Origin of the sequence: Gordonia sp. BP-119 (genome assembly GCF_016924115.1) — a bacterium.
Taxonomy (GTDB): Bacteria; Actinomycetota; Actinomycetes; order Mycobacteriales; family Mycobacteriaceae; genus Gordonia; species Gordonia hongkongensis.
In genome coordinates, this window is the sequence record NZ_JAFFZF010000038.1 from 1 (window position 1) to 44,658 (window position 44,658).

Consider the following 44,658-nt stretch of genomic DNA (forward strand, 5'->3'; position numbering starts at 1 on the left):
GGAGTGGGCTGCAAGGGAGGAAGTGAAAAAGTCATCCGGGCCGTAGGCCTGCAAACCCGTAGGGCGGGTTAGTTTTTCACGCCCTTGCGGGCCGCGAGTGGAGGTAAGAGAATGCGGCAGGGCAACGCAAACCAACTCAGCCCGAAGGGCTCAGGGCGCGGCGTAGCCGCTCCGATGAGGTGACGGCGCAGCCGGCAGACAAACCGCAACCGGTCGGGGCCGGCGACCTCGTCTCGGGAGGTCGGGCACACCGGACGCACAAGGCAGTCGGGGTGATTGTGCGGGAGCGACGCGGGCCGCGGTAGGGCTCGGTGTCGCGGCAGCACAACGTCGTCTTTGAAAGTGGGCGCATCTCGTGGCGCTCACGCCCTCGTGGTGGGTGCGGCGGCGGATGCCGAGTCGATCAGTACTGACGTAGAAGCCACGGCGGGTGGCCTCGAAGCTCAGTGCGGATACCTGGCCTACCCAGACTCCGATGAGATCGTGACACCGGACGGCAAAGGTCGCTTTAATTCGTTTCAGAATGGCTCATTTACCCCACAACTGGCGCACATCCTGTCAACGAACCTATTATGGACATTTGGGCGGATGCTGGATATGAAGCCGGAAAGTGGGGTTAGCCCATCGCCGCACCGGTCATCGACCGCATCAACAACAAGGTCTTTAGGGTCCTCTCCGAAATGCTCGGCCATCAGAGGTAGCGCGGTGGATCGACCGTAGGGTCGTCGTCGATGGTGTCGACGTGCGGGTCGGCGAGAATGTTGGTAACCGCAAGGGAGCTGGCACCGAAGGTGGCGAAGTGCGGGTTGACGTCTCTGACGACACTCCGTGCACGGTCCGCCGGCCAAACGAACGCCGGGATCGGCCAAGAAGACCCGAACGGCGCGCGGCGTGGTTGTCGTCCCACGCGGCCAGATCAGCCTCGCCTCGCACAGGTAGTACCGACGGACGCTATGCCGCCGCTGCTCGTTATTGATGTTGATCCTCACGGCACCGGTTCGCCCGCACAGGGTCTCGACATGACTGACCAACGGCCCTCGTGAATTAACCCCTGGCTCAGTGGGTGACCGGTAGTAGCACTCGTCGCGAGTGGTGGTGTGCTGCATTCGAGCGAAGTTCTGTACACCGCGAGAAGCGCCTGAGACAGTGAGCGGGTGAGCCCGTCGTGAACTCGCCCCGGCCGTGCATGGTCGGAAGAACGTGCTGAGCGTCGACGAACTCCAGCCAGGCGGGGGCGCCTAGGTGTCTGCGTTGCCGTTCTTCCATTGTGGCCACGGGATGTTCCAATCGCCGAGTCCATCAACTCCCGGCAGTGTGTCGGCGTTGGTGTTCTTGACCGTGACGGGGTCACCGCGCAGGGTGTTCTTCACGAGCCATTCCGCGTCAGTGGGACTCAGGTTTGGGCAACCGTTGCTGACGTTGCTGCTGCCTTGCGCCGACATCGACCACGGTGCGCCGTGCATGTAAATGCCGCTGTAGGACATTTGCACCGCCCATTGAACGGGTGTGCGGTATCCCGCTGCGGACTCGACAGGCACTCCGTAGGTGGACGAGTCCATGATGATGTGCTCGACGCGATCTCCGATCATGTAGATACCGCGGGGCGTCGGAGTGCTGTCTTTGCCGAACGAGGTCGGCATCGTGCGGATGACCTTGCCGTCTCGTTTGACGACTATCGTTTTGGTGTTGTCGTCGGCAACGATTTCCTGAGCTCGGCCAATCGTGAAGTCGTAGGACAAGTTCTCGTCGCCGTAGAGCCCGTCGCCGAGGTCGACTCCGTAAATGTTGACGGCGACACTGACTTTGGTGCCCGGCGTCCAGAAGCGTTCGGGCCTCCACCGGACTTCGGAGTCGCTGATCCAATAGAACGCACCCCGCATCTGGGGGTCAGACGACACGGTGATCGCCGCCTGTGCCTTCTTTCGGTCGGGGATGGGATCGGCGAACCGCACCCCGACTGTGTGGGCGATCCCGACGGTTTTCTCGCCGAGGATGGCAGCGCTGGTCAGTGACTCCGGTGAGGTCGTGGTGAAGCGCTGCGAGACGACCGATCGACCGCCCACGCCCACGGCCTCGGCTTGAACGGAATACCGCTTCGAATATCCCAGGGGTTGGGTGCTTGTCCACGTTGAGCCGTCCTCGCTCAGTGAGCCCGCCAAGGGACGGCCGCTGGCTGTGGGGATACGGACGTTTGTCAACGCGCCGCGGCTGGCCGTGACAACAATAGGAAGCCCAGGTTCGACAACCGCGTTGGGCGCGAGTCGACCGCCACCTTCGGTGGCCACAGCAATGGAAGGCTGTGCGATGTCGGCGAAGCTGTCAACGGCCTGAATCTCGTTGCTGTAGGCGGCGCCTCCGGTTGAGCTGCACGAGGTCAATAACATCACCACAGCCGTCAGGGCTGCGAGCATCAGCAGTCGCGGAATACCTGCCCGGACCGACCCGCGGCATCCACGAGCGCTCGAGCACTGCGGCTGCGCACCGTAAGCCGCCAAGAGATCACGTGGCTCTTCGATAGCTCGAGTCCTTCTTACGCGGCCCATCGATTGTGGCGAACCCTCTCACTCGGCGCCTGGACTAGGTTTACTATCCACGATAGTAGTTGAATGCTGTGCGCTCCTCTACCCGCTGCACAGCGCGAGAGAAGGTTCGAAACGTCTTCGTGGTGGGCGACCGCCGAGCGGTCACGTCGACCTCATTATTGCCGTGTGGCGACACCCCACAGGTAGTCCCCGCCGATGCGTGTTCGCCACCGCTCGCCGACGTCGAGGCCGTGGTGCGACAACTCTCGCGACACCTGCGGGACCACTCGTCCTCATACCTCCCGCGCGCCGATAAGGCGGGTCGTCCGACGACGTAGACTCCCCGGGTTCTCAACCACGGTGCAGGATCGAGTTTGGGTCCATCTTGCTGCCACACCTTGTAGTGCAGGTGTGGGCCGGTGAAGTAGCCGCGGTTTCCTACCGTTACGATCTGCGCGCCGGCCAGGACTCGCTGCCAGACGCTCACCAGTGTCTCGCTGATGTGCCCATACACGCCGATCGTGCCGTCGTCTTGCAGCACTCGCATCCACAGCCCGAGGCCGGCGGCCTTCGATAACCGTCCCCGCCCAAGGCGATCTTTGAGGTCGCGGGTTCGGTGTGCTCACGCAGCTGTGACACGCGCAGCAAGTTCGTGGGGTAGTCGGGGCTGCTCGTCTCATCGATAACGACAGTGACGTCTTCGAAGACGTGGCGTTTCTGGGTGCCGTCAGGTGGTCGAGAGTGACCACCCAGGTCGGCCGGGTGCCACCGTCTGTCAGATCCTGCTCGTGGAGTGGGTGGAGTGGACGTGATCAAAAGCGCGTCCGGATCTGAGTCGCCTCCTTCCTTCGTTGCTCCACACGAGTCCGTTAGCTGAGCGTGTAGAGCAATTGTTCGTTTGCGGCGTATGCATTTTCGGCGTTTCTGGCGACCAGCGCGTTGACACTATTGATGGTGCTGCGTTGTTCCCAGTGTGTGCCGTCTGGGCTGCGCCAGACGGTGTCGGCGGTGTCGATGCCCCAGAGCGTGCCATCGGGTGCGGCCGCCAGGAGAGCTAGGGCCGGCGCATCGGGAACGGTTGTGAAGGTCTGGGCGTCGTCGGTGCTGTGTTGCAGGCCATCTGGGGTAGTCGCCCATACGCCGCGGTCGGTGATCGCGAGTGCTGCTGCGGCCAGGGGCGCGCCGGGGGTCCAGCTTCTCCCGTCATCGGTCGATACGAGCAGGCCGTTGATTCCGTCGAAGCCTACGAGTAGTTGTCCGTTGGTGGCGAGCGCGTGGAAGTCGATGTCGCCGGCCACCGATCTCGGTGTCCATGTCTGCCCGCCATCTTCGCTGGCGACGAGTCCCAGCGGGTTGGGTGCCGAGCTCCGCGGGCCGGGATGGCCGGAGGCGAAGATCCGATCAGAGCCGGTTACCCCGGCCAGTCCCATGAAGTCGTCGTCGGAGACGCCGACCCGGCTGGTGGTTCCATCTGCGGTGAGGGCGATTACGCCGGTGTGAGTTCCGGCGAGGATAGTGCCGTCGGCGCGGATGTGCAGGGCGTGGAGGTGATCGAGTTCTGGGGTCAGTGTTGCGCTCTCTGCTGAGGTTGCCGACGGTGGTGGGGATGTGGGTTGTTCCCGGGTGGAGCAGCCGGTTAGCACAATCAGCGTGGCGATGACTGCGAGGACGACCGCAGCGGTGCGGTTGGACGGGTTTGAGGCAGGCAAGCGGCTAGGACTTTCGTGTGGGTAGGACTGAGTTCGGGCGTGGGTGGTGTGGTGATCGGGGTGGTGGCGAGACCGGGTAGGAGCCGCCCTAACCCTCTGGGGGTGTCGTGGTCACGACTTCTGGATGGGGGTGGAAGGCTGTGAAGGCTTTTGGCCGCAATGCTTTTGGAGGACGAGGGAGATGAGGACGTTGCCGAGGTGGTGACGTGCCCCGGAGAGGTCGCCGATCGCAGCGAGGTGGCGGACGAGACCGATGTGTGCGGCGAGGTGGCGGCGTCGGTTCGAGGTGACGCTGAGGTGGTGGGCGCGGTGGAAAAACTGGTGGGTCGAGTATGGCGTGGGTGCTCGGTAGACGTCTCGCATGGCATGCAGATACTGACGACGGTGGTCGTCGGGGGGCGAGTGCGTCTCCTTCGGGTTCTCGGTCACGGCGCATTCCTCGGACTGGTACGCGCAGGCCGGGTCAACCCGCGTCAACTAACTACTATAAAACCTAGTAATTGGCGGCGCGGTCGGTGCCTGAGTTGCGGCGTCACCGACGAACTTCTGGGGCATACTGGCTGGTGGTGCAGGTGGTGGGTCGCCGGGAAGGTGTGTTGAGTGTGGGTCTCAGCGAGCTGACGGCGGGGCGTCGAGGATCGAGGCGAACGATGGGTGAGCATCCATGAGTGCAGCGGTGGTGTTAGTTGTTGCCGCGGGTGTGCTGGGCTGGTTGTGGCCTCGATGGATGGTTCGGGTGCAGGGCCGTATCGATGCTCGTTGGGTGTTGGTGGCCTGGCCGGCCGCGCAGGTCGTGTTTGCGATGTTGTGGGTGGGAGCTGTTGTGACGCTGGCGGTTCCCGGCCATTTCGGCATCCATTCGTTGTCCGAGGTGGTGTCGTGTCTGCGGGTGTTGTCACACGGCGCATCCCCGCGGGTGGAGGCGATCTCCGGTGGCGTGCTGGCGGTGGTGACCGGGGCAGCGATTGTCCGAGCGGTGACGATCGCGGTGCGATCGGCGGTGCGGATGCGTGGTGCTCGTGAGGAGTATCTGCAGTCGTTGCGGTTGGTGGGCGCCCGCAGTGAGCGCTATCCCGACGTGTGGTGGCTCGCCGACGGGCGGCCGATGGCGTTTTGTCTGCCGGGTAAGGATGCCGGGATCGCCGCCACGACTGGGTTACAGGCGGCGTTGTCCGGTGAGGAACTCGATGCCGTCGTTGCCCATGAGCGCGCGCACCGGCGGCAACGTCATCACACCGTGGTGTTGGCGGCCCGCGCTCTCGGGCGTGCGTTTCCGCTGATTCCGTTGTTCAGCCGCGCGGGCCGTGAGGTCGCCGGCTTGGTCGAGCAAGCCGCCGATGCCCGCGCCGCCCAGCTGGTGGGTGCGCGGGCGGTCTGCTCGGCGTTGGGAACGTTGGCCCGTTCGGGGCCCGTGGCGGGCCCGGTGGGTGTGTTGTCGATCAGCGATTCGTCGTCCGTGGGGCCGCGGCTGAGCCGCTTGGACTCCGGTCACCGGTGCCGGTCGCGGCGTCATCATGTGGGTGCCGCCGCGGCGGTGGCTGGTGTGGTGGCGGTACCGACCACGCTGGCGGCATCCGGTGTCGTCGCGGCGATGGTGATCGCGATGTGTGTGTAGCCGAGGCAAACCCGGGCGGGTCGGGCCGCTAGGGGTTGTTGAGAAGCTGCTGCATCCTGGCGATTTCACTTTCCTGGTCAGTGACGATCTGGCGTGCCAGCGCGATCGCCTCGGGCGATTGGCCGTCTTGAATCTCGGTCTTGGCCATGGCGATGGCGCCGCGGTGGTGTTCGATCATCTGGGTCAGGAACAGGCGCGACGCCTCGGCGCCTTGCGCGTCGCGTAGCTGCTGCATCTGTTCTGGCGACATCATGCCCATCATCGACGGCATCGGGGAGGTACCCGGTGCCATCGAGGTACCCATGTCCATGTTGTGCCCCTGGCCCTCGAGTGGGGCTCCCCATTGCTTCAGCCACGACTGCATCTGCTCGATCTCGGGCTGCTGAGCGTCTTTGATCTGCTGGGCCAGACTGACGACCTGGGGGTTGATGTTGTCCTTCTCCAACAGGATGTCGCTCATCATGATCGCCTGGGTGTGGTGCGGGATCATCTGCTGGGCGAACGAGATGTCCGCGCTGTTGTGTTCGGCAGAGGCCGCCGCTGACGATTCGGTACTGACCGTGCTGGTACCCATCCCCGACATCGAGGAATGATCCTCAGTCGAGGTGTCCGAACACGCGGCCACCACTGTCAGAACAGCCGCCGCGGCAGCAACGACGACACCGGTTCGTGTGACTCTCATCGATCTCCTCCTCAAGAGTGATACTTCGCCACCGCCCGGCGGCGCTTCGATAACAATTCTACTAACACCGATAGTAGTTAGTCGCCTGCCCGGCACCCACAAAACGGGCGGTGAACTGCGCAAACAATGCCGCTAATGCCTGATTAGTTCGCTTCGTAGTGGAGCCGCGTGTGACTGGTGGGGCACAAGTGACTTGTGGTGTGATCTCGCGGGTACACGCATGGCACTCGTGCGTGGGTCTACGACGTCCGCGGGAAAGGTCCGACCGCATGCAGATGGTGTTGACATCGCTACGGGTCAAGGCGGGGCAGCAGTGGGGCCCCAAAGCGCTGGGGGTGGCAGCGGCGGTGTGCGTGGGCGTTGCGCCTGTGATTGCCACCGCACCGGCGGCGGCCTCAACCGATGGACATGTGGCCGGGGAGCTGATCGCGATCGTGCAGGACTCGGTGAAGGCCGCTTTGGGTGGTGCCGCGGCGGCGAATTTGGGGAAGCCGATCACGCAGACGGCGTCCTGCCTGGGCGCTCAGGCCCAGTCGGGCAGCGTCGGCGATGCGGGCAGTGCAGCCGCACTGCAGTGCTTCGGCACGTTTTCGCTCATTGATCCGATAGACGGGTTCCGGATCATCGACGCGTTACCGCTGGCTCGGCTGGTAGCCACCCTGATCGCCGCAATCGTGCCGCACGATCCGAACGAGCCGCATGGCCCCCAGCCGCAGGAACCCGGAACGCCGACACCGCTGCTGCCCGGTAGTGGCGGTGCGGTGGCGCCGACTGCGGGCGAGATCACGTCCACCTTCGGTGACGGACGGGGCCATCAGGGCATTGATATCGGCAATGATCTGGGCGCGCCCATTGTCGCGGTAGCTGACGGGGAGGTCATCACCTCCGGACCTGCCGAGGGGTTCGGGTTGTGGATGCGGATCCGGCACGATGACGGCACGATCACCACCTACGGCCACAACGACGAGAATCTGCTCGAGCAGGGCGCGCGAGTACGGATGGGCCAATCGATCGCCACGGTGGGCAACCGTGGGGTCTCGACCGGCCCGCATCTGCATTTCGAGGTTCTCGACCCGACGGGAGTCAACGTCGATCCGGCACAGTGGCTGGCCGATCGTGGGGTGGTCCTGGCGATGGCCGCTGATGCCGACGCCCGCGCGCCGGGGCCGGTGGTGCCGCAGTGGGTCGGCGAACGACGCCTGTGACGAGCCAGCGCGGTGTGGTGGGTCAGGAACGAACGAGGCGAGCGATGGCCGCCGAGGCTTCAGCGATCTTCTCCTGTGCCTCGTCGCCGCCGGAGTGGGCGGCATCGAGCACGCAGTGGGTGAGGTGGTCGTCGAGCAAGCCCAGCGCGACCCCCTCCAGTGCCTTGGTCAGCGCCGAGATCTGGGTCAGGATGTCGATGCAGTACTGCTCCTCGTCGACCATCCGGTGGATACCTCGGGATTGGCCTTCGATGCGCTTGAGGCGGGCCAGGTATTTGCCCTTATCGCTGATGTAACCGTGGGAAGAGTGTTCCGAGGCAGAGGATTCTTCCGGGGTGGAGGATTGTCCCGGTGCGGACGCAGCGGTCATGGACTCACCTTCTCAATGGATCTCGGTCGGTTGTGCTGCAGTCCACGCACTGTACTCGCGCCTGGCTGCAGGTCGAGTCGGCGTAACAGTTGCGCGTTGAGTGCGACCACGACCGTCGAGGCTGACATCAGAATCGCTCCGACCGACATCGGCAGGACGAACCCGATGGGCGCGAGAATTCCGGCGGCCAGCGGTACAGAGATCAGGTTGTATCCCGCTGCCCACCACAGGTTCTGCTTCATTTTTCGGTAGCTGGCGTCCGACAGCTCGATGACCGACAGCACCGAGCGGGGGTCGTCGCTGGCGAGGATGACCCCGGCCGAGGCGATCGCGACGTCGGTGCCGGCCCCGATCGCGATGCCCACATCGGCCTGGGCCAGGGCGGGGGCGTCGTTGACGCCGTCGCCCACCATCGCCACCTTGCGGCCTTCGTGCTGCAGTTCGGCCACCTTGCTGGCTTTGTCTTCCGGCCGTACACCGGCGAACACCCGATCGATACCGAGGTCGTGAGCGACGGTGTGCGCCACTGCTTCGGCGTCGCCGGTAATCATCACAACCTCGACCCCGCGGGCGTGCAGCACCTCGACGGCTTGGCGGGATTCCCCGCGCACCTCATCAGCAAGTTTGAGAGCTCCAATCAGCTCAGTGTCGCGGGTGACATGCAGGATGATTGCGCCGTCGGCGCGCCAGCGATCAGCGATGGCCAGTTCCTGATGGCCCTGTTCCTCGAGCATGCGGGGCCCGCCCACCCGCACTGTGGCGCCCTCGACGCGAGCGGTCACACCGACCGCCGGTGACGAGGTGAAGTCGGTGGCCGCCGGCACCGGCCGCGCGCGGTCTCCGGCAGCTGCGACAATCGCTCGCGCCAACGGGTGCTCACTGTCGGCTTCGGCGCTGGCGGCCAGGGCGAGCACGGTGTCCTCATCGACGCCGTCGGCGGCCGCGATCTTGATGACCGTGGGCTCACCCTTGGTCAGGGTTCCGGTCTTGTCGAACAGCACCGCATCCACAGTGCGCATGGCCTCAAGTGCCAACCGGTCTTTAACCAGCACGCCGCCGCGGGCGGCGCGTTCGGTGGCAATGGCCACCACCAGGGGGATAGCCAAGCCGAGTGCGTGCGGGCAGGCGATGACCAGCACGGTGATGGTTCGAATCACCGCCTGGTCGGGTTGGCCGATGACCGTCCACACGATGGCGGTGATGATCGCTGAGCCGAGCGCGAACCAGAACAGCAGCGCTGCAGCGGAATCGGCCAGCCGCTGGGCGCGGGAGGTGGAGTTCTGCGCGTCTGCCACCAGGCGCTGAATCCCGGCCAGCGCCGTGTCGTCGCCGGTGGCGGTGATCTGGACCCGCAGCCCCGAGTCGGTGGCCACCGTGCCGGCCACCACCTGATCGCCGATGCCGCGGCGCACCGTGCGCGATTCTCCGGTGACCATGGATTCATCGAGCTCGGCCGAGCCGTCTACGACGCGACCGTCGGCCGGCACGCTGGCCCCCGGGCGCACGATCACCACATCTCCGACCTGCAGCTCACTGGGAGCAACCGTGGTGATCTGGTCGCCATCGACGCGTTCGGCCTCATCGGGCAGCAGCGCGGCCAGCGAGTCCAGGGCCGAGGTCGTCTGGGCCAGCGACCGCATCTCGATCCAATGCCCCAACAGCATGATCACGATGAGCAGCGCCAGTTCCCACCAGAAGTCCAGTTCGTGGTGCAACACACCGATGCTCGCACCCCAGGACGCCACGAAGGCCACCGTGATCGCCAAGGCGATCAACAGCATCATTCCCGGTGCACGCGACCGCAGTTCTGAATAGGCGCCTACCAGGAACGGCCGCCCACCCCAGCAGTACATCACCGTACCCAGCACCGGTGAGACCCACTTCAACACTTCACCATCGGGTAGGTCATAGCCGATGAGCATCGCGAACATGGGCGAAAAGGCCACGACCGGCACAGCCAGGGCCAGCATGATCCAGAACAGCCGCCGGAACTGCCCGACGTGATCACCATGCCCCCCATGCCCAGCGTGATCATGGTCTGCGCGGGCGCGCTCAGCATGGTGATCGTGGTGGTTGTGTGACGCTGCGGCGAGTTGGCCGTGGTGGCGTTCATCGGCGGCGTCGTGACCGACGTGCTCAGGGGAAGAGTGCTCGTTCATGCCGCTACCTTATACCCCTGGGGGGTATATGTCGAGGGGTTGGTGGGTGGAACTGTGGACGATGAGTGGGGCGGGCTGGTGAAGGCGCGCAGCCGCAGGCTGTTGCTGACGACGAACACGCTGGACAACGCCATGGCGGCCCCAGCCAGCATGGGGTTGAGCAGTCCCAGCGCGGCCAGCGGTATCGCGGCGACGTTGTAGGCGAATGCCCAGAACAGGTTCATTTTGATCGTTTTCAGAGTGGTGCGTGCCAAGGCGATCGCGTCGGCGGCAGCGTTGAGGTCGCCGCGGACCAGGGTGATGTCAGCGGCATGCATGGCGGCGTCGGTGCCGGTGCCCATCGCCAGCCCGAGATCGGCGTGGGCCAGGGCAGCGGCGTCGTTGACGCCGTCGCCGATCATGGCCACAACCTTGCCGTCGGATTGCAGGTCGGTGATGACGGCGGCTTTGTCGGCCGGCAAGACGTTAGCGATGACGGTGTCGATACCGACCTCAGCGGCGACGGTGTCGGCGACGGTCTGGTTGTCGCCGGTCAGCAGGATGGGCGTCATACCCAGTGCGGTGAGCCGGGCGATGGCGTGTGCGCTGGTGGGTTTGATCGCATCGGCGACCGCCAGGACCGCATGGGCGCGGCCGTCCCAGGCGACGAGTACGGCGGTCTGTCCGGCTTCTTCGGCGGCGGTCTGCGCCTCGTTGAGGTGGGGGTCATCCACGGCGATGTCGTGTTCGGCCAGCAGCGTCGGACGCCCGACGGTGACAACTCGTCCCTGGACCGTGCCGCGCACGCCTCGACCTTCGAAGTTGCGGAAGTCGTCGACCTCGTCGAGCTGTCCGACTTCGGCGGCTGCACCAGCAGCGATGGCGGCCGCGACGGGGTGCTCGGAGGCGTTTTCCACCGCTCCAGCGAGGGCGAGCACGTCGGCGCGAGTGGTGGTGGGGGAGGTGGTGACCTGGACGAGTGTCATCTGTCCCGTGGTGACCGTGCCGGTTTTGTCGAGGACAACGGTGTCGATGGTTCGGGTGGATTCGAGGACTTCGGGGCCTTTGATCACGATGCCGAGTTGGGCTCCGCGGCCGGTACCGACCAGAAGTGCGGTCGGGGTGGCCAGTCCCAGAGCGCAGGGGCAGGCGATGATCAGCACAGCGACCGCGGCGGTGAACGCCGCTTGCAGGGGATAGCCGGCGCCGATCCACGCGCCGAGGACTGCGATGGCGACGGTGATGACCACCGGCACGAAGACGCTCGAGATCCGGTCGGCCAGTCGCTGGGCGTGGGCTTTGCCGGTCTGGGCGCGTTCGACCATCGCGGCCATTTGCGCGAGTTGGGTGTCCGCTCCCACGCGGGTCGCCCGCACCCGCAGGTGCCCGCCGGCGTTGACCGTTCCGCCGGTCACGGTGTCGGCGGGGGCGACCTGGACTGGCATCGACTCGCCGGTGACCATGCTGGCATCGACTGCCGAGGTGCCGGACACCACCACACCGTCGCTGGCGATCTTCTCGCCGGGGCGCACATTGAACTCATCGTCAATGGCGAGCTCGCCGATCGGGATCCGATGCTGGTGGCCGTCCCTGATCACTGTGACGTCTTTGGCGCCCAGCTCCAACAAGGCCCGCAACGCCGCACCGGCGCGCCGTTTGGACCGCTTCTCGAAGTATCGGCCGGCCAGGACGAACATCGTGACCCCCGCGGCTACCTCAAGGTAGATGTTGCCTGCACCGTCAGAAGCGCTGACCGTCAGGGTGAATCCGTGGGTCATGCCTGGTTGTCCGGCGGTGCCGAAGAACAACGCATACAACGACCACAACAGCGCCGCGGTGGTGCCGACCGAGATGAGGGTGTCCATGGTGGCCGCACCGTGGCGCAGGTTGAGCAACGCGGCGCGATGAAACGGCCATGCCGCCCACACGATCACTGGCGCGGCCAACGTCAACGACGCCCACTGCCAGTAGGTGAACTGCCACGCCGGGACCATTGCCAGCGCGATCACCGGTACCGAGAGAACCACCGCACCGATCAGTCGGTGACGCAAGGCCACGAGCTCCCCGTCGTCGTCCGAAGGGTCATCGTCGGGGGCGGCACCTTTGGTGGGAGTGGCGGGCAGCGCAGCGTGGTATCCGGCCTGTTCGATGGTCTCGATCAGCAGGTGTGGGTCGACACCGGCGGGTGCGCTGACGTGAGCTTTTTCGGTGGCGTAGTTCACCGAGGCGCTCACTCCGTCGAGTTTGTTCAGTGTGCGTTCGATGCGTGCCGCGCACGATGCACACGTCATGCCCGACACGGCGAGTTCGATATCGACGGCGCCTGTCTGCTCGGCGGTGGCCGCAGGTGGGTGGATCGGAGCTGAGGTGGTCATGGGGGAGTTCCTCGTTGGGTGAATGCCTCGGCGCAATGCCCCGGGTGGCGCTGGTCAGCGAGTTAGTGTCCGGCGTGCGGATCGGCCGAGGGGGCCGTGGAGTCAGGTGTCGGGGCCGGGGCGCCGGTGGGGACGTCGAGAACGAAGGTGGCGGTATGCACAGCGCCGTCGACCTGGAAGTCGAGGTAGAGCAGATAGCGGCCCGGGGTGGGGGCGGTGGTGGCGAAGCGGACCTGTGGTCCCGCGAGTTGACCGGCAGTCGGTGCCGCGCCCTCAGGGTGAACATGCAGGTAGGCCAGGTCACCCTGTCGCAGGGCCACCAAGTGACCGAAAGCGCCCAGATACGGCTGCAGGGTGGTGACCGGTTGTCCTGCTCGGCGCACGGTGACGGTCAGTTCGGACTCGACGCCCGCGCGCAGATGACCGGCCAGCCCGATGTCGAACCCGTCGACGGATGACTGTCGTGATTCGGCGGCGGGTGGGGCCGGCTGGTAGTCACCGCTGACTTCGACGGTGCTGGTGAGGGTGAGGGGTTGGCCGGTGGCGGCGGGCACGAAGTCGGCGTAGATCCGGTAGCTGCCTCCCGTCGCCCACTGCCAGGGCAGCGTCCAGCGCCCTTCGGGCGAGAGAGTGGGGTGCACGTGTCGGAAGTGGGTGCCATCCGCGCGGACGACGATCAGGTGCAGCTGCTTGTCGTGCTCGGTGGCGAAGTCGGTGACCGCGGCCCCGGCGGCATCGAGGATCTCAAAGCTCAATGGAGCCTGCACCCCGGACGCATGGGGTGCCACCACATTCCCCAGGATGAAGCCGGCTGCTGCCATCGAAACTCCGCGAACCTGATCGGCCCCCGGAGACGAGGCGGATGTTCGCGACTGTGGTGCAGCATTGTGATCGGCATGGGCGGACTCAGCCGGGGAGGTCGACGCCCTGTCGGGAGCAACACCAGCGGCGATGGCATAGGCCGCGGCGAAAACTATCAGCAGAGCCGCAGCGAAGACGCCGAGCTTGGTTGGAACATTCATCGCTGGATTCCTGTCATCGGTGGTGGCGACACCCACGCCGCCCGGGAGAGGCTGAAGTCGCCAGTGGGGCAGACACTTCAGCCCCTCGTCGGCTACTGCGCCAGGTGGTACCCGGCCTCTTCGATCGCGCCGCGGATCGCGTCGGCCTCGATCGGGGCCGAGCTGGAGATGGTGACTCGCCCGCTGGCCACGTCGACCTCGACGTCAGTTACGCCGGCCAGTGCGCCGACTTCTTCACGCACCGACGCCGCGCAGTGCCCACACGTCATTCCGGAGACGATCACTGTCGATGTGCTCATGAGATGTGCCCTTTCGGTACAGCAGTTGTCAACTTCAGAAGACGGCTGCACTCGTTGCAGGCGTTTCGAGGGTGAGTGCACGTGTCTTCTGACATTCTGATGTCAGAAGTGCGGTGCACGGTCGCACGCTCGGCTCTCGGTGACAGGGAGGCTTGTGATGGACCCCGACAAGCTCGACGTCGTGGAGACCGGTGTGCTGACAGCGTCGGGGGAGCGGTGGTCTCAGGCTGAGGCCCGTTTCGCTGTCCTGGCTCCCTTGCTGGAGATGCATCCGGTGCGTTCGGAAGCGGTCGACGATGCCGCGCAACGGTTGGGATTGTCCAGGCGGCAGGTCTACACGTTGGTCGGCAGGCTCAGGAACGGGACGGGGACAGTCACCGATCTTCTGACGAAGGTCTCGTCGGGAGGGCGTGGCCGCAGCCGAGTGACGGCTGAGGTCGAGGAAGTGATCGGCGATCATCTTACCCGCTATTTTCTTCACCGCCAGAAGCTGAGTGTCGCTGCGCTGCACCGACGTATAGCACTGGCGTGCCACCGCGCGGGTCTGCCAGTGCCGGCCAGAAATACCGTCACCGCGCGTATCGCCGCGCTCCATCCGGCATCGGTGGCCAGGTCACGTGGAGGACCCGATGCCGCCCGCCCACGTCAGTCCGCCGGCGACAGTCCACCGACGGTTTCCGGGATTCTCGATCAGGTCCAGATCGACCACACCGTCGTTGATCTGATGGTCGTTGACGAGTACGAGCGGCAACCGATCGGCCGCCCCTACCTGACGATCGCCATTGATGTCTTCAGCCGTTCCGTACTCGGGTTCGTCGTCACTCTGGAGCCGCCGTCGTCGATATCGGTCGGGTTGTGCCTGGAACGCGTCTGCTGCGAGAAGCAGACATGGCTGGAGGCGTGCAAGCTCGCGGAGCAGGTGCAGTGGCCGATGGCAGGGAAGCCGAAACAGTTGTATCTCGACAACGCCTCCGAGTTCAAAAGCGAAGCGCTGCGCCGCGGATGCGCCCAGCACGCCATCACACTCGAATACCGTCCTCCGGGCCGACCGCACTACGGCGGGATCGTCGAACGCATCATCGGAACGGCGATGACGGCGGTGCACGAGCTGCCTGGGACCACCTTCTCGAACCCAGCGGACCGAGGAAGTTACGACTCGGACAAGCACGCGGCGTTGACATTGCGTGAGTTGGAGCGCTGGCTGGTCCTGGCCATAGCCGCGTATCACGTGAGCGTTCACACAGGGATCGGGAACACTCCGGCCGCCGTGTGGGCCGGCGAGGTCGCCGCAGTTGGTCACGCCCCTCGTGTGGTGCTCGGCGAAACCGCGTTCCTGGTGGACTTTCTTCCCGTCATCCGGCGACGTCTGACGCGCACGGGCTTCGTTCTCGATCACGTGCACTACTTCTCGAACGCGCTCAAACCGTGGGTTGCGCGGCGAGAGGACCTGGGGCGGTTCGTGATACGACGTGACCCACGCGATTTGAGCAGAATCTGGGTCCTCGAACCAGACGGTGCCGGCTATGTCGAGGTGCCGTACCGGACGATGTCACATCCCGCGGTGACACTGTGGGAGCACAGAGCTGCTATCGCCCGTCTCCGCGAACAAGGTCGGTCGAACGTCGATGAGAGCGCACTGTTTTCGATGATCGAGCAGATGCGCGAGGTCACCGACCGCTCGCAGAAAGCCACCCGCAAAGCCCGGCGCAACCGTGCCCGCCGCACGCATCTCACCGGCGACGCCGCGTGTGCACCGATCCCGGCGATCCACCCGCCGGTGGAGCCTCGAGCGGACGGCGGCACCGCAACGCCTGTCTTCAGCGACATCGAGGAATGGTGAGGCGATGACCGCATCGACAGGAAGCAGCGACGAACCCACCGAGTCGTCCATCGAGGATGTGGGGCACCTGCGGGAGTCGGTTCGACCGCTCACCGCACTCGACGACGCGGAGCGGATCCATCGAACCGGCCGGATCGACGAGGCGACGTGATCGGCGAGGAGCAACGTTCCACCTGGACGCAGCACTCGCGACATTTCCGCGAGCGCGATGTCCGTGGAGGGGATGGCGCAGAGCGAGAACGTGCACACCACGGTGTCGAAAGATGCATCGGGAAAATCCAGAGCGTGAGCGTCCCCGAGAGCTAGGCGAGCGTCGGGTCTGACGCCGGCGGCCCGAGTATGCGCCTGCGCGAGCATGTCCGGGCTCAGCTCGATTCCGGTCAACGACGTCCCTGCCGGGTAGTGCTCGAGATTGAGTCCAGTTCCCACTGCGACCTCGAGAACCTTGCCTCGGGCGCGACTGCAGATCCAGGACCTGGTGTCGCGGAAGAGGACTCGGTCGAGAAAGGTCATGTGTTTGTCGTAACCGGCCGCTTGCTTGTCCCAGAATCGCTGCCACCGGGCGAGACGGTGCGTTGGATCGACGACCATCGCTCAGTGCTCTCGGCCGGGAGCGATGGGTGCCGCGGCGGTGCGTGAGGCCCCGGGCTCGGGGTGCGCCGCGAGATAACGCTTCTTGACCAGTTCCGATTCCTGCGCTTTGCGGGAGTTCGTCAGATCGCGCGGCAGCATGTGCCGTACGAGGCGGCGTTGCCGATTCTCTTCCATGTACGAGGCGGTGAAGAACACCGAGAGCAGGACCGCGAGAAGCACCATGGAACCACGCAGCCACAGCTCACCCGGAAAGAACATGAACACGGCGTAGATGGGAAGAAACGGAACCTGGCCGCGAATCAGGTGCCGAACGACGGCGTGATCACCCGTCAGATCGTTGGCCACCCAGTCCGTCATGGTCGAGGGAAGAGTGCGGCCGAAGGCGTAGCTGACCCACTGCCACGGCGTAGGGCGGGTCCTGTCGCGGTTCACCGGGTCGGCGTCATTGTGCTCTGGCGCATCCCCAGCCGCCGCATTGCCAAGCTGGCCGGGCACCATCCGACTGCCGAGTACAGCAGCAGATTCCCGCCGACGAATGCTGTCAGGGCATGCCAGCGGCGGTCGTGAAGGGAACCGGCGGCGAGGCTGGCGAGGATCATGGTGCCCGCCAGCGCGGGGACTGCGCGTTCGATACTCGGTCCGCCGGGGCCGGTGAGAGTGTCGGTGCATGACATGCGGTAGAGCCTCGCTTCTCTGCGTGTGGTGCGGTCGTTCGTGCATACCCTAGGGGGTAGAAGGAATGGTATCACCATACCCCTGGGGGTACTGTGTTACGGTTTCTCCATCATCCCGACCAGTAAGGACATGATGTGAGTTCTACGGACGTTCGAACCGACGAGAGTTCTGCAGACAGCTCGCCGCCAGGGATCACCGGGGGGCCGTTGGCGCGCTTCGGTGCGCGCATGGCAGGCAATTTCAAGTGGGTGGTGACCGCGTGGCTCGTGGTGATCATCGGATTGGGAGCGTTTGCCCCGTCGGTGTTCGGCTCTCTCGCCGGTGCCGGTTGGCAGGCCAATGGATCGGAGTCGGTCCAGGTTCGCGAACTCGCACAGGAGCACTTCGGCGGGAACTCTTCTGCCGCGATACAGGTTGTGGTGCACTCGGACACCGAGCAGGTGACGGATCCCGCTGTTGCGGCTGTCATTTCCGAGGTCACCGACATTCTGGCCGCTGACTCGCGGATTTCCGAGGTGATCCCCCCGCAACCGGGGATGTCGATCAGCCCCGACGGGCACACCGGAATCCTCATCGGTGGAGCGAACGGGACGACCGACGAGATGGTGAAGGCCGTCGACGATCTCAAGGGTGACTTGACCGCAGCCTCCACGGACTCGATCGAGGTCTACCCGACCGGAGCATCGGCGCTGTGGAGTGACTTCAACAAGGCCAACCACGACGCGATGATCAAGGCCGAAATCATCTCCTGGCCGGTCACATTGGCGATCATGGTGCTTGCGTTCGGATCGCTCGTCGCGGCAGGTCTGCCCCTGCTGTTGACGCTGGCCGGTCTGGTGGCATCTGCGGGTGGCTTGGTTCTGCTGAACGAAATCACGCCGATCTCGGTGTGGGCCATGAACTTTGCGATGATGTTCGCGCTGGCGCTCGGTATCGACTACGCGCTCTTCCTCGTCGTTCGATTCCGGGATGCGCTCCGTAAGACCATCGACGCCGGACGGATCGACCCGCAGCGTGCAGTGGCAGAAACGATGGACACGGCAGGCAAAGCAGTCCTGCTGTCCGGTCTGACCGTGCTGATCAGCTTGTCTGCCGTGCTTCTGGTACCGGCACCTGCTGTGCGCACGATGGCGGTGGGCATCATGCTCGCGGTGGTGTTCGTCCTCGCGGCCACCCTCACACTGCTCCCCGCAGTTCTGGGCAAACTCGGAGCCAAGGTCAATGCCGGGTCCCTCCCGTACGCGAAGCGACAGGTGCACCGTTCGCCGAAATTCGCGTCCTGGGGTCAGCTGCTGCACAAGCATCCGTGGCCGTTCGCCATCGGCTCGCTGTTGATTCTGGTGGCGCTGTCGATTCCGGCACTGGGCCTGAAGGTCGCCATGCCGTCCATTTCGGTTGTGCCCGAGGACGCTCCGGTCCGGCAGGGCTACGAACTGGTGCAGGCGCAGATGGGTGAAGGTGCACCAGGAATGCTGCAGATCATCGCCCCCACATCGGAGGCGGAGCAGACCGCACAGATCGCAGCGAGCGTCGACGGCGTATCGATGGTGACGCCGCCCATGCCCGCCATGGACGGATCCGACTTCGTCATGCTGCAGGCCATCCCGAACGTGGACCCGTCGGACCCCGCACTCGAGACCACACTCGACGCGTTGCGTGCCGAGCTGCCCGAGGGAGCGATCGTCGGCGGTGCACCCGCGGAGAACCTGGACCTGCAGACCGCGTTGAACGAGTATCTGCCGATCGTGGTGTCGGTGATCCTCGTACTCGGATTCCTGCTGCTGCTGATCGCACTGCAGGCACCGCTGATCGCCCTGCTGGGGACCGTGGTCAGCCTGCTGTCCACCGGAGCGGCCTTCGGTGTGGCGAAGCTGATCTTCCAGGACGGTCACGGCTCGTCGCTACTCGGATTCACCCCGCAAGGATTCCTGAACGGCTGGGGACCGGTGTTCTTCTTCGCGATGATCTTCGCAATCGCGATGGACTACACGGTGTTTCTGCTGTCGAGCGTCAAGGAACACTACGAGAACACCGGTGATCCGCACGGTTCTCAGGTCGACGGAATGGCGCATTCGGGTCGGGTTATCTTCGCGGCTGCCGCGGTGATGATCGCGGTGTTCTTCTCGTTCGCGCTCGCCGAACCACTGCCACCCAAGGAGATGGGAATCATCCTCGGCGTCGCCGTACTGCTGGACGCGATACTCATCCGCCTGGTTCTGCTGCCGGTGTTGTTGCGGTTGACCGGCCACGCCGCATGGTGGTCACCCACGTGGTTACGAGCAGTACTACCCAAGATCGGCTTCTCGCACAGCTGAGTGTCAGCAATCTCGAGCAACACAGTGGTGGCCGATACCGTCCGGTGTCGGCCACCACGACCACTCTTACCCCTAGGGGTAAACTGGAGCTTCATCGAACGAAGGACTGAACGACATGACCGGTGACACCGAAAGCATCGCATTGGTATTGAACCGTCTGCGGCGTGCGCAGGGTCAGCTTGCAGGAGTGATTGCCATGATCGAGAGCGGTCGGGACTGCAAGGATGTCGTCACCCAGCTGGCCGCGGTATCGAAGGCTCTCGATCGGGCGGGCTTCAAGATCGTGGCCACCGGACTCCGTGAGTGCATCACGGGCGCGGAGACGGGCGAGAAGATGACCGAGGCCGAGCTCGAGAAGCTGTTTCTCGCCCTCGCCTGACAACGGTCCGATCACCCCCGCATCGATGCACGGGGGTGATCGGAGCGAGGCAGGGTATTCGGTTCGAGGTGGGGTGATCGGGCCCGCGACGTGTCAGCTCCTGCGCGCTGGACCGGGCTGCTCGTCCGGGCGGGTGAACACCACACGTGCCCAGAGAACAGTGGAGAGCAACGCGGCCACCGCACCCAGATACAGTCCGATCGATGGACCTGCCACCGTCGCGGTCGGTGCCAGTGACTGACGCGCCCAGATCGCAAGCACACCGAACACCGTGGTGACACCGTTGCCCGCCAAAGCCAGAGCAGCCCACCGAAACCGCCGAACCAGTCGCGCGATCGAGGCCGCTACGACGGTGAACGTGAGAGTGAATGCGGTGAACAGCGTCGCCAACACGCCCGCTGACTCCGCGTCGGCGCTTTCGGTGCGCAGAAGAACGTCGTACCCGTGTGCGCCGCCGGTGTGCGGAAGCGCCATTCCGAGCACGGCCGCCGACACCAGAACGAACAGATACGGGGTGAGCCGGGTGATCACCACCTCCGGTATCACGCGTCGTTCGATGGCCTCGAACACCGACCGGTAGTGGCTCAGGTCGCCCTCGCGGTCGTAACTGTGCGGCGGTCGACCGTTCACGCTCGGCCGGTGAGAATGGCATTCCAATACAACGCCGGCAGTCCGCGTCTCTTGAGGAACCACATGTCGCGGCGTTCGCGGGTGGTGTCGATCAGCGGTATCGAGGGAGCCGGCTGCATCGTGTAGTCGAACTCGGCCAGAAGCATCGTCTTGCGAGAGGTGGTCAAGGGGCAGGAGGCGTACCCGCCGTACTGTGCGGTCAGTGGACGGCCGGCGATGCTCGCCTGCAGGTTCTCGGCAACCACGGGTGCTTGCTTGCGGATGGCGGCACCGGTCTTGGAGTTCGGTGACGATCCGGCGTCACCGAGGGCGAAGATGTTGTCGAACCTGTTGTGTCGCAGTGTGTTCTTGTCGATCTGGACGTATCCGGCTGGATTCTCGGGGTCCGCTATGGGGCTGGCCTTGATCCAGTCCGGTGCGGATTGGCGCGGTACGACGTGGAGCAGGTCGTAGGGTAGCTCGTCGGTGGTACCTGCGCTGTTATCAGTGATCGTCACCGATCGGCCGTCCGGGTCGACGGCGGTGACTTCGCTGTTCTTGCGCACCTCGATGCCGTAGCGCGCCACGACTCGTTCGAGCTCCTCGGCGAACACCGGTACCCCGAACATTCCGGGTGTGGGCAGGACGAGGACAACTCGGATGGCGTCGAGCACGCCCTGCTCTCGCCAGTAGTCGGCCGCGAGGTACGCGATCTTCTGCGGGGCACCCGCGCATTTGATGGGGCCGGACGGCATCGTGAACACTGCGGTGCCCGACCGCATCTTCTGAATCATCTGCCACGTCTTGGGCGCGAGATCGTAGCGGTAGTTGCTCGAGACCTGCGGGGTGTCGATCGATTCGGCCATGCCGGGCACCGAATCCCAGTCGAGCTGGATGCCGGGGCACACCACCAGGTGGTCGTAATGGATCGTAGTTCCCGAGGAGGTGCTGACCGTCTGGGCATCCGGGTCGACCCCCTCGGCGCGATCCTTGATCCAGCCGACGCCCTGGGGCATCACCGACGCCTCGCTACGCGCACTTTCCGCGGCCGGGGCGCGGCCTCCACCGACGAGCGTCCACAAAGGTTGGTAATAGTGGGTCTCTGCCGGCTCGATGATGCCGATGTCGGTCATTCCTGCTCGCCGCAGACGTGCCGCGAGCGAAATACCGGCGTTGCCTCCGCCGATGATCGCGACTTTGTGGTCGATGGTGTGCGCGGACATGTGGTCCTCCTGTTCGAGACACGAGCTCGGTGAGCTGTCTCGATTTCGGTTGGTGCCGGGGTGGTTCAGCTCGACGTCGGTGTGGCGCGAGCTGAGTGGTCACGACATTGGTGGTCACTGAGGCCAGGTGCACTGCATCCACAGCAGTCGTGCTGGAAGGTCATTCCGGCGTTCGAGCAGGTGGTGCAAGGACACGTGCCGAGGTGTACGTTGCCCTCTCCTTGATTGATCGTCCGGATGTACGTACATTATGGATGAGGCTAGTCGCCGATTCCGGCAAACGCCACACTCGGGACGAATGAAGTTTCCTCGTCCATCCCGAGTCGGCGAGTGCCGGACGACTGAGGAGGACGTGATGGTCGGCAACCGCTGCGGTGCCGCTGTGAGTCGTCGCGCCTCGCTGGATCGGCCGGTTCCCACGCCCCTGGGTGTTCGTTGGTATGCCGACCCAATCCACCTCCACCCCGTGAGATCGGGAGCGTGCGCCTCGCCGCACAGGACCTCTTGAAAATACCCCACGGGGTACCATGAATCTTGACACCTGTACGAACGCCGCCACGATCGACAAGGAGATTTCGATGCTTCTCGAACGCATCTACGACGAAGACCTCGCCCAAGCCGGATACTTCATCGGCTGTCAGGCCAAGGGGGAGGCAGTGGTGGTCGACGCCCGCCGCGACATCGGTGTGTATCTGGACCTGGCCGCTCGGCATGGCATGACCATCACCGCCGTGACCGAGACCCACATCCATGCCGACTACCTGTCCGGCACTCGCGAGCTAGCCGAGGCCACCGGGGCGGTCACCTACGTCTCAGGAGAGGGCGGCGACGACTGGCAGTACGGCTTCGAGGCCGAACGCCTCCACGATGGTGACACGCTGGCTCTGGGTAACATCACCGTGCAAGCCGTTCACACGCCCGGTCATACCCCGGAGCACCTCTCGTTCCTGGTGACCGACGGTGCCTTCGCCGATGCTCCGGGATACATGTTGACGGGCGACTTCGTCTTTGCCGGCGATCTCGGCCGACCGGACCTACTCGACGAAGCTGCAGACGGTGTCGACACCCGGTTCGAGGGTGCCAAACAGATCTTCCGCAGCCTGAAGCGATCGTTTGTCACGCAGCCGGACCATATCCAGGTCTTTCCGGGTCACGGTTCGGGCAGTGCCTGCGGAAAAGCTCTCGGCGCGCTCCCGTCGACCAGCGTCGGCTACGAACGCCGTTTCGCTTGGTGGGCCGGGTATGTCGAGCGCGACGACGAGCAGGGCTTCGTCGATGAGATGCTCGACGGCCAACCGGATGCACACGCCTATTTCGGCCGGATGAAGCGTCAGAACAAGCAGGGCCCGGTCGTTCTCGGGCCACTCTCTCCGCTGCACGAGTACGACTCCGCAGACTTGGCACGCGCTCTCGACTCCGACGAGGTCGTCCTCCTCGACACCCGCGGCCACGATGAGGTGCACGGCGGCGCTGTCCCCGGAGCGCTCAACATCCCCGGCATCGGCAAGGCAGCCTCGTTCGGTGCCTGGGTCTACGACCCCGAGCGAGAGGACACTCCACTGGTGGTGCTCGCCGAGGACCGCACTGTCGCCGACGAGCTCCGTGATCACCTGCTGCGGGTCGGCATCGATACGGTGACCGGGTACGTCACAAGTCTACGAGGACTCCCCATGACGACACCCGAGACAATCGGTGCGGACGAGCTGGATTCGTTCGACTCGGCAATGGTGCTGGACGTGCGCAACAAAACCGAACACGCCGACGGCCACATACCTGGCTCCGAACAGCTCAGCGGCGGCCGATTGCTGTGGAACCTCGACGGACTGCCCACGGGCGGACCGATCGTGACCTATTGCCAGAGTGGCGTCCGTAACGCGGTCGCAGCCAGCGCCCTGCGCCGCGCCGGCTACCGAGTTGTCGAACTCGAGGGCAGTTACGCCGCCTGGGCCGAGCGCAAGCTCGAAACAGTCTGATCGAACACGCCCGAATCGGGGGCGGTCGTGCTGTCCGCCGCCGGTTCGGTCCTGTGCTCGCCCTGTCGGCTCGTTGCCACCTGCGGTAGAGCAGACCCCGGGGCGACACTCCCGATCCGGTACCCGACTGGGAAGCGAGGTGATGCCGCGTCGCTGCGCCGACGGATTCGCCAGGTTCGGCGCGATCTCCACCAGGAGCTCGTTCGTGCTCGGCGAGAACTTTTCTCGATGCGAGGGTCGTCTCGTTGCGTGTCGACGACGCCGACGGATGGTCCGTCGGGGGACGGGGGAGCTGCGGTCCCCGAGATCCTCGGTCGACATCGCTTCGACGCGTAGGGAGCATCACCGCCGTCCGTACGGATGTACGTACATTTGTTGTACAGTGGCCCCGAGGGTCAGCAGCAGGCGGCTCGAATTCGGATTCCGACACAGATCGACAGGAGGGCCTCTGATGGTTGAACCAGATCGCAGTGCCGCGCTCGACCGCTCCAGTGCGATGCCGCTGTGGGCGCAACTGCATGCCGATCTGGTCCGCCGAATCGGTGACGACGAATTCGCCGGCTCCGAGTTCCCGGGCGAGCATGCGTTGACGACGAGCTACGGCGTCAGCCGTCACACCACCCGCGAGGCCCTGCGGCACCTGCGGAACGAAGGAATCCTGATTGCAGAGCGTGGCCGGCCTTCTCGGTTGGCGGCTCCGCCGGTGATCGAGCAGCCACTCGGTGCGCTCTACAGTCTCTTCGCTGCTGTGGAAGCCACGGGTGTTGCTCAGCACAGCGTGGTGCGTGCACTCGAACTGCGGACCGACCCCGCGGTGGCCGCTACCTTGCAGGTCGGTCCCAAGGCTCCGCTGCTCTACCTGGAGCGCATCCGTATGGCAGGGACCATGCCGTTGGCGCTCGACTATGCCTGGTTGCCGGGGGATCTGGCACGCGACCTCCTGGATGCGGACTTCACTCACACGGCTCTGTACATCGAGCTCGAGAAACGCTGCGGCATCCGCCTGACCGGTGGCCGCGAGGACGTCACTGCCGTCGTCCCGGATCCGGAGGATGCGGCAGCACTCGAACTCGATTCGAAGACCGCCGCGCTGTCGATCCGCCGCTTGGGCTGCATGAATTCCCGGCCGGTGGAGTTGCGGCACACAGTGATTCGAGGAGATCGGTTCACCGTCTCGGCCACGTTCTCACCGAGCGAGGGCTATCGCTTCGTGCCGGCCACGCCGCTGCACGCCCTGTAAGCACCCACTGATCCAAGGAGCGTTGTTCATGACTGAAGCACCACCGGAAGCCGATCCGGCCGCCGCACACGCACTGATCGCCGAATCAGGAGCCATCCTGATCGATGTCCGCGAGGACGACGAATGGGCAGCCGGCCACGCCCCGGACGCCGTCCATGTACGCCTCGGCGATCTCGATCCTGCTGCCTACCCTCCTGATCAGAAATTGGTCGTGGTGTGCCGCTCGGGCGCTCGGTCGAGCAAAGCTGTCGCGGCCCTCACTGATGCCGGTCGCACAGCGCACAATCTGTCGGGCGGAATGAAAGCGTGGCACGAAGACGGCCGCCCTGTGGTCCGCGATGACGGCACCCCCGGCGCAGTGATCTGACATGATCGCCACCCTCGCGATCGCAGTCGCCGCAGGGATTCTCATCGGGCTCTCCCTCGGCGCACTCGGTGGTGGGGGATCGATACTGACTGTTCCTGCCCTGGTGTATCTCCTGGCGGTCGAACCGCAATCGGCAACGAGCGCCTCGCTGATCATCGTCGGAATCACCTCGATCATCGCGGCCGTCAGCCATGCGCGAGCACTGCACGTTCGGTGGCGGGCAGCGGCAGTGTTCGGAATCCTGGGCTCGGTCACCGCCTTCGGTGGATCGATCCTCAACCGATCGGTCGACCCGCAGATCTTGCTGCTCGCGTTCGCGGCACTGATGATCGTCGCCGCCGGCGCGATGCTGCGCCGCACCAGGCGCGGACACGATACGGACCTGCCGACACCGAACCCGGCCGAGACCCCGGGAACACGCCCGAGCGCCGTCGCGGTCGCCACCAAGCCCGCAAAAGTGAAGATCACCGCGTCGCAGGTAGTCAAGCTGGTCGCCTCCGCGCTCGTCGTCGGCTTCCTCACGGGTTTTCTGGGAGTGGGTGGCGGCTTCCTCATCGTCCCCGCTCTGGTTCTGGCACTGGGCTACTCGATGCCCGTCGCGGTCGGAACGTCACTGGTGATCATCTCCATCACCAGCGCGGGGGCCTTCATCGAACGCCTCGGCACGGGTGCCGCCATCCCGTGGGAGATTGTCGTACCGTTCACCCTCGCGGCAATTGCAGGCTCGTTCGCAGGAAAAGTCATCAGCGACAAAGTCACTGCCACCACACTCACCCGTAGCTTCGCCGCCCTGTTGCTCGCCGTGGCCGTCTACGTCACCGTCCAGGCCTCCATGGCCCTGTAACGCACATCGTTGTGCATCACAGCCTATTTCTGCGCACGCAAATGCGGCGCATCGCACACCTGGATCGAGGAGATCGTCGATGACCGCACTGATTCCCCGCCCTGAGGCGGCCAGGCCGTATCCGATGCGTCACGAGCCGAAGGGCTCGACGCTGTTCCAGCTGGTGACCACCACCGATCACAAGACGATCGGCAAGATGTATCTGGTCACCTCGTTCGGGCTCTTCCTCATCGGCGGGTTGATGGCGCTGCTCATGCGCACCGAACTCGCCGTACCGGGGTTGCAGTTCCTGTCCAACGAACAGTACAACCAGCTCTTCACCATGCACGGCACGATCATGCTGCTGCTCTACGCCGTCCCTGTCGCATACGGATTCGCCAATTACATTCTGCCGCTGCAGATCGGGGCACCCGACGTCGCGTTCCCGCGACTCAACGCGTTCGCGTACTGGCTGTATGTCTTCGGATCGCTGATCGTGCTCGCCGGGTTCATCACCCCGGGAGGTGCCGCGGACTTCGGGTGGACCGCCTATACGCCGCTGACGAGCGCACTGCATTCCCCCGGTGTCGGTGCCGACCTGTGGGTACTGGGCCTGATCCTGTCCGGCTTGGGCACGATCTTGGGTGCGGTCAACTTCATCACCACCGTGGTGTGCCTGCGCGCACCCGGCATGACTATGTTCCGGATGCCGGTCTTCACCTGGAACATGCTCGTGACCTCGGTGCTGGTACTGCTGGCGTTCCCGACCTTCGCGGCCGCGTTGGCCGGGCTGGCCTTCGATCGACACTTCGATGGTCACGTGTTCGACCCGGCGACCGGGGGAGCGGTGCTCTGGCAGCACCTGTTCTGGTTCTTCGGCCATCCCGAGGTCTACATCGTCGCGCTCCCGTTCTTCGGCATCGTCTCCGAAATCTTTCCGGTCTTCAGCCGCAAACCCATCTTCGGCTACAAGGGTCTGATCTTCGCCACCCTCGGCATCGCAGCGCTCTCGATCACGGTGTGGGCGCACCACATGTACGCCACCGGAGCTGTTCTGCTGCCGTTCTTTTCGTTCATGTCCTTCCTCATCGCCGTGCCGACCGGGGTGAAGTTGTTCAACTGGATCGGCACCATGTGGCGAGGACAGGTCACCCTGGAAACCCCGATGCTGTTCAGCATCGGATTTCTGATCACGTTCCTGTTCGGCGGACTGACCGGTGTGCTGCTGGCCAGCCCCCCGATCGATTTCCACGTCACCGACACCTATTTCGTGGTGGCGCACTTCCACTACGTGCTGTTCGGGACCATCGTCTTCGCCACCTACGCCGGGGTGTACTTCTGGTTTCCCAAGATCACCGGACGCATGCTCGACGAACGCCTCGGCAAGTGGCACTTCTGGACGACGTTCGTCGGGTTCCACATGACGTTCCTGGTCCAGCACTGGCTCGGCAACGAAGGGATGCCGCGCCGATACGCCGACTACCTGCCCTCCGACGGATTCACCACCTTGAACCTGATCTCCTCGATCGGAGCGTTCATCCTCGGGCTGTCCACGCTGCCGTTCGTGTGGAACGTGTTCAAGTCCTACCGATACGGCGAGGTCGCCACCGTCGACGATCCGTGGGGCTACGGCAACTCTCTCGAATGGGCCACCACCTGCCCACCGCCCCGCCACAATTTCACCGAAATACCCCGGATTCGCTCCGAGCGGCCGGCGTTCGAGCTGCACTACCCTCACATGGTCGAGCGCATGCGCACCGAAGCCCACGTCGGGCTGACGGGCCACACCGCCGACGTGCGGGCACCCTCCGAAATCATCGCCGACGGCGTCGAAGAGGGCACCGCCAGCGGGACCCCAGAGGACAGACGGTGACGAGCACGCGGAGACTGCGCTCGACAGGTGCCGCTGTCCTGGTACCGGGGCGAGTGTCGTACGCGATCGCGGTCGCCATGGGGTTCTACGTGCTCGCGCTGATACTGGTGTTCACCTTCCTCGTCCCTCGACTCTCACCCGGGTCGGCGACCGCTGTCACCGCTGCCGTGGTGGCCGGCTTCGCGGTGCTGCTGATGGCGGCGATGATGTTCGCAGCCCGCACACCGCTGCATCCTGCAGCGGTGTCTCCGGTCCGCGACACGGCGGCGGAGCGAGAGGACGACATCGTCGAAGGGTGGGCGGTGGTCCTGAGCATCGACATCGATTCACGACGGGTGGAACTGGAAGTGACGGTGCCCGGGTCCGGAACGTACCGGTGCGATGTGCGTGCAGAACGGTCGACCGTCCGCGCACTGGTGACCGGTGCCACTATCTCGGTGTGGGTCGATCCTCATCATCGTCGGTCGTTGACCTTGGTCGGGGTCGGTCCGAGCATCGGCGACGATACCTCCGGGAACGGGCGTTGCTGATCGAGCAACCTCGCCCGCACCCCGCGGCGGCGCAAATCCGGGGTCGCAGACGTCGATCGCAACTACCCTCGACTGCCCTCCGGACGGCTGGCTGCGCCGGTGGCCGACGTGAGTGTGCCTGCGTGACATCGATTGTCCCGCGACGGAGCCCCCGCTTGCCGGCGATGGCGAGTGTGGTCGTGGTGTTGCACCTGATCGGGTGGGGGCTGTTCGTTCACTACGATGCGGACCTGCGCATGCACGGTCCGACCGGTCGACGCCGCGACAGGCGAGACCACGAAGACCGGGACCGCGACAACCGAGATCGCGAAGAAATGTGACTCGGGTCGCAGCCCTGGCAGGATCAGGGCTGCGGACCGCGATCTACTTCTTGGAGAACATGCGGGAGAACAATCCCGGTGACTTCGGATCGGAGTCGTGCCCCTTGCAGCGATTGGACGCCGGAACGCCCCGCATCACCTGATCGACGTGTTGACCACATCCCGCCCAGGTCGTTTTTCCGCATTTCTTGCACGTGACAGCCCTGCACATGAGTCTCTCCTTCGGTCGATAATTCACTTCCCAATATACCCTATGGGGTATCTGATTCTGGGTGTCGGGGATGATCGGTCATCGCGGTGGGCGGGGTCCGCCCAAGTGGGCGACGTCGCAGACGAACTGTTCGGGTACCGCGCTGGTCCACGGCCGCAGGCCGAGTGCGGTCTTGATACCGATCAGGGCCTGTGCGATGGGTGGGCACCGGCGACACTGCCGCAGGTGCGTATCGATGCGGGCCGAGGCGTCGACATCGAGACGCCCGTCCAGGTAGTCCGATGCCGCGGCGAGTGTGCGCCGGCACGCCTGGGAGTCGTTTCGCGGGTGTGCGGGACCGTTGTCGAGGGCGCGTAGCAGCTTCACCCGTGCGCGGTGGATGCGCTTGTACACCGCCGCGGTGGTGAGCGCGCCGACCGCACCGATCTGTGTCGCCGTCCAGCCCTCGCCGTCGTGCAGTGCCAGGACCATTCGATCCTCGACGGTCAACGTCGCCAGCGCCGCTCGCACCGTGGACCGATCGCTGAGCGCCTGCGCCACCGTCTCGGGATGCTCGAGGTCGCTGATCGGTCCATCGATGTCGCCCGTGCCCGACGGTTCGGTGCGCTGATTCTCCGCGCGTGCGGCCACATCGCGGGCACGATTGATCGCGATTCGATACAGCCACGTCGAGAGCGCCGATTCGGATCGAAACGTTCTCCGGTTGCGCCACGCGCGTTCGAGGACGTCCTGCACCAGATCGTCGGTATCGGCCGGTGATCGTGTTATCGCGGCTGCGAAGCGACGAAGAGTCGTGCCCTGGTCGATCAGATCGCGCGCGAAGCGCTCGTCGTATGCCGCGCTGTCGAGGTCGGGGCTGGGCTGTTCGCGCGAGGAGCCGCGGATTGGTCCACTTCGGCGTTCTCGCCCGTCCAACAGTGAAAGTCCCTCTACAGAACTGGAATCATCATGTCGTTCGTCGAATTCATGCGCAGTACTGCCGGACGCGCACCGCGCATCGTCGTGGGAATCGCTCTGATCGTGGTCGCCGTCGCACTCGGCGGTGTCGGGGGCATCGTGGTGGGAGTGATCGGCGGCGTCTTCGTTCTGACCGGGGTGATCAACGTGTGTCTGCTCGGCCCGCTGTTCTCCGTCGATCTTCGAGGTCGACCCAAGACGTCCTGAACAGGGCGCGCGGGCGGGCAGCTCAGAAATGGGGGATCACCTTGAACGCGGTGTACCCGTCGCTGCTCTGGGCCAATGCGACACCGTTCGAGGTCACTGCTGTCGGTGCGGCACTCGGTGATGTACCGGTGACGCGGCCGGAGGTCGCATCGATGGCAGTCACCCCCGAGTCCGACGCGCCGTAGACGACGCCGCCGACCAGAGCGAAGCGGTCGGCACCGGGAAATTGATCGGCGGTGAAACCTCGGGTGCCGTATTGCTCGAACAGGACAGCGATGCCGTCGTCGGTGAGGTCTGCGGTGGTGATCATCGTCGCCCCGCTACTGCTGTCGGCGGTCACCACCATCGGACTGCGGCTACCGCTGATCCATCGGATCTCGGCATCGGAGAGTCGATAGACCGCCTGGATCGGTTCGGGACGGGTCGGGATCGTCCATGCCACGACCACTGCATTGCCGGCGGTGGCGACGAATCGTGCGGTCCCGGGGATCGCTGCGGGGGGCGGGGTGAGGGTGTCGGTGGACCAGGCGGTGTTGCCGGTGTCGGCGGTCACGATGCGCGCTGTGTCGCCGTCGACGGTGACCGCGTATCCACCGGATTCGGAGATCGCACCCGTCAGGTCGGTGCGGTGTCCGTCGGTTGCCGAGATGGCGGCCACGGCCGCGGGCTTTGCTGTCTGCGAGCAGTCGGCGTCGATCAGCAGCCCGGACCCGGTCAGGCAGCCTGCAGTGGAGACCGGACCCCATACGAGGTCGCCGGTGCGGGTATCGCGGGCGGTCATCGTGGCCGGTGCACCCGAACCGGGATCATCGATGTCCTCGGTGATCAACAGCTCACGGTTGTGTGTGCTGGTCACCGCGAACTTGTCGCGATCGGCGGGTACGTCCACGCCGAACCGTGGTGTGCCGGTGTCGTCGAGTACCTGCACCCGGTGCGAACCGGATGCGTCCGAGGAGTCGACGACTCCGACGAACCCGTCCTTGACGATCTTCGGCTGCGACAAGAACGGGATCGACCACAATGCCGTGTCTCCGAAGCCCGCGGGCGGCGCGGACGGCGACGACGGGTGCGCCGCCGGATCAGTGCCCGTGGCCTCTCGAGCAGGCGAGGAACTGCATCCCGACACCACCGCGACGGCGCACAGTGCAACGGTCCCGATCGCCGCCGCCGCTCTGCCGATACGGTGCGCACCCATCTACGTGGTGGTGCTGTCTCCGCCGAGTGCCATGATCGCGCTCTGCAGCAGTGCTGTGGCCCGGTCGGCGACCTCGGCCAGGCCCGCTGCATCCGAGAGCCCCACCATCACCTGGGGGTTCATCGCTTCGACGATGGTGCTGCTGCCGTCGGCTCGCACCACCACGTTGCACGGCAGCAGCAACCCCACCTGCCGATCAGTGTCGATCGCAGCCTTCGCCAACTGCGGATTGCACGCGCCGAGAATGACGTAGCGTTCGATGTCGGCGTCGATCTTGCTCTTCAACGTCGACTGCATGTCGATCTCGGTGAGCACTCCGAACCCTTGTTCGGCGAGTGCCTCACGGGTTGCGTCGACAGTTTCCTCGAACGGCATGTCCACTCGGGTACCGATGGCCAATTCGGTCATAGTTCGTTCGGTTCCTTTCGATCGGTTCGGGTGTCGGTCACGCGATGGTCGGTGCGCGGGTGAGCAGGTGCTCGGTCATACTGCGCAGGACGCGGAGGTGCAGTCGCGTTTGCGCCATCGGACGATCACCGCTGCCGTCAGCATCGCCAGGGACACCCCGGCGAGGATGGGTTGTATCGGTGCCCACAACCCCAGTGCACCCGAGGTGCCGAGCGCGAGAAGTACCAGCTTGTTGCACACCGGACACCCGACGGCGAAGAAGGTCAGTACGACACCGAGAGCGGCGGGTGTGCCGGTCCGCTCGACCCGCGCGGGTTTGTCGATCCCGAACCACAGTGCGGTCAACAGGGCAGTGGCCAGCAGAACTGGAAGCTCCCACGCCCGCACCGGCACCTCACGGCCGAAGACCGGCGTGTCGATGATGTCGGTGGGAATGCCCACTACCAACACCGTGACCGCACCGGCGACGGTGCCGCGTGCCGCCCGTATCCCCCAACGCCCGTACCGAGCGATCACCTCGTCATCGGAACGGCCTGCGGTTTCGACGACGAGGCGGTCGGACGTGGCGGGCTCGGTCATCAGCGAGTATCTCCTACGGGTTGTAGTTGTGTGAGTAGGGTGACACTGTGAGGGTATACCCAGATGGGTATCGCTGCCAGTATTGCCGACTGCCGAAAGGTATTGCATGACTTCGACATCTCGCTCCACTCGCCGACGAGACATCGTGCTCCTGGCCATCGCCGTGGTGGTGGCGGCCGTGCTCGTGGGAGCTCTCGTGCTCGGAACGACAGGTGACGGCGAGCAGTCGGAGGCGGCACCGGACGCCGGGTCGAGCAGCGTGAGCGGCCCGCCGGTGATGGGACCGCTCGGCGATCTGGCGCACCGCGAGCCCGATGATCCGATGGCCCTCGGCGACGTCGACGCCCCGGTGGTGATGATCGCCTTCTCGGATTTCCGGTGTCCGTTCTGCGCCCAGTTCAGCCGGGAAACCGAGCCGCAGCTGATCGATCGATACGTCGATACCGGCACCCTGCGCATCGAATGGCGAGATCTACCCATTTTCGGGCAACAATCATTCGATGCGGCCCGGGCCGGACGCGCCGCCGCCGCCCAGGGCAAGTTCTGGGAGTTCACCCGCGCCGTCTACGCCGATGCACCCGAGACCGGTCACGCGGACCTGACACTGGAGACGCTGCAAAGCTACGCGCAACAAGCCGGGGTACCGGACTTAGCTCGGTTCACCGCCGCCGCCACCGGCACCGCATTCGATGCCGCGATCACCGCCGACTCCACCGAAGCGCAGTCGCTGGGTATCCCGGCCACTCCAGCGTTCTCGGTCAACGGTGATCCGGTTCTGGGCGCGCAACCGTTCTCGGAATTCGTCGATCTGATCGACACCGCAGCCGGCGCGTAGGGCGGCCCACGATGTCGCAGATCGGACTTCTCGGAGCATTTCTCGGCGGGCTGCTGGCACTTCTCAGTCCATGCTCGGCCCTGCTACTTCCTTCCTTCTTCGCGTACGCCTTCGACGGGGCCGGCAAGCTCGCCGGCCGCACCGGGATCTTCTACCTCGGGCTGGCAGCGGTCTTGGTGCCCCTCGGTGCCGGAGTCGGTGCCATCGGCTCGGCGATCACCCGGTATCGCGAGGTCACCACGATGATCGGCGGCGTGGTCATCATCGCCCTCGGAGTGATGATCATCGTCGGTCGCGGCTTCGCGCTGGGGTCCGCTCAGAGAGCAGCCGCGCGCATCGACGTCTCCTCCACCGGATCGGTGTTCGCCCTCGGCGCGGTCTACGGGCTCGCAGGGTTCTGCTCGGGACCCCTGCTCGGCGCGGTCCTGACCGTTGCCGTCGCCGGCGGTCAGGCCGTATACGGCGGAGTGCTCATGGCACTCTACGCAGCGGGGATGGTGATACCCCTGTTCGTGCTGGCGCTGGTCTGGGACCGATTCTCGCTCGGATCACGAACGTGGCTGCGCGGCAAGGAAATCAGCATAGGACCGCTGAAAACGCACACGACGTCTCTGATATCGGGGGTGCTTTTCATCGGTATCGGAGTGCTGTTCCTGCTCACGGAGGGCACAGCGAACCTCGGCGGCGTCATGGGGGTCGACAGTCAGTACTCGCTGCAGGTCTGGATCAGCGACGTGGCCGACGCGGTACCGAACACCGCAGTGCTCCTGATCGCAGTGCTGGTGATCATCGCAGTCCTGACGGTACGCATCGTCCGTGGTCGAGACCGCGACACCGCAGCCGAGTCCTCCGAGCTCGGTGAACGCGAGAACCGAACTCTCTGAGACGGTGTGCCTACGACACTGGAGCGGGGATGTGATGTCAGGTGTAGAGCTGTGACCACCCATCTCGCTGACGGCGAGCGAGATGGAGCACTGCAGCGAGAACCACTTCGACACCCATCAGCAGATCGTCGTCACCGAGCCCTCTGCCCTCCAGACTGTTACGGCATGCTTTCACCGTGATGGAGGCCGAATCGATCAACGCCCGCATCTCCAATGAGATATCCGAACACCGCAGGGCCGCATCGAGGCCCGGTCCGAAGCACACGACTTCGATCGTCACCAGCTCGGTCGCAGCATCGAGAAGGTTGTGGATCGCCCGCACCACGGCGGTGGGTGTGGTGTTGACGGCGAACACCACACGCAGGGGAGTCGGATGATCGGTCACGTGAAGGCTCCGTTCTTCAGATCACGGTGAGCTGCGGTGCCCCACGGCTGTGCATGGAGAAGAACATCGATGGCCCGACCTTCGCCGACAGGGCGGACCAGATGTTCCAGCTCGTGGACCTGCAATCCGCTCGCGGCGCGGGCGAGGTCGTCGATGGCGGGCAGGATCGACGGATCGGGTGGGCCTCCGACTCCGTGAGTGAAGTTCTCGAGCGCATGACCGAGATACAACAGCCGTCCACCCGGTGCGAGCCAGCTTCCTGCACCGGCAAGGACGGCAACCAACTCGTCGACCGGTAGATGCAGGAAGCCGATGGCCACCAGATCCACCGGGCCGGGTGGCTCCCAGGCCCGGACGTCGGCGACGGTGTAGTCGATCGACCGGTCCTCCCCGCCGCTGCGTGCGAGTTCGATTGCCACAGAAGAAAAATCGACAGCGTGCACTGTCCACCCCGCGTCGCCCAACCATCGAGCGTGGCGCCCGTCCCCGCACCCCAAATCGACCGCCCGACCAGGGGTCAGCTCCGCAAACCGCGCAGACAGTGCCGCCGCCGGGGCCGACCCCCACGGATGCTCGACGCTGCTGTACCGAGCATCCCAGTCCGACGAATTCACTGATTCACGCCTTTCCACTGTTGACCACCGCTGGGTCGGACAACCCGACGCGTCGACGAAGCTGTGAGTCACTTCACTGTACCCCGGGGGGTAACAGTGTGAACGGGTGCCCTGGTCAGGGCTGCGCGGTCAACCGCAGATAAGGCTTCAAGGTTCGATATCCAGGGAACCGTGTTGTTGCCTCGTCGTCGGAAACGCCCAGTCCGATGATCACGTCTTGACCCGGCTGCCAGTCGGCGGGCGTAGCCACTGGCTGACCGTAGGTCAGTTGCAAGCTGTCGATCGCGCGCAGAATTTCCGTGAAGTTGCGGCCGGTGGACATCGGGTAAGTGAGGATCAGCTGTATCGACTTGTCCGGGGCGATGACGAACACCGAACGTACGGTGGCCGCCGCGCTGGCGCTCGGGTGAATCATGTCGTAGAGCTCGGAGACTGCGCGATCGGTGTCTGCGATCATCGGGAAATTCACTGCTGTGCCTTGCGTTTGACCGACATCGCCTTCCCATGCCAGATGCGAATTCACCGAGTCCACAGAAAGGCCGAGTAGCTTGACTCCACGTCGGTCGAACTCAGGTTTCAGCCGCGCTGCCGCACCGAGTTCGGTTGTGCATACGGGCGTGAAGTCACCGGGGTGGGAGAACAGCATTCCCCACGATTCTCCCAGCCATTCGTGGAAGGAGATCGTTCCTGTGGTTGTAGCGGCGGTGAAATCCGGAGCTGTATCGCCCAATCGAATACTCATCGGTGGCTCCTCTCAATTATCGGTGGAGCATAAATGATCGATCATTTATGATCGTACATGTGAAAGTCCCCTCGGAGTCGACGGATGCTCGGTCAAAGACAGGGCAGGGCGTCACGGTGACCGGTCTGCCCGAACAGATCAAAGATCTGCTGTGGGAACGAATAGCCGATGGCACGTACTCGCCAGGAGATCGGTTGATCGAGACGCGGATCGCTCGTGAGCTCGGCGTGAGCCAAGGTCCCGTCCGTGAAGCTCTTCGGCAGTTGGCCGGAATGGGCCTGGTGGTCTTCGAAGCCCACCGCGGGTGCCGAGTCAGACGGGTCGACCAGGACGAGCTCGATGAGGTGTCAGTGGTGCGCGCAGCACTGGAAGAGACAGCAGCACGACTTGCAGCCGGTCGCGGCATGGCGGTGGACCGCATTGCCGATGAAGTCGACGGTATGCGCTCCGCCGCCGTCGCCGCGAACGGTCGAGCATGGGTCGCGCACGCTATGGCATTCCATCGGCTCATCGTCGCGGCCTCCGGCAACAGCACACTGCTGTCGACGTGGGAGCATCTGTCGATCGAAGGTCGAACCGCTCAACTCGTATTGGCACCAGGATTCGACATGGGTGCCAGCACGGAACAGCACCAAGTAATACTCGAAGCGCTCGGTGCGGGCGATGCCGAAAGGGCCGCTCGGCTGTCCCGCGAACACGAAGAGACCTTCATCTGCGGCGACCCCACGTCAGATTGAGCGGAGGGCGCGACCACAACGACCGCAGCTGCCTCTGCTACGCGGCCCGTCACCTATCCAAACGGCAAGGCCGGTTCGGTGGATTCGGACGTCAAGCGACGCTATGCGCGATCCACATCCAGCCATAGTGACGGTGTATGAAACCCGTGCTCAGTTATTCGAAGATCGAACAAACCCGAACCGCGCCCCCCGGGGGGGGTAACGCGCCCTCTTATCGGAGGATTCCGTAGCACTCGCTCACGCCGCTCACTCTGATTCCGTTTGTCGGTGAGACGGCTGCTGGCTTCGTCAACGAGATTGTGGACATCACTCTTTAAGCTATGGCGACTTAGTCGACCCTCTAGTGCAGTCCACTTCTGACACAGTGCAGTCGTCTTCTGAAACTGACAGCAGTGGTGCCGACGACCCTCAGGAGGCCTGCCGCTGTGGCGTCTCGCCACACCACCTTTATACCCTACCCCCCTAGGGTAATCAATGGGTGGAGGTGGGTTGAGCTTCGGTGGGGGCGGAGACGCTGAGCCATCCGCGGCGGTGCAACATCAACAGGGCGGACGCCGCCGCCATGCCGGTGAGGACTAGAGCGATCCACACCAGTTCGGGCATGTCGCGGGTGGTGGCCGCGCTGAACAGCCACCCGGTCGCGGCGTTGCCGAGCAGAATCCCGATCCCGACGATGGTGTTGTAGAGCCCGTAGTGGGTGGCGACAAGCGTGCCGCGGGCCAGTCCCACCACCGTGTCCATTTCGAATGGGAACACTGCTGCGGTGGCGGCGGCGAGCAGAGCTGCGGTGAGTAGCAGGGCGGCGATGTTGAGGGCGATGTTGCGCTGATGCGTTGCGGTGCTGGCGACTAGGGGCAGGAAAGCTGCAGCCATCAGCGTCATTCCCACGCTCAGGCTGCCGGTACTGCCCCAGCGGTTGCCGAACCATGTGGTGATGCGTAGCTGGCCGGCGATGGCCACCAGACCGGTCACCACGAACATTGCGGTGACAACACTGGTGGCGAGGGTGGGGTTGTCTGCTATGCGGTCGGCATGTAGGGGCAGGGCGAGGTAGACCTGGAAGGACAGCACGTACGAGCTGGCCATCGCCACAGCGAAGAGCAGGAATCGCCGGTTACGGACGACGCTGCGCCAGTCCTGAATGATTGAGGTGCTGCTCGGGGCCGGTGCTGTTGCGGGTAGCGCTTTGATCTGCACGAGGGTCAGGACCGCGAAAACTGCTGCCGCACAGAGAGAGGTGAGCCGAAAATCCAAAGCGGTCAGGGCTAGTCCGACCAGCGGCCCGAGCAGGATCCCGGCCTGGTAGAACACGTTGAACACGGCGAATGCTTCGATGCGCCGCTCACCGGCGTCGGCGGCCAGGTAGGCCCGTACGGCGGGGTTGAACAGCGCCCCGGCGAATCCCGTTGCCGCCGAGGCGATCAGGATCGCCGGCAGCGAACTGACCAGGGCCAGTAGGACGAATCCGATGACCCTCATCAGGCATCCGGCGATGATGAGCGGTTTGTAACCCCAGCGGTCAGCGAGTGTTCCCCCGATCAGGAACATGCCCTGTTGGGAGAAGTTGCGTATCCCCAGGACCAGGCCCACTGCCCATGCGGCCAGGGCCAGCGGGCCGGCGAGGTAGGCGGCGAGGTAGGGCATGAGCATGTAGAAGCCGAGATTGATGGTGAACTGATTGACCATCAGCACTTGGCTGGGGCGATCGAAGCTGCGGAAACTGCGGTAGATGCGTCGCATAGATCAGCTCGTGGGCTCGGCGTGCGGCACGCAAGTGGGGTCGATGATGGTAGGGCACCGCGTCCAGCTGCTCGCGACCTGAGTGAGCGGATCGCTGATGGTGCGGGGTTCAGTGGGCGGCGCCGGGGCGCCGATCAGGTCGTGAGCGCGGCAGTACTCATCGTTGTAAATGGTTCCGTAGTAGCGAGCGGGGCCATCGGGGAACACCGCCGCGATGCGCGTATCGGCCGAACGAGTACGCGCCAGCCAGCCCGAGACCAGGGCCACCGCGCCCACGCTCCAGCCGCCGGTGGCGTACTGCGTGGCGGCCAGGGTGCGGCATGCCCAGACTGCCTCGGCCGGCGCCACCCAGTGCACCTCACTGAACTGGTCATAGGCAACGTTACGGGGGTAGATACTCGAGCCGAGTCCCCGCATAATCCGTGACTGTGCCGGCTGGCCGAAAATCGTCGAGCCAATGGTGTCTACGCCCACAACCTCCAGCTCAGGGTTGAACTGCCGCAGAGTATGAGCCACACCGGCTGAGTGCCCACCGGTGCCCACCGAGCACACCAGCACATCGATATGTCGCAGCTGCGCGATCAACTCCACACCCAACGAGCTGTAACCGGTCACGTTGTCGGGATTGGAATACTGGTCGGGACACCACCCAGCCTCGTCACGCTCGAGCAAGGTGCGCACGCGGTCGCGGCGGGCTTGTTGCCAACCCCCGCCCGGATGGGGATCGCTGACGACATCGACCTGGGCGCCGTAGGCGGCGAGCATCTGCCGCAAGATCGGTTCCAGTCCCGGATCGGTCACCAAGGTCACCGGATGCCCGAACACGATGCCCGCTAATGCCAGGCCTAATCCCAGTGTCCCACTAGTTGATTCGATGATCCGCGCCCCCGGGGCCAGCTCTTCACGGGCGCGGGCGCGTTCCACCATGTGCAGCGCAGGCCGGTCTTTCATACCCCCGGGGTTGAAGCCTTCCAGCTTGGCCCAGAAGCCGCGCCCGTGCTCGGCGAAGGGTTCCTCGATGCGCAACACCGGGGTGCCGCCCACCAGCTGACGACTCAGCCCAGCACGGGGCGACGCGGCTTCGGCGGGGAAGGTAGTGGCGAATGGATCACTGGTGGTGAGGCTGTAAGAGACAGTCACACGGGCATCCTCTGCGTTGTTGAACAGGACGCCGCCGGGCAGAAATCAGATCATCAGTGTGAGAGGGAACTGTGTCGTAACGTTCCACCCGGCGACACCGCCACCTTGCCCACCGAACCTCAAGGCTGATCGGCAGCGTGGATCAAGATCTGCTCAAGAACGCCCACGAGGTTGGATGATCGTGTAGACCACCGCCACCATAGGAGCGTGCCCCAAGATCGCAACGTCGTCGACGACCTCCATATGCCGGTGGTCCGACCACCGCACGGTCTGCACGCCCTGGTGATCGAAGATGAGCCCGACATTGCCGAAGTCGTTGCTGACTACCTGCAGCGCAGCGGATTCACGGTCACCGTTGCGCCCGACGGCCAGGAGGGAGTCGCCGCCGCACGCACGGCGAGTCCGGCAGTAGTCATCCTCGACCTGGGCTTGCCGTCACTCGATGGCGTCGAGGTCTGTCGACAGTTACGCACCTTCACCAACGCCTACATCGTGATGGTCACGGCCCGCGCGGACGAAGTCGACACAGTCGTTGGCCTGTCGGTGGGGGCCGATGACTACCTCACGAAACCATTTCGCCCTCGTGAGCTGATGGCGCGCATCGACGCCATGCTGCGCCGACCACGGCCGACCCCAACCGGCGAGTCGCACCCGCGGACGATAGGGGAGCTCACCCTCGACCCTCAGGGTCGTGAAGTCCAGGTGCAGAGCACACCCGTGGAGCTGACTCGGACTGAGTTCGACGTTCTCGAAGCGCTCACGCGGCGGCCCGGTGTTGTGTTCAGTCGAGAGCAACTGCTCACCGAAATCTGGGGACCCGACTGGGTCGGCGATGCCCACGTCGTCGAAGTCCATGTCGCCAGTCTGCGCCGCAAACTCGGTGACAGCGCCGTAGCCGGCCGATTCATCCGCACCGTTCGCGGAGTGGGCTACCGGATGGGTGACGGCCAACCTCGAGGAGCCAGCGATGAACGATGAACGTCGACGGTTACGTATCCCCGGCAGCTTCGGCTCCCGGCTCATGCTCGCTCAAGCTATCGTCATCGCCGGCGGCGGCATCAGCGTCGCGATCGTGGCACTATTCGTGGCTCCACACACCTTCCACGACCACCTCGGCCAAGCTCGCCTCGAGCCAGGGTCAGTTCAGGCCGACCATGTCGAAGCCGCGTTCACTTCCTCGATCGTCGTCTCAATGTCTGCCGCATTGATCACCTCGACGATCCTGGCCACGGCCGTCAGCTGGTTCCTGGCTCGCCGCGTACAACAGTCAGTCGCCAGTGTCGCCCGCTCAGCCGTGGCTATTGGCGCCGGCAACTACCGCACGCGCGTACCCGATCGCCAGCTCGGCACCGAGTTCACCCAGCTCAGCCGAGCTATCAACCAACTTGCACAACGGCTGGATTCACAAGACGACATCCGTAAGCGGATGCTGTCAGACCTTGCCCACGAACTGCGCACCCCACTGACCACCATCGGCGCGATCACCGACGCCATCGAAGACGGAATCCGGGCTCCCGACTCACAGACCTTTGACGTCGTGCGCACCGCCACCACCCGCCTGCAGCGTCTCGCCGAGGACATCGCGACCGTATCCAGCACCGACGAGCATCAGATGCCCCTCCACCCGGCGACGATCACTGTCAACGAACTGCTCATCGCGACCTACGAAGAAGCCGCCGACCTGTTCACCGACGCCGAAGTCACGCTGGGCATCGTCACCACCGCCGCGCGCGTACACATCCATGTCGACGCCGAACGAATGAGCCAAGTACTGCTCAATCTGCTCACCAACGCGCTGCGACACAGCTCCCCGGGCCAGCGAGTCGTAGTGAAAGCCGACACCGCCCCGGCACACGCGGTGCGCATCAGCGTCGTCGACTGCGGTGACGGCATTCCCCCTCAACACCTTCCACACATCTTCGACCGCTTCTACCGCACCGACTCCTCACGCACCAGAGACGCCGGCGGCAGCGGAATCGGCCTCACCATCGCCCGCTCTATCGTCGAAGACCATGGGGGCACCTTGCTCGCCGAAAGCCTGGGAGCCGGACACGGAGCCACCTTCACCATCACGTTGCCGACCACCACCCGACGTCACATCCACCGCAGCACCCCTGGAACCGAATTCTCCGTGGCCTTCAAACACCGCACGCGTCGCGGCGCTGCCGATGCGCTCCAACGGGACCAAGCTACTAACTGAGGTAGTCCGTCGTAAGATTGACCCGCATCTAGAGATGGTGGGTGAAAATGACTGGGCTGGGTTCACTGGAACGCGCAGTGATGGACGTGCTGTGGTCAGCCGGTGCGGCGATGTCGGTGCACGACCTAGTCGAGGAACTCCACGACCGCGAACCGGCCTACACCACAGTGCTCACCGTCGTCACCAACCTGCACAAAAAAGGGTTCGTCGGTCGAGAAAAAGTCAGCCGCGCCTACCGGTACTTCCCCATGCAGACCCGTGAAGAGGCCACCTCACGCACCTTGCGTCAGGTCCTCGACGCCAGCGGGGACTCCGCGGCAGTACTGATGCACTTCGCCCAGACCGTGACACCCGCCGAGCGTGAAGTGCTCAGCGAATACCTCACCCTTAAACCTCGCCACACCCGCGGCGGCGGCACCAAAGCCTAAGCCATAGAAACCCTCCGACAAGGGAAACTCCGGCGAGGCCCAGGCCCGACTACTCAACCGGTCGCGCGCCCCTTGACTGCTGGGAGTAGACGCGCCACCAGCGCACCGGCCACACCCGCAGCGAAGGCCGCAGCACTCAGAGCCGACACCCAGTCGTGCACATCCACAGCGGTCAGCACCCGCAGCTCAACCGGATCACCGCGCCCGACTCCTGAGCGGGGGTCGGATGGCACGAGATCCGACGTTCGGAGCAGCATCACCAGCCAGAACGCGGCCACCGCCTCAAACATCACCACAGCAAGACCCACCGCACGGGAGATCGTACGGGCAGGACCGCGCGGGCCGAACCGACCCGCACGCCGCACCTCGACACCGTCAGTCATGCCCAACCATCTCCTCAGCACACCCGCATCACACCCCACTTCTACTAACCACCTTCGTATTCTGTGGCCATCGGGCGTGGGCGCCGGGAACGAGGGTCTCGAAGCAATCTGAATCGCCCCGGGTTTGCTGGGGGCTCGTTTACTTGGTTCCAGCGACTGCCGGGACCGGGTTCTCACGGTAGCTGGTGACTGTGTGGGTCGACCAGTAGGTGGTCTCGTACTCGACGGGTGGGACGTGCCCGATCTCGCCGTGCAGGCGGCGGTGGTTGAACCAGTCGATGTACTCGGCGACGGCGATCTCGACCTCGCCGACACCGCCCCAGCCACCGCGAGGGCGCATGACTGGGTTACGGATACACTCGGCCTTGAACAACGAGTTGAACGCCTCGGCCATCGCATTGTCGTACGAATCACCCTTGGAGCCAACAGAAGTCACTGCGTCTGCTTCGGCGAGACGTTCGGTGTAGCGGATGGCTCGATACTGCACTCCGCGGTCGGAGTGGTGAATCAGCCCGGCCACGCCCTGGCCGGCACGCGACCGCGCCCACAACCCCATATCCAAGGCGTCGAGCGCGAGGTCGGTGTGCATGGTGGTCGAGACCTGCCAGCCCACGACCATCCTTGAGAAGACGTCGAGGATGAACGCGGCATACACCCACCCCGAGTGTGTGCGGATGTAGGTCAGGTCCGCCACCCACAGCGCGTTGGGCGCCGCCGCGGTGAACTGCCGTTCGACACGATCGGCCGGCTGCGGAGTTTCGGCCCCCTCGCTGTGCGTGGTCTTCCGCGTCTTGGATCTCGTTATCCCCTGCAGCCCATCAGCTTTCATCAACCGCTCGACGGTGCACCGGGCCACGCCGATACCCTTTCTGCGTAGTTCGGCGTGGACTTTGCGGGCACCGTAGACGCCGAGATTGTCGGCATGCACGGTGCGGATCTCACCGAGGATCTCGCGGTCACGGACCACCCGTGGCGCCTCGACTCGTCGAGAGCTCAGATGGGCTCGGACTGTGGACGGAGCGATCTGGGCGGCCGTGTCGCGCAGGGCCGCGCAGATCGGATCGACTCCGTGTTCGTCGCGGAAAGCGGCGACGAACTCCACGATCAACGCTGTGGGCGGTCGATCTCCGCCGCAAAGAAAGCTGATGCCTGCTTCAAGATGGTGTTCGCCCGCCGCAACTCCCGGTTCTCCCGTTCCAGCTGCGCGATCCGCTCAGCCTCGCTGGTCGTGGTCCCCGGGCGGTCCCCGCCATCGATCTCGGCCTGCTTGACCCAGGTGCGAAGCGCCTCCGGGTGCACACCGAGTTGATCGGCGATCCGTTTGAGCGCCCCTGGTCGCGTGGCTGGGTCCTTGCGGGCCTCCACCGCCATCCGCGTCGCCCGCTCCTTCAGCTCAACGCTGTACTTCCGTGGTGCTGCCATGCTCTCCATCCTTCACAGATTCGAGAGCCTCCGACAAACCCGGGGCGTTTCAGGCGATTGATGACCCTCGATCTCGTGGACCTTTCCCCACCCTCGCGGGCAAAGCTCACAGATCCAGTTCTCGGACGCGCGCCGCTGGCTTGTCACGTCGACCAACCAAGCGACGCAAACCGACATTCTGCGGCAACTGAGGATTGAGGCTGATCCGAATGGTCCCACTTGAGCAGAGCCGCGCAACCACACGCCTGCAGGGGCTACTGCTCGCCCTTGAACTCGATCGGCACCGGCTGTTAATACGCGCTCGGCTCGACACCCGGGCGCGACGACCGCGCGACGCAGCCGGTGACCACGCAGACCTAGCAGAGGTCGTCGAGTTGTTGACCGCACTCGTCACAACATATCGTCTGAATGAGCTGTACCCCTTCGACGCCGTCCGCGAAGCGCGCAACACCTCCCACCGCGCAAAATACCTACTCGCCGCCATCGGCCCGAAGTCGAGCGGGCGGCCGAAATTATCCAGGGGCGAGGAGCTGTGTCCCCCCGGAAATTAGTAGTGCGGGCGGCTGAAAGACTCGCTCTCACGGCGGAGAGATCCAGCTTGGCACTACACGTCTCTGGCGGGCCCAACCATCACCGCGCCATCCACAATCTCGACATCGCGCTCAATCGTCTACAGATTTTGCGGACTCATCGAGACCTGGCGCCTGGATCATACTCGGTCTGCACACTCGGCGAGAGACGTGAACGGCAGGCGTGGTGACCGCCGGGTCAAGCCCCTGGTAGTGGTGTAACTGGTTTTTGATCCTTCGTTGGTGATCAGGCGGGTAGTTGCATCAGTTCATCGGTGCTCACCTCCGTGGTCGAGCTGGTGCCGGTGTCGGTGGTCAGTGTGA

At 64.7% G+C, this 44,658-nt stretch carries 42 protein-coding genes, 4 pseudogenes and 1 other annotated feature; of the genes and pseudogenes, 20 read left to right on the forward strand and 26 right to left on the reverse strand.

Annotated features, from left to right (window positions below):
• Positions 1–375: 375 nt before the first annotated feature.
• Positions 376–620 (forward strand): annotated as a pseudogene (locus JW364_RS19070) (hypothetical protein).
• Positions 621–1,238: 618 nt separating this feature from the next.
• Here the strand turns inward: JW364_RS19070 and JW364_RS19075 are convergent.
• From JW364_RS19075 to JW364_RS19090, 4 genes and pseudogenes are all read right to left on the reverse strand, one after another.
• Complete coding sequence (locus tag JW364_RS19075) at positions 1,239–2,411, reverse strand: Ig-like domain-containing protein (protein ID WP_006357614.1); 1,173 nt, start codon at positions 2,409–2,411, stop codon at positions 1,239–1,241.
• A gap of 436 nt (positions 2,412–2,847) precedes the next feature.
• Positions 2,848–3,090, reverse strand: a pseudogene (locus JW364_RS24290) (peptidoglycan DD-metalloendopeptidase family protein); the annotation flags it as partial.
• Positions 3,091–3,391: 301 nt separating this feature from the next.
• Positions 3,392–4,231 carry a F510_1955 family glycosylhydrolase gene (locus tag JW364_RS19085; protein ID WP_035718240.1) on the reverse strand — a complete coding sequence of 280 codons (840 nt, stop codon included), beginning with the start codon at positions 4,229–4,231 and terminating at the stop codon, positions 3,392–3,394.
• Positions 4,232–4,342: 111 nt separating this feature from the next.
• Positions 4,343–4,660 carry a hypothetical protein gene (locus tag JW364_RS19090; RefSeq protein ID WP_010844644.1) on the reverse strand — a complete coding sequence of 106 codons (318 nt, stop codon included), beginning with the start codon at positions 4,658–4,660 and terminating at the stop codon, positions 4,343–4,345.
• A 235-nt stretch (positions 4,661–4,895) separates the two neighbouring features.
• Here JW364_RS19090 and JW364_RS19095 point away from each other — a divergent pair, with 235 nt between their 5' ends.
• The gene (locus tag JW364_RS19095; protein WP_006357618.1) at positions 4,896–5,846 is read left to right on the forward strand and encodes a M56 family metallopeptidase; all 951 of its coding nucleotides are present in this window, start codon (positions 4,896–4,898) and stop codon (positions 5,844–5,846) included.
• Positions 5,847–5,874: 28 nt separating this feature from the next.
• Here JW364_RS19095 and JW364_RS19100 read toward each other — a convergent pair whose 3' ends face one another.
• A complete protein-coding gene (locus JW364_RS19100; RefSeq protein WP_006438341.1) occupies positions 5,875–6,528 on the reverse strand; it encodes a DUF305 domain-containing protein in 654 nt (217 codons plus the stop codon).
• 269 nt (positions 6,529–6,797) lie between these two features.
• On the opposite strand from JW364_RS19100, the gene JW364_RS19105 reads away from it, so the two are divergent.
• Positions 6,798–7,733, forward strand: coding sequence for a M23 family metallopeptidase (locus JW364_RS19105; RefSeq protein ID WP_159372045.1), 936 nt, complete (start codon positions 6,798–6,800; stop codon positions 7,731–7,733).
• Positions 7,734–7,755: 22 nt separating this feature from the next.
• On the opposite strand, the gene JW364_RS19110 is transcribed toward JW364_RS19105, so the two are convergent.
• From JW364_RS19110 to JW364_RS19130, 5 genes are all read right to left on the reverse strand, one after another.
• Positions 7,756–8,103 (reverse strand): metal-sensitive transcriptional regulator, encoded by a 348-nt coding sequence (locus tag JW364_RS19110; RefSeq protein WP_137809389.1) that lies wholly within the window; start codon positions 8,101–8,103, stop codon positions 7,756–7,758.
• A complete protein-coding gene (locus tag JW364_RS19115; protein WP_205334126.1) occupies positions 8,100–10,262 on the reverse strand; it encodes a copper-translocating P-type ATPase in 2,163 nt (720 codons plus the stop codon). The genes JW364_RS19110 and JW364_RS19115 overlap by 4 nt, the downstream gene beginning before the upstream one ends.
• Positions 10,259–12,616 (reverse strand): cation-translocating P-type ATPase, encoded by a 2,358-nt coding sequence (locus tag JW364_RS19120; RefSeq protein ID WP_205334125.1) that lies wholly within the window; start codon positions 12,614–12,616, stop codon positions 10,259–10,261. Before JW364_RS19120 ends, JW364_RS19115 begins: the two co-directional genes overlap by 4 nt.
• Positions 12,617–12,678: 62 nt before the next feature.
• Positions 12,679–13,638 (reverse strand): hypothetical protein, encoded by a 960-nt coding sequence (locus JW364_RS19125; RefSeq protein ID WP_205334124.1) that lies wholly within the window; start codon positions 13,636–13,638, stop codon positions 12,679–12,681.
• A 92-nt stretch (positions 13,639–13,730) separates the two neighbouring features.
• Positions 13,731–13,937: a heavy-metal-associated domain-containing protein gene (locus JW364_RS19130; RefSeq protein WP_101823217.1), complete on the reverse strand. Its 207-nt coding sequence runs from the start codon at positions 13,935–13,937 to the stop codon at positions 13,731–13,733.
• A 157-nt stretch (positions 13,938–14,094) separates the two neighbouring features.
• Between JW364_RS19130 and JW364_RS19135 the strand changes: the two genes are divergently transcribed.
• Entirely contained in the window at positions 14,095–15,777 is a 1,683-nt protein-coding gene (locus tag JW364_RS19135) for a Mu transposase C-terminal domain-containing protein (protein WP_058253861.1), read from the forward strand.
• A 4-nt stretch (positions 15,778–15,781) separates the two neighbouring features.
• Positions 15,782–15,928 carry a hypothetical protein gene (locus tag JW364_RS19140; protein WP_175404389.1) on the forward strand — a complete coding sequence of 49 codons (147 nt, stop codon included), beginning with the start codon at positions 15,782–15,784 and terminating at the stop codon, positions 15,926–15,928.
• 14 nt (positions 15,929–15,942) lie between these two features.
• On the opposite strand, the pseudogene JW364_RS19145 reads toward JW364_RS19140, so the two are convergent.
• The 3 genes and pseudogenes from JW364_RS19145 to JW364_RS19155 form a co-directional block, all read right to left on the reverse strand.
• A pseudogene (locus JW364_RS19145) lies at positions 15,943–16,368 on the reverse strand (class I SAM-dependent methyltransferase); the annotation flags it as partial.
• Between the two features lie 3 nt (positions 16,369–16,371).
• A complete protein-coding gene (locus JW364_RS19150) occupies positions 16,372–16,869 on the reverse strand; it encodes a DUF5313 family protein (RefSeq protein ID WP_231742688.1) in 498 nt (165 codons plus the stop codon).
• Positions 16,800–17,123, reverse strand: coding sequence for a DUF2892 domain-containing protein (locus JW364_RS19155; RefSeq protein ID WP_374100852.1), 324 nt, complete (start codon positions 17,121–17,123; stop codon positions 16,800–16,802). Before JW364_RS19155 ends, JW364_RS19150 begins: the two co-directional genes overlap by 70 nt.
• Positions 17,124–17,273: 150 nt before the next feature.
• Here JW364_RS19155 and JW364_RS19160 point away from each other — a divergent pair, with 150 nt between their 5' ends.
• Together JW364_RS19160 and JW364_RS19165 are read left to right on the forward strand one after the other, a co-directional pair.
• A complete protein-coding gene (locus JW364_RS19160; protein WP_058253864.1) occupies positions 17,274–19,361 on the forward strand; it encodes an MMPL family transporter in 2,088 nt (695 codons plus the stop codon).
• Between the two features lie 115 nt (positions 19,362–19,476).
• Positions 19,477–19,740 (forward strand): metal-sensitive transcriptional regulator, encoded by a 264-nt coding sequence (locus JW364_RS19165; RefSeq protein WP_058253865.1) that lies wholly within the window; start codon positions 19,477–19,479, stop codon positions 19,738–19,740.
• Positions 19,741–19,833: 93 nt separating this feature from the next.
• On the opposite strand, the gene JW364_RS19170 is transcribed toward JW364_RS19165, so the two are convergent.
• Together JW364_RS19170 and JW364_RS19175 are read right to left on the reverse strand one after the other, a co-directional pair.
• Complete coding sequence (locus tag JW364_RS19170) at positions 19,834–20,370, reverse strand: hypothetical protein (protein WP_058253866.1); 537 nt, start codon at positions 20,368–20,370, stop codon at positions 19,834–19,836.
• Positions 20,367–21,572 carry an FAD/NAD(P)-binding oxidoreductase gene (locus JW364_RS19175; RefSeq protein ID WP_058253867.1) on the reverse strand — a complete coding sequence of 402 codons (1,206 nt, stop codon included), beginning with the start codon at positions 21,570–21,572 and terminating at the stop codon, positions 20,367–20,369. The genes JW364_RS19170 and JW364_RS19175 overlap by 4 nt, the downstream gene beginning before the upstream one ends.
• A 578-nt stretch (positions 21,573–22,150) precedes the next feature.
• Between JW364_RS19175 and JW364_RS19180 the strand changes: the two genes are divergently transcribed.
• The 6 genes from JW364_RS19180 (at position 22,151) to JW364_RS19205 (ending at position 28,378) form a co-directional block, all read left to right on the forward strand.
• The gene (locus tag JW364_RS19180) at positions 22,151–23,545 is read left to right on the forward strand and encodes a rhodanese-like domain-containing protein (RefSeq protein WP_058253883.1); all 1,395 of its coding nucleotides are present in this window, start codon (positions 22,151–22,153) and stop codon (positions 23,543–23,545) included.
• Positions 23,546–23,996: 451 nt separating this feature from the next.
• Entirely contained in the window at positions 23,997–24,785 is a 789-nt protein-coding gene (locus JW364_RS19185) for a GntR family transcriptional regulator (protein WP_058253868.1), read from the forward strand.
• Between the two features lie 28 nt (positions 24,786–24,813).
• Entirely contained in the window at positions 24,814–25,152 is a 339-nt protein-coding gene (locus JW364_RS19190) for a rhodanese-like domain-containing protein (protein WP_082653028.1), read from the forward strand.
• Between the two features lies 1 nt (position 25,153).
• Positions 25,154–25,996 carry a sulfite exporter TauE/SafE family protein gene (locus JW364_RS19195; protein WP_058253870.1) on the forward strand — a complete coding sequence of 281 codons (843 nt, stop codon included), beginning with the start codon at positions 25,154–25,156 and terminating at the stop codon, positions 25,994–25,996.
• 79 nt (positions 25,997–26,075) lie between these two features.
• A complete protein-coding gene (gene ctaD / locus JW364_RS19200; RefSeq protein ID WP_058253871.1) occupies positions 26,076–27,848 on the forward strand; it encodes a cytochrome c oxidase subunit I in 1,773 nt (590 codons plus the stop codon).
• Positions 27,845–28,378: a hypothetical protein gene (locus tag JW364_RS19205; protein WP_058253872.1), complete on the forward strand. Its 534-nt coding sequence runs from the start codon at positions 27,845–27,847 to the stop codon at positions 28,376–28,378. The genes ctaD and JW364_RS19205 overlap by 4 nt, the downstream gene beginning before the upstream one ends.
• Positions 28,379–28,987: 609 nt before the next feature.
• Here JW364_RS19205 and JW364_RS19210 read toward each other — a convergent pair.
• On the reverse strand, positions 28,988–29,824 hold the full coding sequence (locus tag JW364_RS19210) for a sigma-70 family RNA polymerase sigma factor (RefSeq protein WP_240199324.1): 837 nt from the start codon (positions 29,822–29,824) through the stop codon (positions 28,988–28,990).
• A 33-nt stretch (positions 29,825–29,857) separates the two neighbouring features.
• Here JW364_RS19210 and JW364_RS19215 point away from each other — a divergent pair, with 33 nt between their 5' ends.
• The gene (locus JW364_RS19215) at positions 29,858–30,073 is read left to right on the forward strand and encodes a YgaP-like transmembrane domain (RefSeq protein ID WP_058253873.1); all 216 of its coding nucleotides are present in this window, start codon (positions 29,858–29,860) and stop codon (positions 30,071–30,073) included.
• A 22-nt stretch (positions 30,074–30,095) separates the two neighbouring features.
• Here the strand turns inward: JW364_RS19215 and JW364_RS19220 are convergent, their stop codons facing one another.
• The 3 genes from JW364_RS19220 to JW364_RS19230 all read right to left on the reverse strand — a co-directional run bounded on the left by JW364_RS19220 (position 30,096) and on the right by JW364_RS19230 (position 32,255).
• Entirely contained in the window at positions 30,096–31,268 is a 1,173-nt protein-coding gene (locus JW364_RS19220) for a hypothetical protein (protein ID WP_058253874.1), read from the reverse strand.
• Positions 31,269–31,676: a DUF302 domain-containing protein gene (locus JW364_RS19225; RefSeq protein ID WP_058253875.1), complete on the reverse strand. Its 408-nt coding sequence runs from the start codon at positions 31,674–31,676 to the stop codon at positions 31,269–31,271.
• 75 nt (positions 31,677–31,751) lie between these two features.
• Positions 31,752–32,255: a hypothetical protein gene (locus JW364_RS19230; protein ID WP_058253876.1), complete on the reverse strand. Its 504-nt coding sequence runs from the start codon at positions 32,253–32,255 to the stop codon at positions 31,752–31,754.
• Positions 32,256–32,361: 106 nt separating this feature from the next.
• Here JW364_RS19230 and JW364_RS19235 point away from each other — a divergent pair, with 106 nt between their 5' ends.
• Both JW364_RS19235 and JW364_RS19240 read left to right on the forward strand, forming a co-directional pair.
• Complete coding sequence (locus tag JW364_RS19235; protein WP_058253877.1) at positions 32,362–33,090, forward strand: thioredoxin domain-containing protein; 729 nt, start codon at positions 32,362–32,364, stop codon at positions 33,088–33,090.
• Positions 33,091–33,101: 11 nt separating this feature from the next.
• Positions 33,102–33,974 (forward strand): cytochrome c biogenesis CcdA family protein, encoded by an 873-nt coding sequence (locus JW364_RS19240; protein ID WP_058253878.1) that lies wholly within the window; start codon positions 33,102–33,104, stop codon positions 33,972–33,974.
• A gap of 37 nt (positions 33,975–34,011) precedes the next feature.
• Here JW364_RS19240 and JW364_RS19245 read toward each other — a convergent pair whose 3' ends face one another.
• From JW364_RS19245 to JW364_RS19255, 3 genes are read right to left on the reverse strand one after another with little or no spacing between them, the layout of a single operon-like run.
• Positions 34,012–34,359 (reverse strand): DsrE family protein, encoded by a 348-nt coding sequence (locus tag JW364_RS19245; protein ID WP_058253879.1) that lies wholly within the window; start codon positions 34,357–34,359, stop codon positions 34,012–34,014.
• Entirely contained in the window at positions 34,356–35,045 is a 690-nt protein-coding gene (locus tag JW364_RS19250) for a class I SAM-dependent methyltransferase (RefSeq protein ID WP_307814812.1), read from the reverse strand. The genes JW364_RS19245 and JW364_RS19250 overlap by 4 nt, the downstream gene beginning before the upstream one ends.
• 43 nt (positions 35,046–35,088) lie before the next feature.
• Positions 35,089–35,715: a peroxiredoxin gene (locus tag JW364_RS19255; RefSeq protein ID WP_058253881.1), complete on the reverse strand. Its 627-nt coding sequence runs from the start codon at positions 35,713–35,715 to the stop codon at positions 35,089–35,091.
• A 116-nt stretch (positions 35,716–35,831) separates the two neighbouring features.
• On the opposite strand from JW364_RS19255, the gene JW364_RS19260 reads away from it, so the two are divergent.
• Entirely contained in the window at positions 35,832–36,452 is a 621-nt protein-coding gene (locus tag JW364_RS19260) for a GntR family transcriptional regulator (protein ID WP_175404390.1), read from the forward strand.
• 471 nt (positions 36,453–36,923) lie between these two features.
• Here the strand turns inward: JW364_RS19260 and JW364_RS19265 are convergent, their stop codons facing one another.
• Both JW364_RS19265 and JW364_RS19270 read right to left on the reverse strand, forming a co-directional pair.
• A complete protein-coding gene (locus JW364_RS19265; RefSeq protein ID WP_205334123.1) occupies positions 36,924–38,192 on the reverse strand; it encodes an MFS transporter in 1,269 nt (422 codons plus the stop codon).
• 3 nt (positions 38,193–38,195) lie between these two features.
• Positions 38,196–39,332 (reverse strand): PLP-dependent cysteine synthase family protein, encoded by a 1,137-nt coding sequence (locus JW364_RS19270; protein ID WP_205334122.1) that lies wholly within the window; start codon positions 39,330–39,332, stop codon positions 38,196–38,198.
• Between the two features lie 243 nt (positions 39,333–39,575).
• Between JW364_RS19270 and JW364_RS19275 the strand changes: the two genes are divergently transcribed.
• From JW364_RS19275 to JW364_RS19285, 3 genes are read left to right on the forward strand one after another with little or no spacing between them, the layout of a single operon-like run.
• Positions 39,576–40,310, forward strand: coding sequence for a response regulator transcription factor (locus JW364_RS19275; protein WP_055477338.1), 735 nt, complete (start codon positions 39,576–39,578; stop codon positions 40,308–40,310).
• Positions 40,300–41,532 (forward strand): cell wall metabolism sensor histidine kinase WalK, encoded by a 1,233-nt coding sequence (locus JW364_RS19280; RefSeq protein WP_055477340.1) that lies wholly within the window; start codon positions 40,300–40,302, stop codon positions 41,530–41,532. The genes JW364_RS19275 and JW364_RS19280 overlap by 11 nt, the downstream gene beginning before the upstream one ends.
• A gap of 47 nt (positions 41,533–41,579) precedes the next feature.
• On the forward strand, positions 41,580–41,960 hold the full coding sequence (locus JW364_RS19285) for a BlaI/MecI/CopY family transcriptional regulator (protein ID WP_005180013.1): 381 nt from the start codon (positions 41,580–41,582) through the stop codon (positions 41,958–41,960).
• 53 nt (positions 41,961–42,013) lie between these two features.
• On the opposite strand, the gene JW364_RS19290 is transcribed toward JW364_RS19285, so the two are convergent.
• Complete coding sequence (locus JW364_RS19290) at positions 42,014–42,343, reverse strand: hypothetical protein (protein ID WP_005180014.1); 330 nt, start codon at positions 42,341–42,343, stop codon at positions 42,014–42,016.
• 139 nt (positions 42,344–42,482) lie between these two features.
• Positions 42,483–43,765, reverse strand: a pseudogene (locus JW364_RS19295) (IS3 family transposase).
• Positions 43,359–43,487, reverse strand: a sequence feature (AL1L pseudoknot). It overlaps the preceding pseudogene by 129 nt.
• Positions 43,766–44,658: the final 893 nt, after the last annotated feature.

Bases quoted from the DNA above. Each gene is read 5' to 3' on its own strand.
- JW364_RS19280 (WP_055477340.1), top strand. From the start codon at position 40,300: ATGAACGATGAACGTCGACGGTTACGTATCCCCGGCAGCTTCGGCTCC.
- JW364_RS19185 (WP_058253868.1), top strand. From the start codon at position 23,997: ATGGTTGAACCAGATCGCAGTGCCGCGCTCGACCGCTCCAGTGCGATG.
- JW364_RS19120 (WP_205334125.1), bottom strand. From the start codon at position 12,616: ATGACCACCTCAGCTCCGATCCACCCACCTGCGGCCACCGCCGAGCAG.
- JW364_RS19290 (WP_005180014.1), bottom strand. From the start codon at position 42,343: ATGACTGACGGTGTCGAGGTGCGGCGTGCGGGTCGGTTCGGCCCGCGC.
- JW364_RS19150 (WP_231742688.1), bottom strand. From the start codon at position 16,869: ATGGTGCCCGGCCAGCTTGGCAATGCGGCGGCTGGGGATGCGCCAGAG.
- JW364_RS19195 (WP_058253870.1), top strand. From the start codon at position 25,154: ATGATCGCCACCCTCGCGATCGCAGTCGCCGCAGGGATTCTCATCGGG.
- JW364_RS19160 (WP_058253864.1), top strand. From the start codon at position 17,274: ATGGCAGGCAATTTCAAGTGGGTGGTGACCGCGTGGCTCGTGGTGATC.
- JW364_RS19140 (WP_175404389.1), top strand. From the start codon at position 15,782: ATGACCGCATCGACAGGAAGCAGCGACGAACCCACCGAGTCGTCCATC.
- JW364_RS19105 (WP_159372045.1), top strand. From the start codon at position 6,798: ATGCAGATGGTGTTGACATCGCTACGGGTCAAGGCGGGGCAGCAGTGG.
- JW364_RS19220 (WP_058253874.1), bottom strand. From the start codon at position 31,268: ATGGGTGCGCACCGTATCGGCAGAGCGGCGGCGGCGATCGGGACCGTT.
- JW364_RS19265 (WP_205334123.1), bottom strand. From the start codon at position 38,192: ATGCGACGCATCTACCGCAGTTTCCGCAGCTTCGATCGCCCCAGCCAA.
- JW364_RS19275 (WP_055477338.1), top strand. From the start codon at position 39,576: ATGCCGGTGGTCCGACCACCGCACGGTCTGCACGCCCTGGTGATCGAA.
- JW364_RS19225 (WP_058253875.1), bottom strand. From the start codon at position 31,676: ATGACCGAATTGGCCATCGGTACCCGAGTGGACATGCCGTTCGAGGAA.
- JW364_RS19155 (WP_374100852.1), bottom strand. From the start codon at position 17,123: ATGGTGATACCATTCCTTCTACCCCCTAGGGTATGCACGAACGACCGC.
- JW364_RS19165 (WP_058253865.1), top strand. From the start codon at position 19,477: ATGACCGGTGACACCGAAAGCATCGCATTGGTATTGAACCGTCTGCGG.
- JW364_RS19100 (WP_006438341.1), bottom strand. From the start codon at position 6,528: ATGAGAGTCACACGAACCGGTGTCGTCGTTGCTGCCGCGGCGGCTGTT.
- JW364_RS19095 (WP_006357618.1), top strand. From the start codon at position 4,896: ATGAGTGCAGCGGTGGTGTTAGTTGTTGCCGCGGGTGTGCTGGGCTGG.
- JW364_RS19230 (WP_058253876.1), bottom strand. From the start codon at position 32,255: ATGACCGAGCCCGCCACGTCCGACCGCCTCGTCGTCGAAACCGCAGGC.
- JW364_RS19130 (WP_101823217.1), bottom strand. From the start codon at position 13,937: ATGAGCACATCGACAGTGATCGTCTCCGGAATGACGTGTGGGCACTGC.
- JW364_RS19235 (WP_058253877.1), top strand. From the start codon at position 32,362: ATGACTTCGACATCTCGCTCCACTCGCCGACGAGACATCGTGCTCCTG.
- JW364_RS19285 (WP_005180013.1), top strand. From the start codon at position 41,580: ATGACTGGGCTGGGTTCACTGGAACGCGCAGTGATGGACGTGCTGTGG.
- JW364_RS19135 (WP_058253861.1), top strand. From the start codon at position 14,095: ATGGACCCCGACAAGCTCGACGTCGTGGAGACCGGTGTGCTGACAGCG.
- JW364_RS19125 (WP_205334124.1), bottom strand. From the start codon at position 13,638: ATGAATGTTCCAACCAAGCTCGGCGTCTTCGCTGCGGCTCTGCTGATA.
- JW364_RS19190 (WP_082653028.1), top strand. From the start codon at position 24,814: ATGACTGAAGCACCACCGGAAGCCGATCCGGCCGCCGCACACGCACTG.
- JW364_RS19255 (WP_058253881.1), bottom strand. From the start codon at position 35,715: ATGAGTATTCGATTGGGCGATACAGCTCCGGATTTCACCGCCGCTACA.
- JW364_RS19175 (WP_058253867.1), bottom strand. From the start codon at position 21,572: ATGTCCGCGCACACCATCGACCACAAAGTCGCGATCATCGGCGGAGGC.
- JW364_RS19215 (WP_058253873.1), top strand. From the start codon at position 29,858: ATGTCGTTCGTCGAATTCATGCGCAGTACTGCCGGACGCGCACCGCGC.
- JW364_RS19075 (WP_006357614.1), bottom strand. From the start codon at position 2,411: ATGCTCGCAGCCCTGACGGCTGTGGTGATGTTATTGACCTCGTGCAGC.
- JW364_RS19240 (WP_058253878.1), top strand. From the start codon at position 33,102: ATGTCGCAGATCGGACTTCTCGGAGCATTTCTCGGCGGGCTGCTGGCA.
- JW364_RS19115 (WP_205334126.1), bottom strand. From the start codon at position 10,262: ATGAACGAGCACTCTTCCCCTGAGCACGTCGGTCACGACGCCGCCGAT.
- JW364_RS19180 (WP_058253883.1), top strand. From the start codon at position 22,151: ATGCTTCTCGAACGCATCTACGACGAAGACCTCGCCCAAGCCGGATAC.
- ctaD (WP_058253871.1), top strand. From the start codon at position 26,076: ATGACCGCACTGATTCCCCGCCCTGAGGCGGCCAGGCCGTATCCGATG.
- JW364_RS19110 (WP_137809389.1), bottom strand. From the start codon at position 8,103: ATGACCGCTGCGTCCGCACCGGGACAATCCTCCACCCCGGAAGAATCC.